Consider the following 57,671-nt stretch of genomic DNA (forward strand, 5'->3'; position numbering starts at 1 on the left):
GTTTTGGCGCGGAAACGCACGTCAACTGGCAGCCACTGTCAGCATCCGAACCGGACGCGTCAGCATGGGCGCGGTGACCATGAGAGCAAGGAGGAAAGCGATGGCGATTTCGGTACCGATTCCCCGTCTGGATCACGTGGTGATCAACGTGGCCGATCAGTTAGATGAGGCCAGTGCGCTGTTTCGTCGGTTGGGGTTTCAGCTCACCGAACGCGGCCATCATTCGCTCGGATCCAGTAACCATCTGGCCGTGTTTGGTGATAACTATCTTGAGCTGCTCGGCTTCGAGCCGGGGCGCGCCAGTTTACGTCAGGATGTGTGGCAGTCACCGATTGGCCTGAGCGGGTTGGTGTGGAAGACCGACGATGCCGATGCGGTATGGCGTTATCTTGAGAGCCAGGATATTGATGGCGCTGTGCCTGCCAGCTTCTTCCGTCCGGTACAGTTGCCGGATGGCAATGAGGATCAGGCACGTTTCCGCACCGTGCAGTTACGACCGGCGCTGGTGCCGAATGGGCGCAGTTTCTTCTGCCAGCACGAGACCCCACACGAGGTATGGCAGGATGCATGGCGTCAGCATCCGAATGGCGTGACTGATATTGTCGAATTTGTGGTGGTGGCGCAGGATCCTGCGGCGGCAGCACAACCTTACAGTCGGTTGTTTGGGGCTAATGCGCTCACCGCCTGCCAGGAAGGTGCCTTCGTATTAAAAGCCGGCGTGGCGACCGTGCGCTTCGCGGCTGCCGGCTATGTCACACAACGTTTCGCCGGATTACCACCCGATTACAACGGCAGTGCACGCATGGCGGCGTTAAGCTTGCGCAGTATGGATCTGCGCAAGGTAAAAGCCAGTTTGCTGCTGGGCGATATCCCGTTCCACGAAGAGGAATCCGCGCTTATCGTCAGCGCTGAGCATGCTTTTGGCGTGGCGCTGCGGTTTCAGCAGTCAGCTTGAGCTTTGCGGGCGGCCCATGGGCCGCACCTCTTAAATAGCGCTCTTGAGCTGTGATCGCGGCTAACCCTGGTATCAGAAGATCTTTACCCATTGCCCCTTTATGCCATTTCGTCACTTCCCTAAGGTTCTGTTAATCTTTAAACGTCAATATGCCCTCACTAACATGAGGGTATGAATGATATGAAATCGTTTTTGTTTTTTCAGTTTGATGAATGGATTGCCATATTAATGAGTGTTTTTACCATTACAGCCTTTTTTATTATTTGGTTTTCAACCTAACAACATCAATGAATTTTATCACTGGGCATTTTAACATCACTCATGCATTTAATCATTCCATCGTAGATATTAATAACACCTTTTAAAAGCTTGTTTAATTTATAACGCCAATCAAGTAGCCCCCATTTAAACGTCAGATTAATAACCTAACTAACTTCACAGATCCTGAAAAAAATTGACACTATGATTGCATTGGGGTCGCAATGGGTTACTGTTAAATTCTTGTAACAAATGTAACCAAAAGGATCTGTATGAAAACCTCTCTGCGTTTTTTAACAACCTCTGTACTGGCAGGACTCTCCTTTTCTGCGTTTGCGGCTGTACCTGCTGGTTATCCCACTGAGTATCAGAAAGTCATTGATGCAGCGACAAAAGAGGGCAAAGTGGTGGTGTACTCAACCACTGACACCAAAGCAGCGGACCCGTTGATCAAAGGCTTTGAGACACTGTATCCGGGCATTAGAGTTGAATATAACGACATGAACAGCACCGAACTCTATAACCGTTACATCAGTGAACAGGCCTCCGGCAGCGGCAGCGGTGATGTGGTGTGGAGCTCATCCATGGATACCGCGTTGAAATTGGCCACCGACTACGCTGCGGAATATGCCTCTCCCGAGCAGGGCAAAATTCCAAAATGGGCGGTGTGGCAAAATAAAGCCTACGGCACGACCTACGAACCGGTGGTGTTTATTTACAACAATAAACTCATCCCAAAAGACACCGCGCCTGACTCTCACACCGCACTGGCTAAAATGATTGCAGCCGATCCGGCTAAATTCAAAAATAAAGTGACCACTTACGATATTGAAAAATCAGGATTAGGTTTCATGCTGACGGTTCAGGACAGCAAAGTGGATCCGCAATACAAAGAAAACCTGGCGGGGATGGCGAAAGGGGGTCTGACGGTACAGTCTTCGACTGGCACGATGATGGAGCGCGTCTCTTCAGGCGAGAATTTGATTGGCTTTAATATTCTTGGTTCTTATGCCGAAGCCCGAGCGAAGAACGATCCGGCATTGGGCATCGCTTACCCGAAAGATTATATCCTGGTGCTGTCTCGCGTTTCGTTTATCACCGAAGAGGGTGAGCATGAGAACGCCGCTAAATTGTGGCTGGATTATGTATTGTCAGAAAAGGGACAGAGTATCCTGGCAAATCAGGCGGACATCCCTTCCCTGCGCAATGATATTGAAGGCAAAAACGATATTGACGGTATGACCAAAATGCTGGGCGATGCTCTTAAGCCGATTCCGGTGGATGAATCGCTGCTGGAATATCTGGAACCGGCAAAACGCCTGGAATTTATTAAACAGTGGCGTACCGCCGCCGGGAAATAATGCTCCCCACGTTATGCGCCCGTCGCGGCGCATAACATCTCCTTTCGCCTCCGGTGTTTGATAGGGTTGGCATATGAGCAGGTTACTGAAAAAGTGGCAGAGTTTGCCACGTGCATTGATTGTTCTGATCACGGCATTGGTTATTTACGTACCGCTGATGTTTATTGTGGTGCAGAGTTTTCTCTCCGCGCCGTTCTTTGCCAAAAAGAAAGAGCTGACGCTCGGTTCCTTTGGATTTATTTTCTCCGACCCTGATTTTTACAAAGCGCTGGAGTCGGGCTTTATTTTGGCGTTTGGTCTGGTGATTATTGCTATTCCGCTCGGCGGTATTCTGGCCTTCCTGATGGTCAGAACCAACCTGCCAGGACGCCGCCTGATTGAGCCGTTGATTCTGGTGCCGATCTTTGTCTCACCGATGGTATTGGCCTTTGGCTATGTGGTTGCCGCCGGACCGGTGGGTTTCTTGTCTCAATGGGCGAATCAACTGTTTGGCGTGGTGCCGTGGAACATCTACTCGATGACCAGCATCGTGGTGATCGCCGGACTCACCCACGTGCCACACGCCTATCTCTATATTTCATCGGCACTGCGCAGCGTCAGCTCCGATGTGGAGGAAGCCGCGCGCACTGTCGGCGCTTCACCGTTACAGGTGATGACTTCGGTCAGCCTACCGATGGTGCGCCCTTCGATTCTGTATGCCTGTGTGCTGCTATTCTTCCTGGGATTAGAGGTGTTCGGCCTGATGCTGGTACTGGGCGATCCGGAAGGCAACATGGTGCTCGCCACCTATCTGTATAAGCTGACCAACAAACTCGGCACGCCTTCATACCACCTGATGGCCGCCGTGGCGGTGGTGCTGATCTGCTTCACCGTGCCGCTGGTGATGCTGCAGCGCTGGCTGATGCGCACCGCCAACCGTTTTGTCACCATGAAAGGCAAAGCGTCACAAGCGCGCGCCCTGCCGTTGGGTAAATGGCGCTGGATTGCCGGTGCGGTGGTGTTGGCCTGGCTGACCATCACCATCGGCGTGCCGCTACTGGGCGTGGTGATGCGTGCGTTCATCTCGCATTGGGGTGTCGGCGTCTCACTGTGGGATGAAATATCCTTCGCGACCTTCCGCAGTATCTGGGATCAACCCAATCTGCTGCGTGCCATTGTCAACTCGATGCTGATTGGGGTGATCGGCGGCGCGGTGGCGGTGATCTGTTATTTGTTTGTCGGCATCGCCATGCATCGCAAGCAGGATCAGGTTACACGCTTCCTGGATTACAGCGTGCTGGTGCCGCGTGCCGTGCCGGGTCTGTTAGCCGGTCTGGCTTTTCTCTGGGTGTTCCTGTTCATTCCGATGTGGCTCGATCAGTCCCTGAAAAACGGCTGGCTCTCCAGCCTGCCGGTTGCTGACTGGCTGCGTGAGAATTTTATCGTTTGGCTGCGTTCCCTGCGTCAAACCATCTTTAGCGTCTGGCTGGCTTACACCGTGGTGTGGATGGCTTATGGCTTGCGCCTGATCTCCTCAACGCTGTTGCAGGTCGGCCCGGAACTGGAAGAAGCCGCACGCAGCGTGGGTGCCACCCCGGGACAAACCACGCGTCACGTGACCGTACCGCTGTCACGCCATGGCCTGATTGGCTCGTGGTTGCTGATGTTCCTGATTTTTGAGCGCGAATACTCAACCGGTGTGTATCTGCTGTCACCCGGCACCGAAACCATCGGTTCAATGCTGGTCTCACTGTGGTCAGCGGGCGCCATTGATATCGTGGCTGCGCTCTCCCTGATTAATATCGTGCTGGTGGTGATCGGCCTCGGCATCGCGTTACGCTTTGGAGTGAAATTACATGATTGAATTATCGGTAGATAACTTGCATCTGATGTACGGCGATAATCCTGTATTGAAAGGCGTATCGATGCAGTTGAAAAAAGGCGAAGTGGTTTCACTGCTGGGCCCATCCGGCAGCGGCAAAACCACCTTATTGCGTGCCGTGGCTGGTCTGGAAAAACCGTCACAGGGGCGCATCACTATCGGCAAAAATGTGGTGTTTGATGGCACGCCGAAAAGTGAAATCCCAGCTGAAGAGCGCAATCTCGGCCTGGTTTTTCAGTCCTACGCGCTGTGGCCGCACAAAACCGTATTTGAGAACGTGGCCTACCCGCTCAAGTTGCGCAAAGTGGCCACAGCAGAGATTAATCAACGCGTGCAGGCGGTGTTGGATCAACTGGGGCTCGGGCATCTTGGCAAACGCCATCCGCATCAGCTTTCCGGCGGGCAGCAGCAGCGCGTGGCGATTGGTCGTGCGCTGGTCTATAACCCGCCCGTGATTTTGCTGGATGAGCCACTCTCCAACCTGGATGCCAAATTGCGTGAAGAGGCGCGCGTGTTCTTGCGCGAGCTGATTATTCGTCTCGGACTGTCTGCCTTAATGGTGACGCATGACCAGAACGAAGCCATGGCGATTTCTGACCGTATTCTGTTGCTGAACAACGGCGTGATTGAACAGCAAGGCACACCGCAAGAGATGTACAGCCAGCCCTCAACGCTGTTTGCCGCTGAGTTTATGGGTAGCAATAACCGTCTGCACGGCAAAATCACCCACGTTGAAGGCGGCCGGGCGCGCATTGCCGGGGCAAAATGGGCGCTATGGGGTAAACCGAGTGGCGATGTGCGGGTTGGACAGTATGGGACAGCGGTGATTCGCGTCGAACGTATGAATATCGCTGACACCGCTGATGACAACGCACTTGAGCTGCCTTTGCTCACCAGTATGTATTTAGGCGATCGCTGGGAATACCTGTTCCGCACCGAAGGGGATGATTTTGCGCTGCGCGCGTATGGCAAGGAGTTCCGCGGGAATCAGCGCTTCCGCGTCTCACTGCCGAAAGAGGATCTGTGGATTTTCGCTAAAGATTGATTGCTAGCAGCAGGGTCTATTATGGTGAAGACGGCCTTTCGGCCGCTTTATTGAGGTTTTGACCCTGCATTAATTATTTGCGCGCTTTGGCAGCCGCAACCAGTCCGTCCAGCCAATCCTGATGACCGTTGATCATCGGATTAGGTTTCGCGCTCGCCAGCTCAACCGCCGGTTTGCCGTTTTGCGTTTCCTGGGTCAGGATGCGCACGCGATTGCCAGAGAGATCTTCAATCAGCCAGGCATGCAGAACATCTAAACGGTCCTCGCTACCCACTTCACCCGCCCAACCATGCCAGGAAACACGGGCGGCTTCACCCGCTTCGGGTGCTACGTACTCAGTGACCTGCGCTTCCACCGGGAAGCCAAAGGTTTCGAAATAGAAGCGGACGCCCTGCGCCAGTTCCGGGCCTTTATTGTCATAGAAGCGCGCATTCGCCGAGTTCTGGTAATAAGTCGGCCAAAGTGACGGCGTGTTCAGCAGAGGCCAGATATCCTGGGTGCTCAAACCTGCAACGATCACTTCGTTGGAACAGTAGTTATCGCTAAAGCCCGGTACAAATCCTTCTGGCCAGTTAATCGCGTTCATTTTCATTTCATTCGTCTCACCGTGGATAAATCGTGGGTGAAGTATCTGACTCCCTATGAAATAAGACCAATCGCCATTATTTATTTTTGATATACGTTTTCGTGATATCTGGTAGCAGCGTATGATGAGGTATTGCCACACCATCGCCGGAAGATGATGAAAACCGATATCCGCAACCTCGACCTCAATTTGCTCAAAGCGCTGGATGCCTTACTGGATGAGCGCAGCGTCACCCGCGCGGCTGAGCGTTTAGCCCTGACGCAACCTGCAGTCAGCGGCATGTTAACGCGTCTGAGAGAGTGTTTTGATGATCCGCTGTTCACGCGGGCGCAGCGCGGCGTTGTTCCGACAATGCGGGCACTGGAGCTGGCTCAGCCCGTGAAGGCCATCCTGGCGGAAGTGTCAGAACTGTTGCAGCCCAAAGCCTTTGACGCTGCGACCGCCGAAATGACCATTAAGATCGCGGCCACCGACTATGCCCTGCGTGCGGTCATTGTGCCTTTTATGGCCGCATTACGAGTGCAGGCACCGGGTATCCGCGTGGCGGTATTGCCCGTTAACAACGAGCAGTTATCTGCGCAGTTTGAACGGGGTGACATCGATATCGCGTTGATCACGCCAGACAGTGCCCCAACCGATCTGCACGCCCGCTCGCTGTACGATGAAGAGTATGTGTGTCTCATGCGCGAGGACCATCCACTGTCTGCGCAGGCAGGTTTAACGCTCGACAGTTTCTGCGCACAGGACCACGCCTTAGTATCCTACGTGGGAGGCAACTTCAAGGGCGTGACGGATGAGGCGTTAGCCGCGGTTGGACGTTCGCGACGCGTGACACTTTCGGTGTGCAGTTTTTTAGTTTTACCTGAGATCTTACGCGTCAGTGATTTTATCAGCGTGGTGCCGCGTCGCTTAACGCACGATTTACCTGGTTTGAAGGTCTTGCCTCCTCCGTTAGCGATCAAGGGGTTCAACAAAATCGTCGTCTGGCATGAACGCACGCACCGCGATGCCGGACACCGCTGGTTGCGTGAATTACTGTTCTCTACGGCGATTTAAGCGGCCGCCTGCTCATTCCCCAGCAGATTCAATATATGGCTGCGCAGCGCCACCAGCTGCGGATCATCACGGCGGCGCGGCCAGGGCAGATCCACCTCAATCACATCCACCACCTTCGCCGGTCGTGGGCTGAACACCACCACACGATTCGCCATCACCAGCGCCTCTTCAACGTCATGGGTCACCATCAGCGTGGTGAACTGCTGCTCCTGCCAGAGGTCAACAATCTCCTGCTGCATGCGCAATCGCGTCAATGAGTCGAGCTTGCCTAATGGTTCATCGAGGATCAGTAAACGCGGCACATTCACCAATGCTCTGGCTAGTGCAGCACGTTGGGCCATACCGCCAGATAGCTGATGCGGCCAGGCGCGAGCAAACTGCTTCAGCCCGACACGATCTAGCATCGCGTTAATGCGTTTATCGCGTATTGCGCGGCTCTCACCGCGAATCTGCAATCCCAGACCGACGTTGTCATACACCGTGCGCCATGGATAGAGCGTGGGGTCCTGAAACACCACCACGCGTGAAGGATCGGGTGCCGTAATGGCTTTCCCCTCTTCCGCCAGCAAACCGCTGGCTGGAGGTTCCAACCCCGCGAGCAAACGTAATAAAGTCGATTTCCCGCAACCGGAAGGCCCTAGCAGAGCGACAAATTCACCGGCCTTCACCTGTAAATTGATATTCTCCAGTACCGGTAAGTCACTGCCTTCAAGCGTGAAATGGTGATTCACTTTTTCAATAGCAATATTCACGCCTGCAGAGGTCATGGCCATATTTCGCTCCTGCTAAATAATAGTGTGCCGACAGTTATCAGCAAATAACCATAAGCGTCTCTCTCTCCTGATTGAAATAGCCTTTTCGGCAAACCTATCCGTCATCTTTCATAAAGAAAAACTGCATGACCTCATGCGGGATTGTTATTTGGTGGCGGGAAATCGCTAAGCGATAGTGCCCGTGATCTTTAATGACAAGGAAAGCAGAATGGCAATGCAAAAATACTTTCTGAGCCGGCGCGCATTATTGCGCGGCCTGGGTTTATTCAGCGCCGGTGTAGCGGTGAATCCATTGTTGAGCAGCAATGTGTTCGCCGACGACAAACCGCTTAAAACCATCAAACTGGCATGGGGACAAACGGCGGTGTGTCAGGCGCCGATTTCCGTTGCCCTGAAACAGGGTTTCTTCAAGAAATATGGCCTCAACGTTGAGCCGGTTAACTTCAGCGGCCCGACCGATGCGCTGCTGCAGGCGATCGCTACCGGGCAAGCCGATGGTGGTATTGGCATGGCGCTACGCTGGCTAAAACCGCTGGAACAAGGCTTTGACGTCGATCTCACCGTCGGGACTCACGGCGGATGCATGCGTTTACTGACCCCGCAAAACAGCGGCATTCGCGATGTAAAAGATTTGGTAGGTAAATCTGTCGCGGTCAGCGATCAGGCCAGCCCAATCCGTAACTTCTTTGCCGTGCAGCTGGCGAAACAGGGCATCGATCCGGACAAACAGGTCAACTGGCTGCAATATCCGCCCGATTTGTTTGGCGAGGCACTGCGTAAAGGCGAAGTACAGGCACTGGCAACCGATGACCCACAAGGTTGGTTGCTGAAGAAACAGCATAACCTGCTGGAAGTCGACAACAACCTGAAAGGTGAATACGCCACCATGACCTGCTGCGTGCTGGGGCTGCGCGGTTCGCTGGTGCGCGACGATCCTGCCACCGCACGGGCCATCACTCAGGCCATCGTCGATGCACAGCAATGGACGGCCGATCATCCCGCCGAAACCGCCAAAATCTTCCAGCCTTTTGTGCCGGGTTCGGTGCCGGTGGAGGACATCACCGCGATGCTCAAAGAGCACACTCACCACCACCACTCCACCGGCGCCCAGCTGCGCAGTGAAGTCGCGACCTATGTTGAGGAGTTGAAGAAGATCAACGTGATTCGCCCGGATACCGATGCGCAGCAGTTTGCCGAACACTATGTGCCGCAACTGCTGCCCGCCGAATCCGCCCATCAGCACGCCAGTAACATGGCGCACATGAGCAACATGTCGAGTTAAGGAGAGAGTCATGGCCAGTGAAACCCTCACGATTGCCCAACACCGTGCAGCACCGCGCCGCCTGCAACCCGCCGTCTGGGGTGCGCTGTTGCTATGGTGGGCGTTAGTGGCGCTGATGGTGGCGGTACCGGATAAGCCGCAGGGATTTGCTGCCCCGCGCTTTGTCGATCAAACCCATGAACTGTTTGCCGGGATTGCGTTGTTACTCACCGTGTTGGCAATAGCCTCTGGCGTGTTTCCGCGTCTGGCGCTGCTGGCTCCGTTGAAACGTAGCGGGCCGTGGTTGATTGTGCTGGCGCTGCTGATTGGCGTGTGGGAAACCGTGACCGGAAAGCTGGCGCTGTTGCCCGCGCCCTTCTTTGCACCGCCGCGCGCACTGGTCGAAGCCTACGCCACTGACTGGCCACGTCTGCTGGACAGCGTGCTCAATTCGCTGCGTTTGCTGGCCTTTGGTTTTCTCTACGGCAGCGTGGTGGGCTTTGTGACCGGCGTGGCGATAGGCTGGTCGCGAGGACTCGGTTATTGGGTACATCCGATTTTGCGCTTCCTGGGTCCCGTGCCATCCACGGCATTGCTGCCGCTGTCACTTTACTTCTTCCCCTCCAGTTTCTCCGCTGCGGTATTTCTCATCGCCCTGGCCACCTGGTTCCCGGTGACCGTGCTGACCTGGTCCGGCGTTTCCAGCGTCGATACCCGTTACTACGATGTGGCGCGCACGTTGGGCGCCAATTCGATATTCCTGGTGCTGCGCGTGGCGGTACCCGCCGCATTGCCGCACCTGTTTGTCGGCTTATTTATGGGGCTGGGCGCATCGTTCTCGGTGCTGGTTGCCGCAGAGATGATGGGAGTGAAATCGGGCCTTGGTTGGTATCTCCAGTGGGCTCAGGGCTGGGCGGCCTACGCCAATATGTATGCGGCGCTGATCGTGATGGCACTGCTGTTCTCTTCCCTGATCTCCCTGTTATTCCAGGTGCGTGACCGTTTGCTTTCGTGGCAGCGCAGTGCGGTGAAATGGTAACGGCATGGTGATGCGTCTGAAGAAGAACCTTTTAGAAACGTTGCCACATCTCATGGTGCGTCAATCATGACGCCCAGGCAGACTACTCCACCACAGAGGTGAACTATGGTTGCAAAAATTTCCTCGTCAATCACCGAACTGATTGGTAATACGCCGCTGCTGCGGCTCTCACGTTATGCTCAGCAACAAGAGATTAAGGCCGAAGTGATCGCCAAACTGGAGCTGTTTAATCCTAATCACAGCGTCAAGGATCGCATTGCGCTCAGCATGATCGAAGCCGCAGAACGCAACGGCACCATTCAGCCTGGCGACACGCTGGTAGAAACCACCAGCGGTAATACCGGGATTGGATTAGCGGCGATTGCAGCGGCCAAGGGCTACAAATTCCGCGTCTATATCAATGATTTTGTCAGCATCGAACGCACGCAACTGATTCAGGCGTATGGTGCTGAAGTGGTGCCGTTCAGCACCATTGAGGGCTTCAGAGAATTTTATGAAGCCAGCAATGGCGATTTTGTCGCCGCCACCAAATGGCTGGCGGAAAAGGTCACCGCTGCGGAGCCGGAAGTCCATTTTTTGTTACAGCTGGAGAATCCCGCCAACCCGGCCGTGCACGTTCAGACTACCGGGCCAGAGATCTGGCGCGACAGCGGCGGCAAGCTGGATATCTTTATTGCGGCAGTGGGAACCGGCGGCACACTGTCGGGAACCGGACGCTATCTCAAACAGCAGTACCCAAGCCTGCAGGTGATCGCGGTGGAGCCTGGCGTGGGTTCACAACCCAGCGAATTGCGTCCGGAACCGCTGGAGATCACCGGGGTGCACGCCTTTAGCAATCAGCCGCCCGAACGCATCCCGGCGAATCTGGACCACCGAGTGTATGACGAAGTGATCGCCGTAGAAACCTGGCAAGCGTATGCGGCGGCACGTCAACTGGCGCTCAGCGAAGGCGTGTTGGTGGGTGACTCTTCCGGGGCCGTATTGTGGGCGGCAGAACAGGTGGCGGCGCGGCCGGAGAATCACGGCAAGCGTATCGTGGTTTTGTTGGCAGATGGCGGCAGCAGCTACCTGTCGACGCAGTTGTTTGCGCATCAGGTGCCTGCTGAGACTTTCAAGCTAGCAAATGCGATTCAGACATCACAAAAGATTGCCTGATTCGCCGGGTTTTCTTTATCACGATGTCATTTATGGCGCATTCCTGAGCAACAACGCTGCTCGATGAATGCGCGATAAATCACTCCGCCACATCAAATTGCGCGTTATAAGATCGCCCCTCACACCAGCACATTGCTGGTGATACCCTTAGCGAACAGCAGCGGATCGGTTTCTGGCCGCAGCACTTTAATAGCCTTCAAATCCCGCGCATAAACATCGATCTCTTTGACGAAGGCATTGCCCACCGAATAGTGCCCATGGGTATGGGTTTTCAGTACGCTGGCGATCTCCTGCGGCGTGGTATTCAGCGCCTGACCGTTGAACTCGCTACCGATCGCTTCGGGATGCTGCGCAGCATAGGCGTGCGCTTGCAGGATGGCATGGGTAATCGCGGCAGCCACCTCTGGCTGTTCGCGAATCAAACCGCCACGCGTGCCCACCACACAGCAACTCAGGTTGGCGTACTCATCCATCAAATTAGTACCGACTTCGCGATAGCCCGGCTTCTGCGCCAGGCGCCACATAATCGGATCTGAACCGCTGGCGGCCTGAATTTCCCCTTTCTCCAACAACATTGGCAGCAAATCTTGGGGGAATACACGCCAGTTCACGTCGGTATTGGGATCGACGCCGTGCTTTTTCAGCATCAGTGAAAAGAAGTTCTTATCTGCGCCCGCCATATCGGTAACGCCGATGCTTTTGCCTTTTAGCTGCTCCAGCGTGGCGGGACCGTCACTGCGCGCTAATAAGCGCATGCAGCCACCGTGCGTGCCTGCGGTGAGTTTCACATCGAAGCCCTGCTCCAGCGCTTTTAACCAGCGCAGTGCCATGCCGATGGCGGCTTCCGCTTTCCCCGTGGCAATCGACTCCAGCAATAATTCGGTGGAATTGCCAAAGTTGACGAATTCCACTTCAAGGTTGTGAGCTTTGAAGAAATTATGTTGATCGGCCACCACAACCGGTGCCAGGCAAATGGCATTAAGGTTCACCGCGAGGCGAATGTGCGTGGGTTTCGCCAGTGCCCACTTACCCGCACCACCCTGCAACAGGTCGCCGGACATCGGCATATTGTGCATCTGATCTTCGGCGAAACTGCGCCCTGGTAAAGTAGACGCCATCATCGCTGCGGCGGAATACCCAAGAAAGCGACGACGCGAAAGTAAATAATTTTCTGGCATGATTTTACTCCCAAAAATATATACAGGTGAAAGAGTGAGCGTTGTAATAATTCATTTCAGAAGCAGGCAGATTAATCGTTAATTAACAGCGCAACCAGCTGTGTAATTATGCCGATTACGCATGTGTTGTGCGGTTTTATTGCTTTTACAGCCTTGCCATATCAGGAAACAATCGACCCTATGTTATTCATCGATAAAAAAGGTTTTCTCAATGGCAAATAACACACTTTTTCTCGCTGAAATATTGCCAGCCCTCACCGAACGATTGGCTGAACATGCTGAAGAAGTTGATCGAAGCGGTGAATTTCCGCGCGCGGCTTTTGCTCATCTGCAACAACTTGGATTGTTGTATTTCGCTTTGCCCGTCTCCGCAGGCGGCGGTGGTGGCGATTTACGCGATTGTCAGGCGATCATTCAGGCAGTCGCGCGCGGCGAACCCTCCGCAGCACTGATTCTGATCATGCAGTATCTCAATACGCGGAGGCTGAGTGAGGAATCTGATTGGCCCGTAAGTGTGCGCGCGACGGTGGCGAGCAGCGTGGTAACCGAGGGCGCGTTAATCAATGCGCTGCGCGTCGAGCCGGAACTGGGTACGCCTGCGCGTGGCGGTTTGCCCGCAACCCGAGCGCGAAGAACCGCCGAGGGCTGGCGCATCAGTGACGAGAAGATTTACTCCACCGGCAGCTATGGGCTGAGCTGGTTTCTCGTCTGGGCCAGCAGTGATGATGTCGATCCGCTGGTCGGCGGTTATCTGGTGGCCGCCGATGCGCCAGGCATCCAAATCGTCGATGAATGGGATCATCTGGGAATGCGCGGCACCTGTAGCCATCGCGTGGTGTTAGATGAGGTGCTCATTCCGCTCAATCACGCAGTCAGCGTTGCACCCTGGAGCACGCCGAAAGCAGGGTTAAATGAAGAAGAGTCTGTGTGGCTGGCGGTGCTGCTCGGCTCGCTGTATGACGCGATTGCTCAAAGTGCACGCGACTGGTTTATTGGCTTTTTACAACAGCGCGCTCCTGCCAACCTCGGTGCACCGCTGGCATCCTTGCCACGTTTTCAGGAGTTAGTCGGACGGATTGATACGCTGCTATTCACCAATCACACGCTGCTTAACAGTGCCGCACGCGGTCAGGTTGCCAGCAGCCATACGGCTCAGATCAAACAGGTGGTGACAGAAAATGCCATTCGTGCCGTTGAACTGATGGTGAAAAGCATTGGTAATCATGCGTTAACGCGTCACCATCCGTTACAACGTCACTATCGTAATGTGCTTTGCGGTCGCATTCACACTCCGCAGAGTGACGCCATTTTCACTTCCGTGGGCAAAACCGCCCTGGCTGCTGCGAGGAATACTTCATAACGTTACGTTTGCGGAGGTGACATGGGCACTGATGTTTTTGAGCCAGGTTGCAGCTTCCAGCATCGCCAACCTGTGTTTTCACGTTTAATGGCTATTGGCTATTGGCTATTGGCTATTGGCAGCGCTCACATTGCTTCCGCCTTACACCCTATAAAATCGCACTATAATCCTGCATGCTGTCGGTTTTCAGGGCCGCGATATCTGATAGCTATGACTGCCACTAAAACCGGATTTACCCTTGTAGCGCTGGCAATTTTTGCCGCGCTCGCCGTGCTTTTTTCTCAATGGACGGCGTTTCTCGCCTGGTCACTGCAAACGCAGATCCAACTCCACCGCCTGCTGGTGACGCATCTGCTACAAATCAATAGCGGGCAATACAGCGCGGGGTTGTGGTTGATCGGCGTGACCTTTATTTATGGCATTTTGCACGCGGTTGGCCCCGGCCATGGCAAATTTATCGTTACCACCTGGCTTACCACTCATCAACCGCCGCGTGGTGTCGCCCTCACCGTGCCGTTTCTTGGCAGCCTGGTGCAGGGCCTTAGCGCCATCGCCTTTGTGTTTATCCTGGCCGTTGGCTTTAACCTGACGACTGGCGATCTCAGCACTAGTCGCTGGTATCTGGAAAAAGCCAGCGCGCTGTTTATCGCCGCGCTCGGCGTGATGATGATGGTGCAAGCCTGGCGAGGTCGCAATAAGCATCTGTACCAACACGAGCATGAGCATGAGCATGAGCATGAGCATGAGCATGAGCATGAGCATGAGCATGAGCATGAGCATGAGCAGCATCATAACGGCTGTGGCCACCATCACGGCATAACTACGGAATCAGTGGATAACTGGAAAGCGTGGATCGGCATTATAATTGCCACCGGTGTACGCCCTTGCAGCGGCGCACTCACAGTGCTGCTGTTTGCTAGCGTGATTGGTATTACCCGTTGGGGCATGTTTGCGGTGATGACCATGGCACTCGGCACCGGCATGGCGCTGGTTGCGCTGGCCCTGTTTGTTCGCCATTTCCGTCATCGCGCGGGAGAATTGTGGTTGGCTGAGTCATCGCCACGCACGCAGCAAATACTGGGAATGGTACGTATTGCCGGAGGCGCTTTGCTGATCTTATTTGCGCTGGTGCTGTTTTTAACCGTGGTACCGATCAGTGCGAACGGGGATTATATTGCGGCGGGATGTTGATAATTTATCAAGTCTGATGCGAACAACGCCGGGCCGGCATCCTTGCCGCCCCTGCCATTAACTCACGAACACCCACGTGAATCCTGGCAGAGCACCCATCGCTGCGTGCCCGGTTGGTTGAAATCAGAAACGGTAAGACGCAGTCACCGAGAAGCTACGAGGTTCGCCATAAACGATGCCGCCACTACCGACGTTTTCGTCATACTCTTTGTCGAACAGGTTGTTCAGATTTCCCTGCACGCTCAGGTTTTTCGTCACGTCGTAACGTGCGAAAAGATCAACCAACGTATAGCTGCCCTGACGTGCGCGCCAGGTGCCATTGCCGTCCGGTGCGCCAACGTCTTTGTACGTCTTCGACTGCCAGTTCACACCGCCGCCCAGCGTCAGCTGATCCAGCATCGGCAGACGATAGCTGGTGAACAGGTTGAACGAGGTGCGTGGCAGCTGTGAGTTGTAGTTCTCACCATCACGGTCTTCAGCCACATAGGTGGTGCCACCGAAGGTCATCTGCCAGTTATCCGTCAGCGCACCGTTCACTTCGAACTCGACGCCACGGCTGACTACGCCACTCTTACCAACGTAGATGGCATTACCGGTATCCGGGTTGGTCGCCCCAGTTGCTTCCGCAACGTTGTCCAGTTCTGAACGGAATACTGAAATTGAAGTGGTCAGACGGCTGTTCAACCAATCAGACTTAACACCAGCTTCATAGTTCTTACCAATGACAGGTGAAAGGTAACCACCCGAAGCATCCTGATAATCTTGTGGCTGGAATACTGAGGTATAGCTAGCGTAAGCTGACCAGTTATCATAGAAGTCCCAAATCACACCGCCGTAAGGTGTCGTGTTGTTCTTCTCCATCTCTGCACTCAGCGTCTCACGATTCCAGTTGGTATAACGCGCACCTAAAATAACATGTAGCGGATCGGCCAGTGAAAGGCGAGTAGCGACATAAGCGGATTTCTGACGTACTAATTGCGTGTCTGATGCCGGCTCACGTGGATTCCAGTCGGTTTCCGGGAAGTTGCCATTGAAGTTATTGAAATTGCCCAGCTCGGCCGGCGAAATATTTGCCCACGCGCTGTAGTATTTATTATCCTGACGGCTGTAATTCACACCCACCATCAGTTCATGTTGGCGACCTAACAATTCATACGGGCCGCTGGCGAACGCATCGACGGCATCGACTTTACGTTTACCGGTGTTGTATCCAGTGCCGCCTACAACAGGGTAATTAGCATATGGCGAGGTGCCGATACCGGTGTTCTTATCGAAATAGCCATCAATGTAGAGCTGCTTACTGTCGAGGAACATCTCATTGTGTGTGCCGTTAAGCGTAATGTTCCAGCCGTTATCGAAGTTCTGCTGCAGGTTAACAAAGACCTTTTTGTTTTCTTTGTTATTGTAAGCCCACTCTGGCGAAGTGTTATACCCGCGACGTAGATGCGTTTGTGAACCGTCAGTATACCAACGCGGCGAACCACTCCACATTGGGGAGTCGGTATCGACCTGGGTAAATTCATAACCCACTGACAGCTTGGTTTTGTCGGTCAGGTCAGCATCCACCACACCGTAAATGAACTTCTTCTCGAAACCATAGCGCTCGATAAAGCTGTTTTTATCTTCGTAACCTGCGACTACACGACCACGCACGTTGCCTTCAGGCGACAGCGGCGCAGAGAGATCGGCGACATAGCGCTGTTTATCCCAGCTGCCGTAGCTCGCTTCCAGATTCCCGGTGAACTCTTTGCTGTCGGCGTGCTTACGCACCATGTTGATGGAAGCTGACGGGTTACCTGGGCCGGTCAACAGGCCGGTGGCACCGCGCACCACTTCAACGCGCTCGTACAACGCCATATCGGTTTGGGCATCGCCCAGGTTCCAGCGTGATGCAAAAGCGGTAGGTATGCCATCAACCATGTAGTTATCGATGATGAAACCGCGTGAGTAGTAGTTCGTACGATCCATATCGCTGCTGACGCCTCTAATACCGGTGGTATTCGACAGTACGTCATTCAGGGATTGCAGCTGCTGATCTTGCATACGCTGCTTGCTGACAATGCTGACCGATTGCGGAATATCACGCGCGGTCAATGCCATTTTGGTGCCGGCACGAGTGACCGGAACGCTGTAATCTTTTGCTGCCTGCTCTTGCGCATCGCTGCTGGCGCTGGCATCCACAGTCAGAGTTTGTTCTGTTTTAGTGCTATCCGCGGCTTGGGCAATACCTGACGCTACCATCATTGCCAGTACAGAGATACGCAATGCACGTTGCGGTGCACGGCCTGATTCCCTGACGCGCTTTTCTTTGAAAGACATAATATTCCTCAATCAACTTATCGTTATTTTGTGTTGGCGGCATAGCTGCTGACGTCTGTTAGATCCAGCCATAAATAACGTGCTGAAAAGGAATATCAGGATGAGGTATTTCCCGACCGTGCCGTCCTGGCACAAACAGAACGACCGTAAAAATGCCGTTAAGAAAGCAAATGAGAAATATACGCATTAAGATTACTATTGCAAGAAATTGTTACCGGTTATCCGGCAATTTTACATTTGGATATTTCCTTATTCTTCAATGATTAATAATACAGGTGGGTTATTTTCGGACATTATCACGCAGATTATTGGAGCAAACCTGTGATAAATCACAGGTTCTCGTCGTGATGGTATTCAACGGATCACCAGGGCCAGCGTTTTTCCGCCAAATCCACCAGAAGACGTGACGCGGGGGAAAGCTCACTGAGTGAGCGGAATTGCCAGCCAAAGGTACGCGGCATCATCACCAGCGGCAGTGGAATTTCAATCAACTCACCGCCCTCACCTTTTAATAAGCGGCGGGAAAGAAAACTCAACAACTGGGTTTGCGCCAGCACGGCGCGCAGCGGGGACAGCGTATTACTTTCCATTTGCGCGCGCGGCGCCGCGTAGCCACCGCTGCGCAAGCGTTGTTCCAGCCACTGGCGCGTCGCGACGTTATCGGAAGGTAACAACCAGTTATATTCATCAAGCTGTTCAGGCGTCGGATGAATATTCGCCAGCGGATGGTGACGGCTGGCGGCAATCACCACCGGATCCTCAATCAGCGGCCGGGTAATGAACTCGCTGTTCCCCTGCGGCAGAAAACCCAGAATCAAATCGACTTTGTTCTCACGAAGCAGCTTTTGCAGCAAATCATTCATCCCGACCGTCACTTCGAGTCTGGCGGTGGGAGCTTTGTGCAACAAGTCCTTACTCAGTACCGGTAGCATAAATTCCGCTGCCGTGGCCGCCACGCCCAACCGGATCACGCCCGCCGTTCCCGCACCCAGCGCCTGTAAATCCTGTCGGGTGACCTGCATCATGTGCACGACTTTTTGAGCACGTTCACAAAGTAGTAGTCCCGCTTCCGTGAGTTGCATCCCACGCCCCACCTTGAGAATTAACCGCGTGGCGTAAAACTTCTCCAGACGTTGCAGACATTTGGTTAAGGCGGGCTGAGTGATACCAAGGGATTGCGCCGCCTTACCCAGATGTCCTATTTCCTTCACCGCCAGCAGATAATGCAGATCTTTCAGTTCCATTCATTCCCACCAGGAATCAATTGATAAAATTCAGAGAATATAATTTATCACTCTACGCTGCCAGGATGGAATGACATTAACAACAGAGCAACACGCTGTTCGCGTCACCTTGTGGCGCTTAACAAGGGAGTAAAGGATGAAACATTCACTGAAAACACTGGTTACGATGATCGCTTTGGCCAGCAGCGCACAGGTTTTGGCACAAGACACGCTGCCCGTGACGTTGCCAACGCAACAGGACAGTCGTCTGGAGCAGGTCGCCACCTCACCACGCGTGTGGAATGGCATTACCGTCAGTCATGACAACCGTCTGTTCGCCTCGTTAACGCAATCGGAAGGTGCGGGTTTGCAGCTGGCGGAAGTGATCAACAATCAGCTCAAAGCCTTTCCCGATGACAGTTGGAATCAGTGGAACGCTATCGATCCGGAGCATCATTTCTACCACGTTAATGCGCTGCGCATCGGTCCGGATGGCGATCTATGGGTGATGGATTCGGGCAATAAGGGGATTGGCACCGGCGATCAGGCCGTGGCCGGTGGCGCCAAACTGGTCCACATCAATCTGGCCACTGGCAAAGTGGTCAATAGCTATGTGTTCAAGGCTCCAACGCTGCAACCCACCAGCTATCTGGATGATGTGCGATTTAATGGCGATTTTGCCTATATCACCGATCCGGGTGCGGTGGGATTAGTGGTGCTGAACCTGAAAAGTGGCAAAAGCTGGCGGGTGCTGGATAATCACCCTCTCTCGATTGATCATCAGCCGATTTATGCAGATGGCAAGAAGTTGATTCTGCGCGATGGCCGTGAAAAACGCGTGGGTCTCGATCAGCTGGAAGTTTCGCCGGATGGCAAATGGCTCTATTACCAGGCGATCCCGGGGCCGCTGGCTCGCATTGAAACCCGTTATCTGAACGACAGTGCCCTATCGGCTGCAGAAGTGGCGAAGCATGCGGAGAAAGTACGCGAAACCTGGAGCACCGGCGGAACGGCCATTGATGCCGAAGGCAATATCTATGCGTCGGATATCAATACCCGCAGCATTAAACGTATTGCGCCCGATGGCAAAGTCACTACCGTGGTGCAGGATCCCCGCCTGGTGTGGATTGACGCGATGTGGGTATCTGACGGCGCACTGTGGATGCCGTCCGGACAGATCAATCGCACTCCTGCGACCACCGGCGGCAAACCGTCAACCGTGGAATATCCGGTGAAGCTGTACCGTCTGCCGTTACCGATTAAGCCTTCGCCGCGGGATCATCAATAAGCCATAACGTGCCGATTAAAGCTATTTAGCGCGGTAGTCACGCCGCGCTTATTCAACGATCTCTTTATTGATAAACAGGAGGAAATAACACCCAGATAAATCATCACCGTTCGCTATTTTAAATTTATTAAAACTAAGAGGTTACGCACAACTTTCGCGTATACCTAACCTTGTGCCTGCCGAAAAAAACGCTGGATAATATTGCCAGATAGACGAGGTTGCAGAAGGTTAATTTGAACAATAAATAATCATTCGCTGTTTTTTATTTATTCCGAACACATTGCGTTTGCTACCCACAAACGTGCTCTATCCCTCTGGACAGGAACCCTCGTCATGCTGCTGATCATCAGTCTGCTTATGATAATCTGCTTTATTGGCTTATTAATGAGCAAAAAGCTTTCCGCTCTGACTGCATTAATCCTTATCCCCACGCTATTCGCATTGTTATCTGGCCATGGCGCGGATATGGGTGCCATGGTGATCAAAGGATTGCGTACCGTTGCGCCCACTGGCGTCATGTTGATATTCGCGATGCTCTATTTTATGAGCGTAACGGATGCTGGGATGTTTGATCCGATTATTAAAAGAATCGTTTCTGCAGTCGATGGCGATCCGGTGAAAATATTTGTCGGCACCGCACTGCTTGGCTTTATTGTTGCCCTGGATGGTGATGGCGCGACCGTATATATGATCGTGCTTTCCGCGTTTATGCCGATATATGAACGCATCGGATTATCAAAGCTCAGCGTTGCCGCTCTGCTATTACAGTGCACCGGGCTGGGCAATATGTTTCCGTGGGGTGGACCCACGGCGCGTGCGGCCGCCGCCGTTCAGGCTGACGTCTCTGCTCTGTTTGTCCCGCTGCTGATTCCGCTACTGGCCTGCGTGGCATGGACTTTTATCCTGGCGGTGATGCTCGGCAGAAGTGAACGCAAACGTCTGGGTTTCCAGCCGCATGTCCCGGTGGAACCTGCCGTGCTGCAGTTTGAAGAGAAACACTGCGTGGCCTGGCGTTTCTGGTTTAACTGGGCGCTGACCATTGCATTGATGACCTTCCTGGTTCTGGATGTGATGCCCATGGCGTATCTGTTTATGCTGGCCACCGCCATCATGTTCGTTGTCAATTATCCGCAACTGAGCCAACAGCAGGAGCAGATCGGCCGCCATGCGCCCGCCATCCTTGCCGTAGCCGGATTGATTTTCGCTGCGGCGGTGTTTACCGGCATTTTTGCTGAAACCGGTATGGCGAACGCCCTGGCACAGGCGATTGTGCAGACTATTCCCGCTGCACTCGGCCCTTATCTGGCGGTGATTACTGCCTTGATCAGTATTCCCGTCACCTGGATGGTATCGAACGATGTGTTCTATTTCGGCATGCTGCCGGTGCTGGTGCAGGCTGCCGGACACTACGGTATCGAACCGATTGAGATGGCACGCGCGGCATTAGTTGGTCAGCCGGTTCATATTCTCAGCCCACTGGTTGCCTCGACCTATTTATTGGTCGGCATGCTGAAACTGGATTATGCACAGACACAACGGTTCACGCTGCGTTGGTCGTTTATCACCTCAATTGTATTATTAGTGGTCGCACTGATCACCGGTTGCTTCCCGTTTTATCGCAGTCTATAGAATAAATTTATCTCCTTGTAGCCGCTATTTTCCGCGGCTACACCCTTGACTGGCTTGAGTGAAATATCTGCTTTATGTCTTATTGTTCGATATTGACACCACTCTGCTGAAAGCTTATTTTCCGGACAATTCTGCATTATGGGTAATATTTTCATTTGATTAAAATTAACGTAGAATGCCCCCCTTTCATCTTCGTTATATAAGTTATAAGGGTTTATTCATGAGCGATGCACTCAAAGCATTGAACAATCTTCGTACGCTGCGTGCCCATGCGCGTGATGTTGAGATTGCGGTATTAGACGAAATGCTGGAAAAGTTCGCCGTGGTGGTTGCAGAACGCCGTGAAGAAGCGGAAGCGAATAATGCCGCTCAGCGCGAAAAAGAAGAAAAACTGGCGCTGTATAAAGAGATGCTGCTGAATGATGGCATCGATATTAGTGAATTAACGAAATTAAACCAGAGCGAAACCAAACCGAAAGCGAAACGCGCTCCACGTCCGGCGAAATATAAGTTCACCGACGAAAACGGTCAGGAAAAATTCTGGACTGGTCAGGGTCGTACACCTTCACCGATCAAATCCGTACTAGATGCGGGCGGTTCGATGGATGAGTTTCTGATTTAAACGATCCGCATGGATATTGTAGGGTCGCCATTCCTGGCGACCGATTAAATCCCTATTTCAACACTGCACAGGCTGCCGCAATGCGTTTTCCGGCTTCGCGCACGCTTTCAATATCCGTGGCAATCGACAAACGGAAATACGGTGACAAGCCATACGCACTGCCCGCTACGCCAGATACGCCGCTCTCCAGCAGATAATTCAGCACATCCTGTTCGCTTTCCAGCGTACGTCCATCAGCACGCGATTTGCCCAACAGGCCAGCACAGCGACAGAAGATAAAGAACGCCCCTTCGGGATTCAGCACCTCAATGCCTTCAACCGGGCTTAGCTGCGCCATAATCGCATCGCGACGCGCCTGATAGGCCGCACGTTGCGGTGGCAGGAAATCCAGGCCGCCGTTCAGCGCCGCTACCGCTGCCGCCTGACTGATGGCGCTGGCACCAGAACTGTTCTGCGACTGCACCACCACCATGGCATCAATCAGCGCTTGCGGACCGGCACCAAAGCCGATGCGCCAGCCGGTCATGGCATAGGTTTTCGATACGCCGCCCACCAGCAGAATGCGCTCGGCTAAATCTGGCGCTACCTGCAACAAGCTGACGTGTTCACGTCCATCAAACAGAATGTGTTCATACAGTTCATCCAGCATGATCCATACGTTGGGATGGTCACGTAGCACCGCCGCCAGTGCAGTTAATTCTGCGGCGTTATACACCGCACCGGATGGATTGCCGGGATTATTCAGCACCAGCCAGCGGGTTTTGTCGGTGATCGCTTGCGCCAGCTGCAGCGGCTGCAGCTTGTACTCTTGCTCCAGCGGGCACTCCAGCAGCACAGCTTCGCCGCCGTTAAAACGCACGCTATCCGGGAACGTCGGCCAGTATGGCACCGGCACAATCACCTCATCGCCGTCATTCAAGGTGGCGGCGAAGGCGTTGAAGATGATCTGCTTCGCCCCGTTGGCGATACAAATCTGCCCCAACGCATAATCCAGCTGATTTTCACGTGCCAGTTTGGCCTGCACCGCTTTACGCAGCGGCGTGGTGCCATTGGTCGGCGTATAGCGCGTCTCACCATTATTCATAGCTTCAACGGCAGCATCACGGATGTGCTGTGGCGTATCAAAATCCGGCTCACCGGTGGTGAGATCCAGAATATCCACGCCCTGCTCTTTCAGCTGGCGCGTCAACTGACGCGCCGCGGCATTGGCAGAGAGCGACACAGACTGCACACGCTTTGATAAGGTGACCATGTTCAGCTCCTAAGGGGTTTACAGCGCGGGCAAACCGAGGTTCTCGCGCAGCGTGGCGAATTCGTAATCATCGCGGAACAGACCACGGCGACGCAGTTCCGGGATTACCAGCTCGACGAACAGATCCAGTTGCTCTGACATGATGGCAGGCATGATGTTGAAACCATCGGCTCCGCCCTCTTTCAGCCACAGCTCAAAGTCATCGGCGATGTCTTCTGCGGTGCCGACAATCACGCGATGGCCACGCGAACCGGCTGCCACGGCGGCCAGCTCACGCAAGGTCAGGTTTTCGCGCTTCGCCATATCCGTCATTAATTTGACGCGACTCTGGTTACCTTCACCCAGCGGCACTTCTGGTACGGGACCGTCGAGTGGATACTGGCTCAGATCCATGCTGAAACGCAGCGACAGCTGACGCAGACCGTTTTCGATATCCACTAGCGTGTTCAGCTCTTTCCACAGGGCTTTGGCTTCTTCACGGGTACGTCCGACAATCGGCATCACGCCCGGCATGATCACCACATGATCCGGATTACGCCCGGCGACAATCACCTGATCTTTCTGCGAGCGGTAGAAGGTTTGCGCCTCTTCCAGACTGGCGGCAGCGGTGAAGATCACTTCGGCGGTTTCGGCCGCCAGTTTTTGACCGTCTGCAGATGAACCGGCTTCGATGATCACCGGACGTCCCTGCGGAGAACGCGTGATGTTCAGCGGACCCTGTACCTGGAAGTGCTCGCCGTCATGATCAATCGACTTAATTTTGTCATTAACGAAGTATTCACCGGTCTCTTTGTTCGGTTGTACCGCCCCCGCTTCCCAACCTTCCCACAGCTTGTTGGTCACTTCGAGGAACTCACGTGCACGTGCATAGCGCTCGGCGTGGTTTGGCATATCGCTGCGGCTAAAGTTACGCGCCACGTCGGTGGAGAACGACGTCACCACGTTCCACGCTGCGCGACCACGGCTGATGTGATCCAGCGACGAGAAGCTGCGAGCCATGGTGAATGGATCGCTAAAAGTGGTGGATGCCGTCGCTGCCAGGCCAATACGTTTGGTGTTCACCGCCAGCGCCGACAACATGGTTAGCGGCTCAAGGCGCGCCATGGTCGAAGGCAAACGGTACATGCTGGTCGCCAGCGCATCACCGACGAAGAACAGATCGAATTTACCCGCTTCGGCTTTTTTTGCGATGGTGATCAGCCAGTCAATGTCAGTGGGATCGCCGAGTTTTTCCGTGAGACGCCAGCCGCTGACGTGTTGTCCGACTGGTTGTACGAAGAGGCCCAAGCGGATGCGTTGTGGTTGTGCAGTAGCCATGAAGTTGTCCTGGTCGATAAAAGAGTAAAAGTTAGAAACGGTTTTCGGTTGCCAGCAGCGCCTGTTCTAACGCATCCGCATGAATGCGGAACGGCAGACGTTCAGCGCTGGCCGCCGGGAATTTAATCTGTTCTGCAATCGTGCGTATCGCCGCCGCGCGCTCGCCGGTCAGCGGCGCCAGCGTCAGTGGCATCGCGTACTGACGCAGCAGTGCCAGCAGTTCTGCATCAGGCACACCATCGTTTTCAATCAGCGATTGCACCAGCAGGCTGTAGCCAACCTTCTCGCCGTGCAGCCAATGATGCAGCTCAGGCTGGTGCGTCAGACGGTTATGAATGGCATGAGCAAAGCCGGGGGTGGGAAGTTGATCGCGCACGCTGTTCGCCAGGCCTGCCAGTACGATGTTGGCATCAATCACCTTCACCAACTCCGGCGTGACTTGCTGTTTTTCATTGGCGCTGACGGCGGCTTCACCCAGTTGGCGATAAACATCCAGCGCTCGTTGCGCCGTCATTACTTTGAGATCGAGCGCCAGATCATGCGGGTTACTGCGCAGGTAAGGGGCAAATTCGTAGTACTTCGCCAGCGCATCGACAATACCCGCTTTGAGATAGCGCACATCGCTGCAGGCGATCACTTCACTGTCCACCAGCACCAGCTCCGGCATTTTCCCCAGCGGCTGGCTGCGCACGTGGCCGCCCTGCTCGTTATAAATGATGGCAACCGGTGACCATGCAGCGCAGGTCGCCGCCAAAGTAGCGAAGTTAATCACCTTCAGATCCGGTAACTGGCTACCCACCGCTTTAGCGGCATCCAGTACGCGCCCACCGCCCACGGCAAACAGCAGTTCTGCTTGCTGTTGCTCAACGTTGGTATTGAGCGCTTCGATCACGGCATCGGTGCATTCACCGTGCAGATACTCCAACTCCCAGCGGATACCGTTGGTTTCTAAACTCTGGCTTAATTCCGGGTTAACCGCTTGCCAGGCATGGGGAGAAGTGAAAATGCGGATATGTGTGGCATAAGGTTTGATAAATTCACCAGCACGCTTACGCAGGCCAGCTTCATGTGCATAAGCACGCGGAGATTTGATCGCTAACACGTCGTCACCCTGATTAAGAATAAGGCTATAACGAGAAAAGTTATTTTATTTCATGGGGTTAATGCGAAATAGTTATAGCGCTATGTAATTTATGCATACTACGGTAAATCGCGATATAAGCAATGGAAAAGCCGCCATTTCATTTTCACAAATTCGCATTAGCTTAGTCATTTTTCACATATAGAAGCACAAGGCAATACTGATATTCTGAGTTGCTTAGCACGCTGGGTATTTTGAATTAGCACTTTAAATTGCGCTTTTTCAACCGCTATGCGCTGCTCAATCTGCATTCAATTTACCGCTTCCAGGCGGTTTTTCCGGGGATAGTTATGTCACTTGAATTTCGTCAGGTTAGAGAAGATGAGGTTGAAACCTATCAGGCGCTGATGCACGCCGCCTATGCGCCGACGCTGGCACTGGGCATCAAATTTGATGCCGCCACAGCAGACCGTGAAAAGACGCTGCGTCACATGCAAAGCCACGGCGTTTATGCGCTCTACGCGGAAGGTGTGATGGTTTCCTCAGTCACCGTGCGCTATCCGTGGGGGCCGCTGCCAGGCCCGTTTGGTCTGCCGCATATTGGCTGGTTCGGTGCCCATCCCGATTATCCCGGCAAACAGTATGGCCGCCAAGTACAGGACCGGCTGGAACACGAGATCCTGCTAGGCAAACTGCGCGCACCTGCGGTATCACTGGGCACCGCCACCAGCCATCCGTGGCTAATCGAGATGTATAAAAAACGCGGCTTCCAGTTGATGCATACCACCGATCTCGGCAAAGGCCACATCACCCAATATATGAAGAAAGTGCTGGATGACAGCGCGCATGATGCGTGGATGACACGTCAGGCCGAACAACAAGGAAGCAAATAATGAGTTTTGATGAGAGCGCATTGGGTCAACATTTGATTGCCTTCCGCCATGAGTTACACCGTTTTCCAGAACTCTCCAATGAAGAGTTTGAAACCACCGCGCGTATTCGCCAGCAACTGGATCAGCACCAGATTCGCGTGTTGGATCTTCCGCTGAAAACCGGATTGGTGGCTGAGATAGGTCCTGTTGTTGGGCCATTGATCGTGCTGCGTTCCGACATTGATGCACTGCCGATTGAAGAGCAGTCTGATGTCACGTTCCGTTCAGAACGTCCGGGGGTGATGCACGCGTGCGGCCACGACTTCCACAGTTCCGCAGCCTTAGGCGCGGCGATTCTGCTGAAACAGCAGGAAGCGAATTTATCGGGCCGCGTACGTATTCTGTTCCAGGCCGCCGAAGAGACCGGCCAGGGCGCGCCGGATGTGATTGCTACCGGCGCACTGCAGGATGCGATAACTATTTTCGGCATTCATAACGATCCTTCATTACCACCGGGCGTGATTGGCAGCAAAGCCGGCCCACTGACCGCCGCCGTCGACCGCTTTGATATCAAGATCATCGGCACCGGTAGCCACGCTGCGAAACCGCATCAGGGCAACGATCCGATTGTGATCGCCGCGCAAATTGTTTCTGCGGCGCAAACGCTGATCAGCCGTAATGCGCCTTCCGGCGACAATGCCGTGGTATCGATCACCCAGATTCACAGCGGCAGTACCTGGAACGTCATCCCGGACAGCGCGTGGCTGGAAGGCACGGTGCGTTCATTCTCACAGGAGACGCGCGAGCGACTGGAGCAACGCTTCCGCGAGATCGTGCAGGGAATTGGCGCGGCCTTTGCTGCCAACGTTGAGTTCAACTGGCATGCAGGTCCACCGTCGGTGGTGAATGATGCACACTGGGCCGATTTCGCGCTGCAACAGGCAGCGGCCAGCGGCTTTGAAGCGCGCGTGGTAGAGGCCAGCCCGATTGGTGAAGATTTTGCTTTCTATCAACAACAGTTGCCAGGTGCCTTTATGATGATTGGCACCGGTGAACCTTATGCGCTGCATCATCCGGCATTTCGTATTAACGATGATGTGCTGCTGCCGACCTCACGTTACCTGGCCAATCTCGCCGTCGCGGCACTGAACAGTGTGGCGCCACAATGAGTATCACCGCTGCCCTCGCTGAACTTATCGTCCATAGCCAACCCGATGCCGCTGCACGTGAAGCCGCGCGCGAAGGGGTAAAGGATTTTCTCGCTGTCAGCTGGCCGGTGCTGCAAGGCCAGGTGCCGGATAGCGGCTTGCCGGCACTACGAACCGTTTATGGCGACGGCGGCCCACGTTCTCAGGCGTTGCTGCTTGGTTATGCCGCTCACGCGCTGGATTACGATGATTTCCACGCTGATTTTCGCGGTCATCCCAGCGTGGTGATTTTGCCTGCGCTGTTTGCCTGGCAGCAGCTACAGGCGGCAGCGATTGATGATTTCCTTGATGCTTACGCCATCGGTGTGGAAATGGCCGGACGGCTTGGGTTGGCCGCCAGCCAGCAGCATTATGCGTTAGGTCATCACAATACCGCGACGCTGGGCACCATTGCCGCAGCAGCAGCACTGGCGCGTTTACTGAAACTGGAGGTTAGCGCAACTTCCACGCTAATCGGTATCGCCACCACCCAGGCCAGCGGGCTGCGTGCGCAGTTCGGTTCCGCTGTCAAACCGCTCCACGCGGGTTTAGCGGCGGAACGTGCGGTTACTGCAGCCCAGATGACGCTGGCCGGTTTCGATGGCAAACAGGATGGCGTGGTTGAGGCTTTCCTTGCGGCCAGCAGCAACGGCGCAGCTCAACCTGAAAAATTGGTCGCGCATTGGGGCAAGCCGTGGCGCATCGTGACGCCGGGGCTGGAGTACAAACCCTTCCCGACCTGCGCCGGAACGCATAGCGCAGCGGAAGCCGTGCGCATTCTGCGTGATGGCTGGTTAGCCAACGGCAATTCGCTGGAAGCGCTGCTGGATAACATCACCGATATCAGCGTAGCTTTCCCGCCAGGGGGCGATATTGCCGCTTCCGTCACATCGCCCACCAATGGGATTGAAGCGCGTTTCAGTCTGGAATACGTGATTGCCGCAATGCTGATTTATAACGATCTGCGGCTGGAAGATTTTGCGGAAGGCGATCTTAATCATGCTGTGATGCCACTGGCAGCCAAAGTAAGACGAGTACCTGACGACACCGCACCGCCAGATGCCATTAATCCCGCATTACGTTTTCATCTGGTCACTCTTACCTTGCGCGATGGCACTCGGCTGCAACAGCGACGCACCCGTCAGCAATCGCTGGCCGATGGTGTGGACGTTGAAGGTAAATTGCGTCTGGCACTGCGTCAGGAATCGGGCGAGCGACGGCAACAGGTGCTGCAAAGCAGCGCATTGCAGACAACCGCTGATCTGGCAGTGCTGCAGCAGTTATTACGCGTTTAATATCACGTCCGTTGCAGCGCTTTTAGTTCACCACATTACAGACGAAGTTGCGTCTATTGGGATGACGAGTGCCGTATTAATCTACAGGTCGCCGCACTTGCGCTGGAGTCAACTCTGGTGCGTGCGGCTGGACTGCTCCTGACTGCCAGACTCTTAGCTTAGGCACACACCATGACCAAAACCCAGCGACTGATGGAGCTTGTACAATTGTTACGTTGTCACCGCTATCCGGTGACTGCGCAGCATCTTGCGGAGCAACTCAGCATAAGTGTGCGCACCGTCTATCGCGACATTATCAGCTTGCAGCAGCAAGGCGTGGAAATCGAGGGCAGCGCGGGTTTAGGTTATTTGTTGAAATCAGATGGCCATCTCCCGCCGCTGATGTTCTCGCGCCATGAACTCGATGCGTTGGGGTTGGACTGGGTCAGTCGCCATACCGATGCCGAATTGAAATCTGCCGCACAACATGCGCTGGCTAAAATCCACGCCGTATTGCCGGAACATTTATCTCACGCGCTCGATCATCAATCGCTGCTGGTTGCCACACGTGGTGAAGTGCTGTTTGAAACTCATCTGCCCGAAATTCGCCAGGCAATCCATACGCGCAACAAGATCACCTTACGATACAAAGATCTGAAAGACGCCACTTCAACCCGGGTGATTTGGCCGGTGGTGCTGGGCTATTTCGATCGCGTCCGCTTACTGTGCGGCTGGTGTGAGTTGCGCCAGGATTTTCGCAACTTCCGCGTTGATCGTATTGAAGAAATTCAGGCGAGTGATGAGGTGTATCCTGGAACGCGTTTTCAATTACTTAAGCGCTGGAAGGATTACCACCAGTTGCGGGAACAGAATGGCTATCATGAGGCATGATATTTGAAGCCCACAACGAGCAGTATTTCATTTTGTTTTGCGCTATCTCTGATAACCATGAAAAAAACTTTCGAAACCACTGATCATCGACCACGCTTCAATGCATAGCATCGCCGCAGCTTTAGCACACTGCTAAAGCCTCAGCACCCTCAACGGAGGCACTATGTTCTGGAAAATTGGCTCTTGCTCATTGCTGGTCATGGTTTCATTTAATTCTGTGGCTAAGTCACCCTACAGCAACCTGTCCTACGCATTACGAGAGCAGCAGATCATCACCGATCTGCGCGCGCACTGCCATCTGGCGCAAGAGATACCGAATGAACGCATTAAGCAGGTGTTTCTGAATAGCTCAGAGAATCACGATGCGATTGTGAACGCCGCTGATGCCCTGAAGAAGAAGGATCAGTCTGGCTACCACCAGCATATTGAACAGGTGAGCTGCCCAAAACTGGCGATGTTCTCGCCAGCAAAAAAGTAGAGGCCGCGCTAGAGTAAGCCACTGTACAAAACCGGCCCCGTTGGCAACCCCGTTGGCGAACCGCCTTGAGGTTCAAGACTGATCGCAATCGTTGTCCCTGCTGCCAGCGTTTTTTGATCCATCTCAATCCGAGTGGCTGAATTGTTTGCCAGCAGCCCTAATGAAACCGGCTGTTTGCCGGCAGGGATCAGCCATAGCTGCAGACTGTTAGCTGTCGCAATGGCAACGGGTTTCAGCGGCGCGAGTTGCAGATAGCGGCTATCGCTACTGCGGCTCACCACCCACTGCCCCTGCTGCTGCGCATCACCGAGAATAATCAGCGGTGCGAATTCTTCCGGGCGATAGTTGTAATAAGAGACCAGCGTAATGGCCGCCAGACCCGCAGCAACCAGCCAACTCAGGTAAGGATTGGCGCGTTTAACCGGAGTTTTAGCCGGCAGGCTTAACGTGATCTTTTTCCAGACGCGTTCAGGCGGTGTTTGAGGCCGCAAGTGCGTATCTAATCCGGTTAACATCGTCTGCCAGCTGGCGACTTTCGCGGCGAGTTCAGGTTCCTGCTGTAGCCGCCGTTCAAAGCGCAAACGGGCATTGCCGCGCAGTGTTCCCAATGCATATTCGGCCGCGAGCGCGTCATCATGTTGCTTGTTGTTGTTCATAGGCCCACGCACTTCCGAAGATGCTCCATCGCACGACGGATCCAACTTTTCACTGACCCTACCGGCTGTTGTAACCAGGCGGCAATATCGCTGTGCGACATCCCCTGATAGTAAGCCAGCGTCACACTTTGCCGTTGCTCACTGCTAAGGTGCTGCAAGCAATGTTGTAAACGGGCCGCCTGCGAATCATCAAATGGCTGCTCTGTATTATCAGCATCCGTTTCCTGAGTACTGTCACTGTATTCCTCTGACGCCAGCGCTTCACGCGCCTGCCCACTGCGCAACCAGTCGATACAGCGGTTACGCACAATATGCGTCATCCATGTCATGGGGGCACTGAGTGCGGCATCATAGCTGTCGGCTCGGTTCCAGATGGTGAGGAAGCAATCATGCAGCACTTCTTCTGCCCAGGCTGGCTGGCGTAAAGTGCGCAATGCAACTGCAAACAAATGCGGAGAAGTGAGTCGATACAGTTGTTCAAATGCCGGGCGATCGCCTTGCGCAATCGCCCGCAATAATTTCACCTGCTGTTGAGCCAAAACGTTATCCATGTTTTTCCCGGAAGGCATTGAAATGCCTTCCGAGTATAGACAATTACTTAGGCATCAGGACGGTGTCGATGACGTCGATCACACCATTTTTCTGGTTCACATCATAAGTGCTGATATTGGCCACATTACCCATGCCATCTTTCAACTGAATATTGTGAGGACCGTTGCTCATAATCCATAAAGGCTGACCGTTAACGGTTTTCAGTTCCGCATGACCGCCACCTTGTTTAATTTTCATCTCCAGCGCTTTCATATCGTATTTACCGGCCACGACATGGTAGGTCAGGATGCTGGTCAATTTGGCTTTGTTTTCTGGTTTTACCAAATTATCCACGGTGCCAGCAGGCAATTTCGCAAACGCGGCGTTGGTTGGCGCGAACACAGTGAAAGGCCCTTTTCCTTCGAGTGTTTCCACTAAACCTGCTGCCTTCACTGCGGCCACTAACGTAGTGTGATCTTTAGAATTGAGTGCATTTTCAATGATGTTTTTCTGCGGATACATAGCGGCACTGCCAACCATGACAGAATCAGAGTTCATGGCTGCGAAAGTCGTGGCGGAGAACATCAGCGCGCCAGAGATGACTGCGGTGGTGATTAGCTTTTTCATCATAAATCCTCGTTGTAGGGGAGCGAAGAATTTGCTCACAACGGGATATACGTAAGGAGGGGGCCAACTGGATGCAGAGAAAAATAAAAAAATTTCGCCCCTCACAAAACGGTTTAAAACACCGTCATGTGAGGGTTCGCTGGCTTTACATCTCGTCTTCAGGTTCCAGGGCGTCCTGAATGGCATCAGCCAGATTAGAAATTTCATTCGCTACCGCCTGAAGATCCCACGACGCTTTTGAACCGCTGGCAGAGGTTGAAGCGCTGACGGATTCCTTCGCCACCGCTAAAGCGGCCGCCACAGCGATGGTTCGCTTGTGTTGTTCTGGCGTCATACCCATTGGGGGTGGTGCAAAGTAGTCATTGACCATTTCATCTCTCCGTTTACCGCGTTCAAATAATTAATCCTGCGTGCATTATCAGGATATTGAGCGGGAGCGCGACTAAAAGTTCACGTAATGCTCCTGACAGATGCTGTTAAAGCGAGCACGTCCTACAGCGGTAATTTTGGCAAAGAGATATTCGCTGGTAACCCATCCAGAAAAAAACTGTCAAAACTGTGTCGATAATCCAGCATGCCTAAACGATTTTTCTGCTGAACTGTTGCTCAGTAAGGGGGCTTCCCCACTGATCGCCCTCCCATTCTTTTGACAATTCAAATCCAAATGATTCGTACAATCGTCTGGCCGCGGTAAGTTGATTAAACGTCCATAACTGTATTGAAGCGAATTTCTGTTCATCACAAAATCTCGTCGCTTCTGAAATCAGTTTTCTGCCCAATCCGCTACCACGACACCCGTCGTCAAGGATGAACCAGCGCAGATGCGCCTCATTATTTCCCAGATCTTCACCGTCAATGGCAACTGACCCGACAATGCGTTCATTCAACATTGCCAGCCAAATCTGATTACAGGGTTTTTCCAGTCGCAACGCAAAATCAGCCAGACCGGCAGCAACCTTCGCTTCAAAGAAATGGCCGAAGTGATGCTCTCTGGCGTAAAAGCTGCCATGCATTTCTGTAATACGACCAATCATACCTGCATGATAACCCGAGACTATCTTGACGTTATTTTGCACTTGCCCTGCGGTGTTTTCCCGACAGGCTTTCAACGCGCTGGCGTATGACGATAGGGCCTGTGATATAGCGTCCTGAGTAAAGGGATCGAGTTTTCTGAGCGCTGCTGCTACTCGTTGGTCAGCGTAAGCATTGATGCTCTGCACGGTATCTTTACCCTTCCCGGTGAGGCTCAGTCGCTTGGTCCTCGCGTCTTCTGAACATGGACTTTCTTCAAGTTCTCCGGCTTCAACGAGTTTAGCGAGCATGCGGCTGACGCTGGACTTCTCCAGCCCTAAAATCTGCACCAGTTGAGCCGCTGTCATTGAGCCATGAAGTTCAACTTCAAGCATGGCGTGAACGGCTGAGGGAGGATAATCCGTTGCAGCCAGATTTTGGTTCATAAAACCCAGTTCTCGCACCATTAAACGTGATGACACACGGATGTTTTTTATGTTTTGAAGTTTAGTAGTCATTTACGGTACCTTGCCAAATTGGTTGCGCAATACAACCATTAGCACACAGGGTTTGTCAATGATTGACTCCCGGCGACGCCAGGCTCAGAGATTGAATTAGCGACTTCCGTGTAAAGCCTCGCCCACTCTTAACTGACCCACTTTCCAGCGTGGCTGCGGCTACTGACAGAATTTGTCACAGCCGCCTCGTACTATGCAGCCGTAAACCCACAAGGAGAAAAAACCATGTTTACTGCTGATATGACCATCCTTTATGTACCGAACGTCGTCAAAAGCGCTGACTTTTATGCATCGCTGTTCGATATCAAGCCGATTAATGTCACGCCCACTTTTGCGATGTTTGTTTTTAACAACGGATTCATACTGGGTTTGTGGTCGAAATACACCGTTCTGCCGTCTGTCGATACCCAGCAGTTCACGCCCAACGGTGAAATCACTTTCAAGGTGCAACACAAAGCGGACGTGGATTTCCTTTACAACGAATGGGGCGCGTTCCGTGAGATCACCATTGTGCAATCGCCTGCAATGATGGATTTTGGCTACACCTTCACGGCCATCGATCCTGATGGGCACCGTTTACGCGTGATGTGGTTGCAGCTGGAAGACTGATGTTGTAGGGCGGCCACACGGCCGCCCATACGTAAAGCTAACCTTGCGGCGGGATAAATGCCTGCACCGGCGTCAGTTCTCCAGTGTATTTGCGTACCTGAACCACGGTGATTTGACCACTGCAGCCCTGCGTCAGCGACGACGTGCCAATATCCAGCGTCAACACATTGGGGTTGCCGTGACGACATAACGGACGCAGCGCAGTGGGATCCACCGGATCGTACCAGGCGCCGGTCGGCAGTTGAACCACGCCGGGCATCACCGTGTCGGTCACGCGCGCGCTGGCGAGTACGTGACCTCGCTGGTTGTAAAGCTCAATAATCTCGCCGTTTTGAATACCCAAAGATGCCGCATCATCCGAATTCAGGCTGCATACCTCACGTCCATCACGTTTGCCACTCAGGCTGTAATCACCGAAATCCAGCTGACTGTGCAAACGCGTCGCGGGCTGATTGGCAATGAGCCAGAACGGATGGTCGGCATCGGGCTTTTGCTGCGGCTCTCGCCACACCGGATGTCCCGGACAGTTTTCATAATCGAAACTGGCAATCGTCGCCGAGTAGATTTCGATTTTCCCGCTCGGCGTTGGCAGTGGTGCAGCATCCGGATCGGCGCGGAAGGCATTCATCATCCGTCCACCGTCTTTAAGCTGCGGCAATTCCAGCACGCCCTGCTGCCAGAATTGTTCAAAATCGGGAATGTCGACCTGATGCGTTGCCAGCTTTTGCTGCAACTGTGCGTAATGGTGTTTCAGCCAGCCACGCGTATCGCGACCTTCGGTAAACGCCTCTTCACGTCCCAGCCTGCGCGCCAGCTCAGCAAAAATGGCGTAATCGTCTTTGGCTTCGCCGTGCGGTTGCGCGACCGGCTGCATAGCAAACAGATGGCGATCGGTTGGCGCACCGCCGATATCTTCTCGCTCCAGCGTCATGGTCGCGGGCAATACGATATCGGCATGCCGTGCACTGGCCGTCCACGCAATCTCATGCACAATCAGCGTATCCAGCTGGCAAAATGCCTGACGGAGTCGCGCTAAATCCTGATGGTGGTGGAACGGATTACCGCCCGCCCAGTAAGCCAGACGAATATGCGGATAGGTCAGGCGGCGACCATTGTAGTCGAACAGTTTGCCGGGATTGAGCAACATGTCTGAGATGCGCGCCACCGGGATTAGACGATCGATGCCATTTTTGCCCTGCGGTAACGCCGGGAAACTCACCAGGTTGTGATGCTTACCGTAGTGACCCAACGCGCCCAGCGCATAGGTGTAACCGCCGCCCGGTAAACCCGGTTGGCCCAGCGCCGCGGCCAGTACCAGCCCAAGCCACACCGGTTGTTCGCCGTGCTCCGAACGTTGCAGCGCATGCGCAACGGTGACCAGCACACGCTTACCGGGTAAGTGACGGGCAAAATCAGCGATAAAGGCCGCGCTGACACCGCAGATCTCTGCCGCCCAGGCGGCATCGCGTCGCGTGCCATCTTCTTCACCACGGATATAAGCGACCATTTCCGGCCAACCCACGGTGTAGCGACTGAGGAAGGCTTCATCCGCTAGCTGTTCTTCAATCAATACGGACAGAACACCGAGAATAAAGGCGGCATCGGTGCCTGGACGCAAGGCCAGCCACTCCCCTTTAGCTTCGTCGGGCAGATCGCTTTTCAATGGGCTTACTGAGATAAAACGTGTGCCGCGTTGTGCAGCCTGCTTCATAAAACCGCGCTCGGTGTGTTCACTTAATCCACCGCTCGCCACCTGCGAGTTTTTCAGCGCCAGACCGCCAAAGGCGATGACGATTTCACTGTGCTGAGCAATCTCTTCCCAGCTCACGCCGCGCCGCGCAATCTCGTTCATGTCGCCGACGATATGTGGCAGCAGCACCGAAGCAGAGCCGGAACTGTAGCTGTTTACCGAACGCACATAGCCGCCCAGCGTGGTGTTCAGGAATCGGTGTACCTGGCTTTGCGCATGGTGAAAACGTCCGGCGCTCGACCAGCCATAAGAACCGCCAAAAATGCCCTCTGGGCCATAAGTGTCGCCCACGCGCTTCAATTCACGCGCCACTAATTCGTAAGCCTGCTCCCAGCTAACCGCAACGTATTCGTCATTGCCCCGGCGCTGATCGGGGCCGGGGCCCTCTTCCAGCCAGCCACGACGCACCATCGGGCGCGATAAGCGTGCCGGATGATTTAAAGCGGTGCGGAAATTTTGCAGCAGCGGGCTGGGATCGGGATCGCCTTTAAAGGGTTCGATAGTGAGCTGGTCGCCCGATTGCTGGGCATGAAAAGCGCCCCAGTGGGCGCTGTGCATTACCGGTTTTTGCGTCATCACTGTTCCTGGCTGTCAAAAATGAAAAACGGTGCTTAAAGCACCGTTGCAATAAAGTTTCTTACGCGCCCGTTTTCCGGGTCGTCGAGGACTTGTTGAGTGGGTCCGGCCGCCACGATTTTGCCGTCTTCCATAAAGACAATGTTGTCGGCAACCTCGCGTGCGAAACCAATCTCGTGCGTCACAATCACCATGGTGATGCCGGAGTGCGCCAGTTGCTTAATCACTTGCAACACTTCGCCCACCAGTTCCGGATCAAGCGCCGATGTTGGCTCATCGAACAGCATCACACCCGGGTCCATCGCCAGCGCGCGCGCAATGGCCACACGCTGTTGCTGTCCGCCGGAAAGATTCTGCGGCCACTCCTCTTCGCGCCCTGCCAGCCCCACCTGCTTAAGCAGTGACAGCGCTTTGCTGGTCGCCTGTTGGCGGTTCTGCTTTTTCACGCGCATCGGTGCATCAACGATGTTCTGTAACACCGTGCGATGCGGGAACAGGTTGAACTGCTGGAACACCATGCCAATTTGCGCACGCTGACGCGCAATCTCACTGCTGCTTAACTCATGCAGCGCCTGGCCTTTCTGCTTGTAGCCAATGATTTCGCCACCAATCCGAATGGTGCCGCCATCCAGTTTTTCCAGGTGGTTGATGCAGCGCAGCAAAGTGGATTTCCCCGAACCAGAAGGCCCAAGAATGACCGTGACAGAACCGGCAGGAATATCGAGATTCACTTCGTCCAGAATCGTGACGCCAGAGAAGCGTTTAGTGACTTTACGTAAGGCGATCGCTTCAGCCATTGCTTACGCTCCTTTCAGGTTTTTGCGCGCTAAAGCCCGGCAAGGATTTAAACAGGCTGCGTTTTTCACGACGCGTAACGCCACGACCAAAATAGCGTTCAACGTAGAACTGACCAATCGACAGTACCGAGGTCATCAGCAGATACCACAGCGTCGCCACCAGCAGCAGCGGGATCACTTCATAGGTACGCTGATAGATGATCTGCGCGGAAAACAACACGTCTTGCAGCGAAATGACTGACACGACGGCCGTGGTTTTCAACTGACCGATAATTTCATTACCGGCAGGTGGCATGATGGCGCGCATCGCCTGTGGCAACACCGTGTGTCGGAAAATCTGCGCGGGGCGGTAACCCAGCGCACGTGCGGCTTCCAGTTGTCCGTTTCCCACGCTTTGGATACCGGCACGCACAATTTCTGCGGCATAGGCAGATTGATGCATCACCAGCGCGATCACTGCCGCACTGAATGGACTCACCAACGCATTAGACTGGGTACTCCACAGCTCGCCCAATCCGGGAATAGAGAGTGAAATCGTTGGATAGAGCGCGGCAATGTTGTACCACAGGAACAGCTGCACCAGCATCGGCACACCCCGGAAGAACCAGGTATAGAACCAACTCACGCCCACCAGCACGGGGTTGGATGAGAGGCGCATCAGCGCCAGCACCGTACCAAACGCAAAGCCCAGCACCACCGAAATCGCCGTCAGTTGCAGCGTCATTAATACGCCCTGCAGGATCGATTCGCCGGTGAAGTTTTCCGCAATCACGCTCCATTCGAAGCGTGGATTGTTAATCATCGAGTGCGCCATTGCCACGACGCACAACAGCACCACCAGCGCACTCAGCCAGCGTCCGTAGTAACGTTTGCCGACAATTTTCAAATCATCGGTGTGGTCACGTACATCACTCATTGAAAGATTTCCTGGTTACGTTTGGATTCTTTAACCGCGCCAAAACCGATGCCCCAGTTGTCGAGGATCTTCTGGTAGCTACCATCTTTGATCAGCGAGTTAAGTGCCGCTTGCACCGCAGGCTCAAGCGCAGAATCTTTCGGGAAAGCCACAGAAACAGGCGCGTCATGCACGGTGATTTCGCCGCTCAGGGTGATAGGTTTAATCACCTTCGCCTGCCACAGCAGACCTTCGTACGGGCCGAGGAACATCGGTACGCGACCGCTGACCACGGCCTGAACACCGGCTGGACGATCCGGGAATACGGATACTTTGATCGGTTTTTTACCCGCGGCTTCACAGGCTTTGCTGGCTTCTTCCAGACGCGTCACCTGCGTGGTGCCTGAACCTGCGCCAACTTCCAGGCCGCACACGGCGTCAAGGGTTTTGAACGGTGCCACATTGGCATCTTTTCGCGAAATAATGCCCAACAGGCTGGCATCGTAATAGCTCACGAAATCGATAATTTTGGCGCGGGTCGCGGTGGCGTTGATATTGGAGAGTGCCACATCGTAACGACCGGTTTTCAGGCCGGGAATGATATTGTCAAAACCGCCGGTGTCCCGCCACTGGACCTGGATCCCTAAGCGTTCGCCCACGGCGTTCATCACGTCAATTTCACGTCCGGCCAGGGTTTTGTTGTCTTCTTTATAGAAAGTGGTCGGCGGCGTGTTGGGATTGGTTCCTGCCACGATGTAGCCGCGCTTAACCACATCCGCCGGCAGCAGGCTTTTCAGTGCCGGGTCGGCCTTAACATGGAGTGAACTGTCAGTCGGGACGGATTGATCGGCGGCAAACGCGGTGTGTGCACTCAATGCAAGTGCAAGCAAGGTGATACCTTTGGCGAGTTTCACTGGAACCTTCTCCTGATATATATAAATGTTTCCCTGTCGGGAAAAGGCGTTGAGGTAGCGATGTATTTTTCTTCTTTCTCACCTCACAGCGGAAAGAAATTGTCATCCTCAGAACGTCCCGCAGCCATTCTCAGTAAGATGTGCAGCGATCACAAATGCGAAAAACGGATATCTATTGCCAGATTTCGGGAATAGAACTCGGCGCCCGTGGTGACGGGGATGACCGCGCCAGCGATGGCGCGGTTTGAAGTGAGGTATTCAGATTTAGTCAGGTATTCAACAGCCTGCTTTTACCATGGCTTATGAACGTTTTCTTCTTAACAAGACTTTATCGTTCTAAACGTTTGCGTATAGGCTCAAACTCTTTCGTCGCATGGCGTGGAACGGTATCGGGTAAATTTTGCTCCGCAGCCTGCCAGTATTGCCACGGTACTTTCTTGTCGCCCAATTCGTAATCCATCCCATCCCAGCTGTCTTCCCGGAAGCTGTAAAACGCCCAGTGCGACTGCTGCTGATCCAGCACCTTTAACACATCCTCCAGATATTGCGTGCACCCTGGTAAGGTGCGGACACAACCGAACTCACCAACCACCATTTGATGGCGGGCCACATCGTGCGATTTCGCCCACTCAAACGGTAGCGCTAAATATTCTGCTACGCGTTGTGCATCCCACTGTTGCTGCAATCCCGCAAACGGGACTTTACCCGGGTAAGGCCAAGGCGCTTTGCGTTTGGCATTCGGTGCACTGGTGGCGGAATAAGGCTCATACATGTGCACGCTATATAACACCCGTTTATCTTCGAGCGGCTGTGGCCAATACGTGAAGGCATCGGCGGCAGCGTACCAGCCACTGTCGACCATCACCGGCGTCTGCTGATCGACTTCGCGAATCGCCGCAATCACGGTGCGGTAAAACTCCGGTAAATCCCGCGCGGTACCCTTGTGCTGCAGATACCAGCTTTTCATGGTTGCGGCAGACGCATGTTCGTCCAGACCGCCCATTTTCTCCGGTGCGGGTTCATTAATGATGTTGTATGCCGCTACTGCAGGGTGGTCTTGCAATGCAGCCGCAAGGTCACGCCAATAACGGGCACTTTGCTGCCAGAAAGCGTTGTCTTGCCACAGCCGGTCGTCGAACTGTCCGCCGTTATTTTGTGACCAGCGCATGCCGGGTAAGGAAAGCGGCGTAATCACCACTTTCAACCCTGCTGCCTCAGCGTTATCCAGCACATTTCTCAAAGTGGCGACATCTTCCGCCACTAATCCCTGGTAGCGATACGCACTGCCCAGCAGAAAATCACGCTGTTTGGTGGGCCATTTATCCCAGGAGAGCCGCACCCAAGAGGCACCGTAAGTGTGGAGAGCATTGAAATAAGCAGTATTGGGTGGAATGCGATTAAAACTGTTGCCGCCATGTTGAGGTTGCAGCCAGAAATTCATCTTATCGGCGGCTCTGGCAACAGAAATAGTGAACGAAATCAGTAACAGGAATGTAAAGGTTTGTATGATCTGGCGCACACTTTCTCCTTGATTTATGAGAGTCCCAGGCACCCTTTTTGGTGCAGGCTCGAAGCTAAACGGATTCCCATGTAGTTACTGTGCGTTATCACTAATATTAGTCTACTGATTTGCAAGGAATTGATGACAGTTTGATGAACGCTTTTCCTCCGCAACGTTTTTTAAGCACAAACGTCACTCTGGCTTTACGTTTCTTCACGTTTCCCCCGCAATTTGCACCAATCATGGAGAAAAAAAGGAGACGCCGGTTTGTCGCATATACAATGAGAAACATTCTCATTATCATGCGCATTTGCTTACATATGTTAATACTTCAGGGAGAAGATTTAAGTGAATGTAACTTTGTATGTCAGGAAGCGCCCTCTTGCACTGATTGTGGCAGCCTTGCTCACCTCACCTGCTTATGCCGCAGAACCCACGGAAAAACTGGCTGACGATGAATCAATGATCGTCACTGCAGAACAGGGTCTGAAACAACAGCCTGGCGTTTCCACTATTACCGCTGAGGACATTGAGAAAAGCCCACCGGTTAACGACCTCTCCGATATCATCCGCAAAATGCCGGGCGTCAACCTGACCGGTAACGGGGCCAGCGGTAGTCGTGGCAACAACCGCCAGATTGATATTCGCGGCATGGGCCCGGAAAACACCTTAATCCTGATAGATGGCGTGCCGGTCAGTTCGCGTAACTCCGTGCGTTACAGCTGGCGTGGCGAACGTGACTCGCGAGGTGATACCAACTGGGTGCCCGCGGAGATGGTAGAACGTATTGAAGTGATTCGCGGCCCAGCCGCCGCGCGTTACGGTTCCGGTGCGGCTGGCGGCGTGGTGAACATCATCACTAAACGCCCGACCAATGACTGGCATGGATCACTGTCACTTTTCACCAATCAGCCCGAAAACAGTAAAGAGGGTGACACGCGTCGCGCCAACTTCAATTTGAGTGGCCCACTGGCTGGCGATGCATTAACCATGCGTCTGTATGGCAATATCAACCGCACCGATGCGGATGCTTATGATATCAATACCGCTCAAAACGGCTCTTATGCTGCGGGACGGGAAGGGGTACGTAATAAAGATATTAACGGTGTACTGTCATGGAAAATCACTCCTACTCAGATCGTTGATTTCTCCTACGGCTATAGCCGTCAGGGCAATATTTATGCGGGCGACACGCAGAACAGCAATGGAAATAGCAGTGCAGGTGGTTTAGTTGAATCTCTGTACGGCAGTGAAACAAACCGCTTATATCGTCAGAGCTATGGCGTCACTCATAACGGTATCTGGGATTGGGGCACATCCAAACTTAATTTCAACTACGAGAAGACCAATAACACTCGCTTGAAAGAAGGCACTGCCGGAAGTGTTGAAGGGATGATCAACAGTAATGTTTATTCGACCAGTCGTCTGGAAAGTTATCGTGCTGGCGGAGAAATAAACTTCCCACTGGAATTATTGGTGGACCAAACCGTGACGTTGGGAGCGGAATGGAACCGCGATGAGCTTAATGACCCTGCGTCAATGCAATCTGCAAGTACAAACCTTTACTTGCCAGGTAGTTCAGGCGATCCGTCTCAGCGCAGCAGTAATAACTCCGCCACGATAAGTTCTCTTTATTTTGAAGATAATATTGCCGCCACTGACAGCACTGAAATTATTCCGGGTTTACGCTTTGATTATCATGATGCTTTTGGCGCTAACTGGAGTCCAAGCCTAAATATTTCGCAAGGATTGGGCGACTATTTTACGCTCAAAGCGGGTATTGCGAGGGCATTCAAGGCGCCTAACTTATATCAATCAACTCCCGGCTACCTGCTATCAACACGTGGCAATGGCTGCCCAATTGGCCTATCCCAATGTTATTTATTAGGGAATGACAATCTCGATCCTGAAGTGAGCGTCAATAAAGAAGTGGGACTAGAGTTTAACCACGCGGGTTATGTCGCGGGTATCACCTACTTCCGTAACGATTACAAAAACAAAATTGTATCCGGTACTGATGTTGTCTACACCAATGGTACTTACAACGTGCTTCAGTGGGAGAATGGAGGCAAAGCCATTGTAGAGGGGCTGGAAGGGAACCTGACTATTCCATTGATTGCGGACACACTTGAGTGGCGGTCTAATGCGACTTACATGTTCCGTTCAGAAAGTAAGAAGACCGGAAATCCTCTATCGGTCATTCCTGAATTTACTATCAACTCACAATTAGAGTGGCAAGCAACTGATAGCCTTAGCGCCAATATCAACTGGACGCAGTATGGCCGCCAAAAACCGCGCCAAAATGCAGAAACAGTTATTGAGGGAAGACCAGGAGGTCTTTCACAACGTGAAATCAAGCCATATTCCATTGTCGGCTTGAACCTCAATTACGACATCACTAAAAATTTGCGTGCTAATGCGGGTATTAACAACCTGTTTGATAAGCGCATTTATCGTGAAGATGAAGGTGCTTCAACTTACAACGAACCGGGCCGCGCCTATTACGCTGGCGTCACCCTGTCGTTCTGAGTCCAGATGGGTGGCCTTCTAAGGGCCACCCCTATTGACTTGCTTTTCTATCTCCATGTTAACCCATCAATTTCCATCCAAAATCACATCAATATTTTTTTGACGTTAAGCCTGCAAATTTTGATGGTTTTACGTCAAATAACCGCTCGCCGCAGCACATCGCATCCGCTAATTTCATCGCTATCTCCCCTACAGGATATAACCGATGATCAAAGAAGCGTTTTATCGCACAGGTCACCCCGCACCTCAACTCGGCGTCAGCCCACTCTCCTGGGTCAATGAAGTGCTGCAATACCTCGGCGCAGGGACCTCGGCCGAACACTGTTTGAAAGAAGCGAAACAGGCCGGATTTCAGGGCGTCGAGCTAAGTCGCATATTCCCGCGCGAACCCGGGGCATTGAAGCAGCTGTTGGCACAACATCAACTGCAGCTGGTGTCAGGCTGGCATGACGGATTTCTCACCGAACGCAGCGTTGAGCAGGAGCTGGATGCGGTGCACAACCATGCCACCCTGCTGCAGGAAAATGGCGCCAACGTGATGGTGTACGGCGAATGCGGCTGGATGGCTGACAACGCGCTGGATGTGCCACTGAGCACCCGACGTTTGTTGCCGGAGAGTCAGGTCGCCGACTATGCCGATCGCCTTTCCCGCTTTGCCGAAGCCCTGTTTGATCGATACGGTTTACGCCTCGCCTATCACCACCATCTCATGATGGTGGCCGAAACACTGCCGGAAATCCGTGCGTTGATAAATGCCTGTTCGCCCGCCGTTGGCCTGTTACTGGATACCGGTCACGCCACCGCTGCCGGATTCTCCTATACGCAACTTATTGAGGAATTCGCCGACCGCATTTGCCACATCCATCTAAAAGATGTGCGGTTGGATCGCCTGCAAAAAGTACGGGCCAGCGGTATGACCTTCAACGAAGCCGTGCTCGCAGGGATGTTTACCGTGCCAGGCGACGGCGGTATTGATTATCGGCCGCTGGCAGAGTTTATCGCTCGCAGCGGTTATCAGGGCTGGATGGTGGTGGAAGCCGAGCAGGATCCGGCGAAAGCGCCCCCATTGGAGACCGTGACTCGCGCACAACGTTTTGTTGCCCAACACATTTTACCTGCAAACGCTTAAGGAGCCGCTGATGGCTGGAAAAACACTGAATGTTGGCCTGATCGGTTCAGGCTTTATGGGCCAGGCACATGCCGATGCATGGCGCCGCGCGGGTTTACTGTATCGTAACCTGGCGCTGCAACCCGTTCTGCATACGCTGGCAGATGTCACGCCCGCACTGGCCGAAGAAGCGGCTCGATGCTACGGCTTTCAACACAGCACGGCGGACTGGCAGTCGCTGGTGAACAATCCTGAAATCGATATTGTTGATATCACCACGCCTAATAGCATGCACTTCGACATGGCGCTGGCCGCGATTCGTGCAGGTAAACACGTCTACTGCGAAAAGCCGCTCACCGTTTCGTTGCAGGAAGCACAAACCCTGACCCAGGAAGCTGAGCGAGCAGGTGTGAAAACCATCATGGCGTTCAATAACATCAAAACGCCGGCAGCGCAGTTGGCGAAGCAGATGATCGATCGCGGTGACATCGGCACACCGACTCGCTTCCGTGGCTGGTTCGATCAGGGATTTTTCAACGATCCCGAGCTGCCATGGAGCTGGCGTTGCTCACGCGAACAGGCCGGTTCTGGCTCACTCGGTGACTTAGGCTCACACGTGGTGAGCGTGGCGCAATATTTGATGGGGCCAATCAAGAGCGTGGTAGGACAGGAGCAGCTGTTTATTGACACGCGCCCTGCGGCGGGTGGTGGTTCAGGCTATGGTGCCCAGGCAGATAAACAGGCGGCGCGTTTGAAAGTGGAAAACGACGATCAGTTCCAGGCGCTCGTGACTTTCGAGAACCGCGCCGGTGGCGTGATTGAATCTTCACGCATCTCCGCAGGAAAAGTGTTCGGCATTGCCTGGGAAATCTCGGGCACCGAAGGCACCATCATCATGGACGGTGAGCGCTTTAACGAACTGAAGATTGCACGTTATGGCGATGCGAAACACGATCGCGGCTTTAAAACCATTTATGCCGGTTCTCAGGTCGAGCAGTTTGGAGGCTTCTTTGGCTTCGATTTCGCTGGCGGTGGCCTGGGATACTTCGATGTGAAAGTGATCGAAATTTACGACCTGATTAAAGGCCTCAGCAGCGAAGCCGATTGTTTCCCGGATTTCCGCTTTGGCCTGGAGAATCAGCAAATCATTGAAGCGATGGTGCGCTCATCTGCCAGTGGTCAACGTGTGGAGATCGCCAGTCTGCGCAACTAACTAAAAAACTCGCGCAGTGCTTCAGCCAGCGCCTGCGGTTGCTCATCCGGGATGAAGTGACCGCAGTGCGCGATTTTGATGCCTGAAACCTCAGCCGCAAACTCCTGAAGCGGAATCGCCATATCGGGGATCGAACCCTGATCGGCACTGATCGCCAGCAACGGCACCGTCAATTTGCCGTTATCATGCAGCCATGCACGGTTTTGTTCCGCCGAGACGCTCACTTCGCGATAGGCCGCCATGCCTGCGCGCAATGCCCCGTTCTGTTGCAACAAGCGCACATATTCCGCCATATCTTCCGCGTCAAACACCATTGGGCTGACGGCTTTGCGTTTCAGGAACCAATCCAGATAGATCTCTTCGCGCCCGGCAATTAAGGCTTCAGGCAGATCCGGCAGCAGATGGAAGGCGAAATGCCAGGTTTTCCAGGCCTTATCGGGCGTGGCAGGCAGCGCATCCGGCAAGGTCACGCCCGGAATGCCGGCGTCAAGCAGTGCCAGTTTTTTTATCTGATTGGCATAACGCAGGGCAAACGGCCAGGCCACCCACGCACCGACATCATGCGCCGCAAGATAGTAGTGATGGATGTTCAATTGCAGCAGCAGGCCCTGTACTTTTTCTGCCAGAGAAGTGGTGTCATATCCGCTGTAAGGCCTATCGGAATCCCCCTGACCGGGGAGATCGGGCGCGATAATGAAGTAACGATCGCCAAGCAGAGCCATTACCTTGCGCCACGCAAACCAGCTTTGTGGGAACCCGGCTAACAGCACCAGGGTTTCACCTTGTGGGTTGCCGCCGCTAACGTAGTGGATGCGAACACCGTCTACGGTGGCGTAATGATGGGAAAAATCAGGCAGGTTGGTGACAGGTTGTGACCAGCGCGATGTTATTTTTAATTCTGAGGCATTCATCCGTTACTCCTAGAATTGGAAATGGTTACTTCCTAATTGGTCAAATTCTTGGTCGGATAGGTCGAAAACATAATCGTTCCTGGTTGGCATGGTTGGCCGCGTTCTCGTATCAAGATTTGAGTTTGCGCTAAGGGAGATACCATTTAGGAAATGATCGATTCCCAAATGGTACAGGATGGTAGGAAGAATTGACAAGCGGTGTGAGTGAAATTGCTGATTAGGGTGCAACACGGTATTGCACAAAATCCGTCTTCGTCGCGACCTGATCATACAGCGCTCGGGCGCGGTAATTATTCTCGCGCGTCATCCAATACACTTTCGAGCAGTTCAATGCCTCAGCGGCAGCATTCACCGCTGCGATCAACGCGCGACCCGTGCCTTGTTTACGCCCGTCTGGGCTGACGAACAGATCCTGCAGGTAACAATAGTCACCCAGGGTCCAGGTGCTGCGATGGCAAATAAAATGCACCAGCCCAGTCAATTTGCCCTGCTCCTCCGCCACCAGACAATGCATCGGTTCGCCTTCCGCAACCAATCGTTGAAATGTCGTATTGGTGACTTCTTCCGTGACCTCACTGACATAAAAGTCGAGATAGCCCAACCACAGCGATTTCCACTGTGCGTAATCCTCTGCAGTGAGTTTTCTAATGACCTGTTCCATTTCTTTCTCTCCATTGTTGGCATGTGATGGTGAACATCAAACTGGCGGGCGGATCTTGCGGATTAAACACCCTTTCGAGGAAAGTCATCCCGACCTTTTCCAGTACGCGGCGTGATGCGGTGTGGTTTTCTCTCACCACACCGACAATTTCTTTCAGTTTTAGATCTTCAAAACCGTGGCGGATGGCGCGATGCGCGAGTTCTGTCGCATAGCCTTTTCCCCAGGCATCCGGTTCAAAACGGTAACCCAGATTGTTGGTTCTGCGCCCGTTGAATTCGCTGACGAATACGCCACCGAAACCAATCACGTGTTGAGGATCGCTTTTCTCCATGATGACCCAGTCATCGAAACCATGAATAGCGCGGTCTTTGATTCTGCGTAATAACACTTCTCGCGCATGATCAAGGCTTGGATAAGGCCCGCGTGGGTTAAATTGATGTGTTCGTGCATCGCCATAGATGCGAAAAAGCGCCTGCAAATCCGTGCGCTCAATCGGCCGATACAGCAGCCTTTCAGACTCCCAATGCATTCATTTCCTCGCCGTTTTTTGTTATCCAGCGAAGTAACATAGCACCGCGACATCGCTTTGAGTGTTAAGAATTTTTGCTATGATGTCAGCCCATCTTTCTAATGATTGAATCTGAACCATGCGAACATCGGACTCGTTGCGACTTTTGCTGCTGGCGGCTATCTGGGGAGCCAGTTTTCTTTTTATGCGTATTGCCGTTCCCGCGCTGGGTGCGATTAATACGGCTTTTTTGCGCGTGTTATGTGGCGCATTGGGTTTAATCATCGTGATGGCAGTACTGCGCATTCCGCGTCGCTTCGAAGGCAAACTGGGTTGGGCAATGTTGCTGGGTGTGATTAACTCAGGATTACCTTTCCTGATGTATTGCCTTGCCGCTCGCGTGCTGCCCGCAGGCTACTCCGCAATACTCAACGCTACTGCGCCGTTAATGGGTGTCGTGATTGGTGCGGCGTTCTTCAATGAACAACTTACAGTGAGTAAAGTGCTGGGCATGGTGGCCGGTGTTGTCGGCATTATGTTAATCAGCACCACTGGCGAAGGGGTGCTCTCGCACGCATTGATACTTGGCATTGCGGCTTGTCTGGTCGCCACCACCTGTTACGGTTTTGCCGGCTTTCTGGCCAAACGCTGGATTGGATCGCGCGGCGGGCTTGATGCCACGAAAGTCGCGTTCGGTAGCCAGTTGGGCGCCTCGCTTTTCCTGCTGCCTTTCTTTGCCTTCAGCGCGCCACAAACGCCGGCGGCGAACTGGCACATTCCTGAAGTTTGGGCCTGTATTTTGGCCGTCGGCTTTATTTGTACTGCGCTGGCCTACATCATCTATTTCCGTTTGCTGGCCGATATTGGCCCCCTGCGCACCCTCACCGTCACCTTCCTGATTCCGCCTTTTGGCATCCTGTGGGGCTGGTTAGTGCTGGACGAGCAAATCAATCAGGGCTTTATAAGCGGTGCATTGCTGATTGTGCTGGCGGTATGGCTTGTCACGCGCAGCGAAATGGTCAAACCCGCCGCGCCGAGTACCTCTGACAATTAATAACGCTATTTCTTACCGGTGGGTTTCAGTGAACGATTGAGATCCTGAATGCGTTTCATGGTTTTTACCGTGCGCGATGAAGTCGCTGAAGCCACCGACAAAATCAACATCTCCAGACACACCAGCACGGTGCCATGCAGAGGCATACGACCATTCTCCCCACCGCGCGGCACATTGATAACCACATCCGCTTCTTTGGCAAAGGCAGAATCTAAGGCATTGGTCAGCAAAATCACCGGCATCCCCAGCCGCTTCGCCTCTTTCAGGGTAGTCAGCCCTTCTTTATGGGCAGATTTCTGCGCCATCATAATCAGCACATCACCACGCTGTAAGGTGATCAACTGTTCAGCGAGGGCAATACCCGAACGGTTGAGCGTGACGGCAGGAATGCCAATGCGCGTGAATAAGCGGGCGCTGTAATCCGCCAAAATCCCTGAAGCATTAATGCCAAACAGCGCGACCTGACGCGCGTCGATCAACATCGCGACAGCCTGCGCGACCGCTTGCCGATTGTGAGGTTCCGAGAGGGCATCGCAGGCGCGTTTATGGCCACCCAGTACGAAATCGATCCCCGAATTGATGTCACACGACAGCTCGCTGACGGTGGCGCTCATTTTCTCTTCTGAATTCATCGCCGGGCCAAACCAGGCTTTCAACGTGGTTTTCAAATCACGCAAACCGGCAAATCCCAATGCCTGAACGGCACGCACCACGGTGGCATCTGAGGTATGAGTCGCATCCGCTATTTCCATGGCGGTGGCATCTAATATTGCCTCACGATTATCGTGGATATATCGCGCGACGGATTGAAGGCTGGACGATAATGACGGAGCGCGTGCGCGATAGCGTTCACCTAATACATCAACCCGATTTTTAATTTTATTTATGGCCATCTTTTTACCTGTTTGTCATCAGGGCGTGATTTCGTTCCCCATTTAGGCACGGCATTGTAGTGATATTTCTTGTTTAATCCAGCACCCTGATTGCTATCGCTCCTTTGGGGTGGAACGTTTGATTACAGCAAGAAATCTATTTATCTAACTGTTTTTGTTGCATTTATAACAATTAAATCTCAAATGGAAATGGCGTTGATGGACTCTATTCCTGCTGTAGTATCCACGCCATTATTTCCGTTTACTACTACATTCTTTCATGTTTGAATGATTCTCAATAACATCACGCCATCTCAGTTTAGGGCACATGGTCCACAGAGAATGCTTATTTCATGCACTTTTCTCTGCTGAAAATAATTTAATCCTAGCTTCGTTTCATGGACGAGATTAATTCCGCACCAACACCAGGTTTATTTAAATGAATAACAACAAAACTTTCGCTTTTAAACCCACATGCCATCCGGCCATTATCGCCGCTATATACGGTGTCAGCGTTTTCACTGCAGCAGGCAGTCTGGCAGCGGAGAGCAGTAATACCCTGACGGTGTCCGCGCAGGAAAGTCGCCCGCAAGGCTATAACGCCACCAGCAGTTCCGTCGCCAGCAAAACGCCCACGCTGCGTCTGAACGAAGCGCAATCGGTGAGTGTGGTGACCCAACAACAGCTTGAAGACTATCAGGCCGCTAGTCTCACTGATGCGATGCGCTTTGTCAGTGGTGTCACAGAGGGCAATACTCTGGCAGGCACCGAAGATGGCTTTGTGCGTCGCGGATTTGGCAGCAACTCTGATGGGTCAATCTATCGTGATGGCATTCGCAGCAGCCAGGGGTTGAACTTCGATGCCACCACCGAACGCGTCGAAGTGCTAAAAGGCTCGGCATCCCTGCTCTATGGCATTCAAAATCCGGGCGGCGTGATCAACGTGGTGAGCAAAAAACCGCAATATGACTGGCACACCAAAGTTAGCGGCCGTTCCTCCAGCGAAGGTGGCGGCGCTGGCACCGTCGATGTCACCGGCCCGCTGGGCAACGGCCTGGCTTTCCGCTTGATCGCCGAAAAGCAGAATCAGGATTACTGGCGCAACTTTGGCAGCGACAAACATACGCTGATCGCGCCTTCGTTGCAGTGGTACGGTGAAAAAGCCAGCTTTCTCGTGAGCTATGAAGATTATCAATACGATATCCCCTACGATCGTGGCACCGCCTTTATCAATGGCAAGCCGCTGGATATCGGCTACAAAGATCGTCTCGACGACAAGGCGAATCATGCCTGGGGTCACAACAAAACCCTTAATGCGCACTATGACTGGCAGTTTAATGATGACTGGAGCACGCGCGTCACTTTTGGCTGGAATCAGCGTCAATACGACAACAACGAAGTGCGCGTCACCGCCATTAACCCCTCCACCGGCGTCGTGACGCGTCGTGCTGATGCTAACCGTGGCTTTAACCACAAAACGAAATACGTTTCATGGGATCTGCTCGGCTCACAACAGCTGTTGGGCATGACCCACGATGTGGTGATCGGGACTGATTATGAGATGAACCAGACTTATCGCGCGCATCAGTATCAAGGGAAATCCAACACCGGGTTTAACTTTACCGATCCGCAATACGATATCCTGTCACCGGTCACCAATAGCACCTCGGAAAACACCGCCAACGCCAATAACCTGAACCGCATTCATAGCCGTTCGGTTTACGCTAAAGACAGTATTTCACTGACGGAACAGTGGATTGCGGTATTTGGCGGACGCTATCAGCATTACGAGCAGCGTGCGTCAAAAGGCTTCGACCCGGTGGTGGAAACACTGAACAGTGAAGGCAATAAATTCCTGCCACAAGCGGGTCTGATTTATAAAATCACCCCTGATGTCTCGCTTTACAGCAGCGTCAGCAAATCCTTTACGCCTTCCACCGATGTGGACGATGACGGCAATGTCGGTAAACCCGAACAGGGCACGACCTGGGAAGTCGGCAGTAAATGGCAGATTTCGCCAAAGCTGTTTGCCAGCGTCGCGCTGTACCGCATTGATGAACGTGACATGTCGCTCAGCATTAACGGTTCAACGCGGGCAATTGATAAAGCCCGTTCCAGTGGCGCAGAGTTTGAGCTGAACGGCGAAGTATTGCCGGGTTGGGATCTCAGCGCTAACTACAGCTACGATAAGGCTGAGATTGTTGATGATGGCGTAAATTCTGCTAACAATGGCAATCGGCTGCAAAATGCACCGCGTCATTCGGGCGCGCTCTATCTCAGCCACAACCTCAGTATCAACGGCATTCCCGGTGATTTCCGCGTCGGTGGCGGCGCGCGCTATGTCGGCTCGCGAGCGGGCGATCCTGAAAATAGCTTCACCATGCCGGACTACGTGGTGGCGGACAGCTTTATCGCCTGGAACAATCAGCTGTTTGGTGAAAAGACACAACTTAAGTTGAATCTGAATAACCTGTTTAACAAGCACTATTACACCTCCAGCGGCGGCAATTTGCGCGTGCGTGAGGGTGAAACCCGTAACCTGATGGTCGAGGCCAGCGTTGAGTTCTGATTCTGTGGTTAAAGCGGGCGCCCGGCGCGCCCCTTCCCTCTGGGGGCCAATGCTGATTGTTCTGGCCTGCTTCTTACTGGTGCTTAGTAGCGCCGCGCTGGCAAAAACCGTCACAGATATTGACGGTAATCAGGTGGATATCCCTGACCATCCGCAGCGCATTGTGCTGGGTGAAAGTCGCATGCTCTACACGCTGGCGCTGCTGGAACCGGGCAATCCTTTTCAGCATATCGTTGCCTGGCCTCAGGATTTGAAAAAGTACGATAGCCAAACGTGGAACAGTTTTGCGCGCCAGTTCCCGCAAATGTTAAAAATCCCTTCCCTCGGTTCAGGCGGCCCGAATGCTATCAATCCTGAGCAGATCCTGGCGCTCAAACCGGATGTGGTGATCCTGCCGAGCCTGGCGCGCTACGATGATGCCGATCTGCGCCTGGTGAGTATGCTGAAAGCCGCCCATATTCCGGTGGTGAAAATCGATCTGCGCGTGCATCTGCTGAAGAATACCCGTCGCAGCGTGGAGATTTTTGGCGAGGTGCTGAATCAGCAGGCTCGCGCGCAGGCCTTTAACCGTTTTTATGACGCACATATGCAGGTGATTCGTGATCGGCTGGCCAGTTATCACGGTGCGAAGCCTTCAGTGTTGTTGCAGTTGCATCTTGGCCGCCGTAATGAGTGTTGTGTCACCGCCGTCAACGGCAGCCTTGGCGAACTTTTAAACGCCGCAGGCGGCGATAATATCGCGGCTAAAACGCAGCACGGCGTGTTTGGTCGCTTGAGTGAAGAAATGGTGATTGCGGCGCAACCGGATTACTACTTCGCCACCGGATTTGGCGATAACGAGGCGCAGGGTTTGCTGAAGCTGGGGCCAGAAGTGGCACTGCCAGCGGTGCAAAGCAGCTTCGCCCAACTGACCGCGCAGCAAAACGGATTGCGTGAATTAGCCGCGCTACGTAACGGCCACTCCGCCGTCATCTGGATGAATTTTTACCTCAGCCCCTGGCACATCGCGGCAACGGAATTTATGGCAAAAACACTTTATCCTCAGTTGTTCGCGGATGTCGAACCCGAGCAAACGTTAAAGCAAATCTTCAATGATTTCCTGCCCATACCTTATAGCGGGACCTATTTCACTCAAATCCCTGCGAGTTAATCGGCCTTATTGATAATCGAAGCGTTAAATACGCTTCGATTATATTAATAATTAATTATTAACCTTCATAATTCATTTGCTTAAAAAATAAGATACGAAAAAATACTCGATAATCCACTTATACGCTGCCGCCGCGCTTGTTAATATTCACAGTGGCACTAACCTTAATTCTGCAGTCTGGACATAACGTGTGACGCTATCCACGATTATGTAATCGCAATGCATGAATGAGGGCATTTTATGGCCGAGCATAGAGGCGGTTCCGGTAACTTCGCAGATGATAAACAAAAGGCATCTGAAGCGGGTAAAAAAGGTGGGCAAAGCAGTGGCGGCGGTAGTTTTAAAGACAACCCTGAGAAAGCCTCCGAAGCCGGAAAAAAAGGCGGAAAAAGTAGTAACAAAGGCTCTTAAGCCGCATCGGGCGCGCTAGTCGCCTCACCGACAAGGATGCCAATAGGTTCAACTGGCAATTGAATAAGTGCAATGACGATATATGACTGACGTCTTGCGCTTATTCTGCTCTCCCCTCTCATTCCAGTCACGCCTTTTATTTCCATCGCCGCAGCCATAATACCGCCTCGCTTAAGCTGAAAAATTTCAATTGGTCATTTTTTGACGTGACATATATCACATTTATGCCAGGCTTAATTTATCACTAACGAAGAACATGGAGATTAAGATGAGTTCATTGACTAATAAAACGCTGCTCACCCATCAATATCCGACACCTCCCTTTAAAAAACAATTACAGGATTTTCCTGGGCTGGCGGCAAAAATGGAACCGCGCCCGGATCATGGTGAAACCAGCTATCGTGGCACTGGTCGTTTAACCGGTCGTAAAGCGCTGATTACCGGCGGCGATTCCGGGATTGGACGTGCGGTGGCGATTGCTTACGCGCGTGAGGGTGCCGACGTGGCGATAAATTACCTGCCCGATGAAGAACAGGATGCGGCAGAGGTGATAAAACTGATTGAAGCGGAAGGTCGTAAGGCGATTGCCATACCGGGAGATATTCGCTCCGAAGCCTTTTGCCAGCAACTGGTGAAGGAAGCGGCGACGAAACTCGATGGTCTGGATATTTTGGTCAACAATGCCGGCCGTCAGCAGTTCAATGAATCGATTCGTACCCTCTCGACAGAAGATTTTGATGCGACCTTTAAGACTAACGTGTATGCCATGTTTTGGATTACGAAGGCGGCGCTGGAGTACCTACCGGCGGGTTCATCGATCATTAACACATCATCAGTGCAGGCCTACGATCCCAGCGCCATCCTGCTGGATTATGCCCAGACCAAAGCATCGATTGCGGCCTTTACTAAAGCTTTAGCCAAGCAGTTGGGTAAAGACCAAATCCGCGTCAACGCCGTGGCACCCGGCCCTTACTGGACTGCATTGCAGGTGTGTGGCGGACAACCGCAGGAGAAAGTGGAGCAATTTGGCGCTTCCGCGCCACTGGGTCGCCCCGGTCAGCCTGCTGAAATCGCGCCGCTGTATGTGACGTTTGCGGAAACCACCAATAGCTTCACGTCGGGACAGGTCTGGTGTTCTGATGGCGGCACCGGCACGGTTTAACCACGATAAAGGGCGCATCCATTTTGATGCGCCCTGTTCGATCTTACCCCGATGTTTTCAGGCGCGGTGTGCGAAACACCAGCATGATGCCGAGCAGAATAGCCAGCATTCCCATCATCCCCGACCACGGCAGCGCATTACCTAACAACAGGTAATCCAGTACTGCCGTTATCACCGGAACCAGATAAAACAAACTGGTGACGTTAACGATGCTTCCCGCACTCAGCAGCCGATACAGCAGCAGCTGCGCCACCACCGAGATCATCACCCCAAGAAACAGCACGGAAATCCAGAAGTGCAACGTAAAGTCGATATGGAAGGCTTTAACCGGAAGCAGAAGAGCACACAGCGCCAGGCTCACCGCGTATTGCAGCGGCAGTACCTGCGCGGGATGCTGGGACACCTTTTTCTGCATGATGGCACCAAACGTCATACACAGCAGTGCGCCGAGAGCGAAGACAATGCCGCTCAACGGCAACTGCGACGCCGCCAGACTGCGCCACACCAGCAGTATTAATCCTGCTAAGGCGATCACCAATCCCAGTAATCGCGTGCCCTGCATGCGCCTTTCCACGATGCAGAGCGTCAGGATCGGTTGTATGCCCATGATGGTAGCGATTAAACCTGGCGTCACTCCCTCGGCCATCGCCTGGAAGTAACACACCGAATAGGCACCAATCAAAATCAGACCGGTAAACATCACCGTTTTTCGGCTGCCTGCATCGGGTAACCAGCGACGTCGAAATAGGCCCACCAGCAATAATGCAACCAGCGCCACACCGAAGCGCACGATCAATAGCGCGATGGGTGAGGCATTGTCCAAACCCAGGCGAGAGAAGATGGCCGCACTGCCCCACAGCAGCACGAAGCCCGACGTCGCCGCTTGCGACGTCAAAGACGAAGAACGCATGAAAATGCTCCTAAAACAAACGTTGGAAATTTAAGCGTGAAGACTTCCGGTTCTTAGCGAACCACAACGCGTGCAGGAGGCGGTGGCGGACAGCAGATCGCATACAGGCCATGTTCGTATGACGGGGAAAGTGCGGCTGAAAGTGTCATTTACGCAGGCCTGTAGTCAAAATAGGGAGTTCAGAAACAAAAAGTTAACAGATCGCCTCTGGCTTGTCATCCATTGAGTCGCGCAGGAAATACCTCACGCAACCATTCGATAAACACCCGTAAACGCTGGGTCAGATGGCGGTTTTGCGGATACACCACGTGAAACGGATAGCTGGCGGGCCGCCAATCCTTCAGTATTTCCACCAGTGCGCCTGACGCTAAATCTTTGGCTGCTGCGTATCGAAATGTCTGAATGATGCCTAATCCTGCCACCGCAGCTGCCAGATGAGCATTGCTTTCATTAATCCCAATGCGATGCTCGATTTTCATTTCCTGTTTCTCATTACCCTGCACAAAGCGCAGCGGGAAGGCGCGCCCGCTTTGCGGGGATAAATAGCTAATCCAGCGATGGCCATTTTTAAGCTCTTGCGGATAGGCTGGCACGCCGTAATTTTTGAGATATGCGGGTGCCGCGCAGGTGATCATCTCAGCATCACCAAGATGACGCGCCACCAGCGATGAATCACCCAGTGGACCGCCACGAATCACGCAATCGACATTGTCGCTAATCAGATTCACAGCCCGGTCTGATACGCCGAGATCGAGGCGAATCTCAGGAAATCGCGCAACGAAATCAGGTAGCAGTGGGATGAGAACCTCACGCGCCGTTGAGCCGCCAATATCAATGCGCAGATACCCGCGCGGTGTACCGTTTACCGCGTTAAATGCGCCATCAATATCTTCCAGGTCACGCACGATACGCAGTGCTTTATCATAATAATCTCGTCCTTCAGGCGTGACGGTGACGCGTCGCGTGGTGCGCTGTAACAGGCGTACACCCAGATGCCCTTCTAACTCCTGCACCAGTTTGCTTAACGTGGCATTCGGCATATCCAGTGAATCGGCCGCACGGGTGAAGTTCCCCGCTTCCACCACGCGCGCGAATGCTCGTATTGCCAACAGTTGGTCCATGCTGATTATCCATACACAGGAATAGTGATTTCGATTTTACACCATTTATCACTAAACCGCGCAGGGTTACATTGCCTCCCATGCACTGCAACGCAGTCATCACACACTTAAATCCATTTGGGAGAGCAAACATGAACACTTCATTAAACGGTAAAATTGCCTTAGTCACTGGCGGCACCAGAGGAATTGGCTTAGCGTCTGCTCAGGCGTTGGCAGCTCAGGGAGCGCGGGTGTTTATCACCGGTCGTCGACAGCCTGAACTGGATACCGCCGTGACGCTTATCGGTGCGCAGGCAACCGGCATCCGCGCTGATGCTTCTGTGCTGAGCGATCTGGATGCGGTGTATGCGCAGATTGCACGCCAGGCGGGCCGTCTTGATATTCTGTTCGCCAATGCTGGCGGCGGCGATATGTTACCGCTCGGTGCGATTACTGAAGAACACTTTGACCGGATCTTTGGCACCAACGTGCGTGGCGTACTGTTTACCGTGCAAAAAGCGCTGCCGCTGTTAAGCGACAAAGCATCGGTGATTTTGACCTCGTCCACCACTTCGGTTCAGGGCACCGCAGGATTCAGTGTTTACAGCGCCAGTAA

53 protein-coding genes (2 of these 53 running past the window's edge) are annotated in these 57,671 nt (G+C 53.3%); 29 read left to right on the forward strand and 24 right to left on the reverse strand.

Annotation, left to right across the window (positions count from 1 at the left end; genetic code table 11):
* The 5 genes from QMZ65_RS08540 to QMZ65_RS08560 all read left to right on the forward strand — a co-directional run.
* A protein-coding gene (locus QMZ65_RS08540) for a peptidase dimerization domain-containing protein (RefSeq protein WP_409566160.1) crosses the window boundary here: on the forward strand, positions 1-77 show its 3' end. The gene continues 295 nt to the left of window position 1, outside the view; the window shows 77 of its 372 coding nt (coding positions 296-372); its start codon lies beyond the left edge, outside the window; the stop codon is at positions 75-77.
* A gap of 23 nt (positions 78-100) precedes the next feature.
* The gene (locus QMZ65_RS08545) at positions 101-955 is read left to right on the forward strand and encodes a VOC family protein (protein ID WP_283215813.1); all 855 of its coding nucleotides are present in this window, start codon (positions 101-103) and stop codon (positions 953-955) included.
* A gap of 530 nt (positions 956-1,485) precedes the next feature.
* Positions 1,486-2,574, forward strand: a complete 1,089-nt coding sequence (locus QMZ65_RS08550; protein WP_283215814.1) for an ABC transporter substrate-binding protein — start codon at positions 1,486-1,488, stop codon at positions 2,572-2,574.
* 73 nt (positions 2,575-2,647) lie between these two features.
* On the forward strand, positions 2,648-4,417 hold the full coding sequence (locus QMZ65_RS08555; protein WP_200572819.1) for an ABC transporter permease: 1,770 nt from the start codon (positions 2,648-2,650) through the stop codon (positions 4,415-4,417).
* Positions 4,410-5,480, forward strand: coding sequence for an ABC transporter ATP-binding protein (locus QMZ65_RS08560; protein ID WP_283215815.1), 1,071 nt, complete (start codon positions 4,410-4,412; stop codon positions 5,478-5,480). Before QMZ65_RS08555 ends, QMZ65_RS08560 begins: the two co-directional genes overlap by 8 nt.
* Positions 5,481-5,553: 73 nt before the next feature.
* Here QMZ65_RS08560 and QMZ65_RS08565 read toward each other — a convergent pair whose 3' ends face one another.
* Complete coding sequence (locus tag QMZ65_RS08565; RefSeq protein WP_097117832.1) at positions 5,554-6,066, reverse strand: SRPBCC family protein; 513 nt, start codon at positions 6,064-6,066, stop codon at positions 5,554-5,556.
* Positions 6,067-6,222: 156 nt separating this feature from the next.
* Here QMZ65_RS08565 and QMZ65_RS08570 point away from each other — a divergent pair, with 156 nt between their 5' ends.
* Entirely contained in the window at positions 6,223-7,122 is a 900-nt protein-coding gene (locus QMZ65_RS08570; RefSeq protein WP_283215816.1) for a LysR family transcriptional regulator, read from the forward strand.
* On the opposite strand, the gene QMZ65_RS08575 is transcribed toward QMZ65_RS08570, so the two are convergent.
* Positions 7,119-7,895 (reverse strand): ABC transporter ATP-binding protein, encoded by a 777-nt coding sequence (locus QMZ65_RS08575; protein ID WP_200572811.1) that lies wholly within the window; start codon positions 7,893-7,895, stop codon positions 7,119-7,121. The genes QMZ65_RS08570 and QMZ65_RS08575 overlap by 4 nt on opposite strands.
* A gap of 208 nt (positions 7,896-8,103) precedes the next feature.
* Between QMZ65_RS08575 and QMZ65_RS08580 the strand changes: the two genes are divergently transcribed.
* The 3 genes from QMZ65_RS08580 to QMZ65_RS08590 all read left to right on the forward strand — a co-directional run bounded on the left by QMZ65_RS08580 (position 8,104) and on the right by QMZ65_RS08590 (position 11,350).
* On the forward strand, positions 8,104-9,177 hold the full coding sequence (locus tag QMZ65_RS08580) for an ABC transporter substrate-binding protein (RefSeq protein WP_283215817.1): 1,074 nt from the start codon (positions 8,104-8,106) through the stop codon (positions 9,175-9,177).
* Between the two features lie 10 nt (positions 9,178-9,187).
* Positions 9,188-10,195, forward strand: a complete 1,008-nt coding sequence (locus QMZ65_RS08585; protein WP_283215818.1) for an ABC transporter permease — start codon at positions 9,188-9,190, stop codon at positions 10,193-10,195.
* Positions 10,196-10,300: 105 nt separating this feature from the next.
* Positions 10,301-11,350: a PLP-dependent cysteine synthase family protein gene (locus QMZ65_RS08590; RefSeq protein WP_283215819.1), complete on the forward strand. Its 1,050-nt coding sequence runs from the start codon at positions 10,301-10,303 to the stop codon at positions 11,348-11,350.
* Positions 11,351-11,469: 119 nt separating this feature from the next.
* Here QMZ65_RS08590 and QMZ65_RS08595 read toward each other — a convergent pair whose 3' ends face one another.
* Positions 11,470-12,528, reverse strand: coding sequence for an ABC transporter substrate-binding protein (locus QMZ65_RS08595; RefSeq protein WP_283215820.1), 1,059 nt, complete (start codon positions 12,526-12,528; stop codon positions 11,470-11,472).
* A 211-nt stretch (positions 12,529-12,739) separates the two neighbouring features.
* Between QMZ65_RS08595 and QMZ65_RS08600 the strand changes: the two genes are divergently transcribed.
* Together QMZ65_RS08600 and QMZ65_RS08605 are read left to right on the forward strand one after the other, a co-directional pair.
* Positions 12,740-13,888, forward strand: a complete 1,149-nt coding sequence (locus QMZ65_RS08600; protein WP_283215821.1) for an acyl-CoA dehydrogenase family protein — start codon at positions 12,740-12,742, stop codon at positions 13,886-13,888.
* A 210-nt stretch (positions 13,889-14,098) separates the two neighbouring features.
* Positions 14,099-15,079: a nickel/cobalt transporter gene (locus tag QMZ65_RS08605; protein ID WP_283215822.1), complete on the forward strand. Its 981-nt coding sequence runs from the start codon at positions 14,099-14,101 to the stop codon at positions 15,077-15,079.
* Positions 15,080-15,202: 123 nt separating this feature from the next.
* Here QMZ65_RS08605 and fhuE read toward each other — a convergent pair whose 3' ends face one another.
* Together fhuE and QMZ65_RS08615 are read right to left on the reverse strand one after the other, a co-directional pair.
* Positions 15,203-17,398, reverse strand: a complete 2,196-nt coding sequence (fhuE, locus tag QMZ65_RS08610) for a ferric-rhodotorulic acid/ferric-coprogen receptor FhuE (protein ID WP_283215823.1) — start codon at positions 17,396-17,398, stop codon at positions 15,203-15,205.
* Between the two features lie 362 nt (positions 17,399-17,760).
* The gene (locus tag QMZ65_RS08615) at positions 17,761-18,642 is read right to left on the reverse strand and encodes a LysR family transcriptional regulator (RefSeq protein ID WP_283215824.1); all 882 of its coding nucleotides are present in this window, start codon (positions 18,640-18,642) and stop codon (positions 17,761-17,763) included.
* Positions 18,643-18,778: 136 nt separating this feature from the next.
* On the opposite strand from QMZ65_RS08615, the gene QMZ65_RS08620 reads away from it, so the two are divergent.
* The 3 genes from QMZ65_RS08620 (at position 18,779) to QMZ65_RS08630 (ending at position 22,160) form a co-directional block, all read left to right on the forward strand.
* Entirely contained in the window at positions 18,779-19,909 is a 1,131-nt protein-coding gene (locus QMZ65_RS08620; protein ID WP_283215825.1) for an L-dopachrome tautomerase-related protein, read from the forward strand.
* A gap of 333 nt (positions 19,910-20,242) precedes the next feature.
* On the forward strand, positions 20,243-21,538 hold the full coding sequence (locus tag QMZ65_RS08625; RefSeq protein WP_283215826.1) for a CitMHS family transporter: 1,296 nt from the start codon (positions 20,243-20,245) through the stop codon (positions 21,536-21,538).
* A 220-nt stretch (positions 21,539-21,758) separates the two neighbouring features.
* Positions 21,759-22,160: an H-NS family histone-like protein gene (locus QMZ65_RS08630; protein WP_097117820.1), complete on the forward strand. Its 402-nt coding sequence runs from the start codon at positions 21,759-21,761 to the stop codon at positions 22,158-22,160.
* A gap of 52 nt (positions 22,161-22,212) precedes the next feature.
* On the opposite strand, the gene QMZ65_RS08635 is transcribed toward QMZ65_RS08630, so the two are convergent.
* From QMZ65_RS08635 to QMZ65_RS08645, 3 genes are read right to left on the reverse strand one after another with little or no spacing between them, the layout of a single operon-like run.
* Positions 22,213-23,412 (reverse strand): aminotransferase class I/II-fold pyridoxal phosphate-dependent enzyme, encoded by a 1,200-nt coding sequence (locus QMZ65_RS08635; protein WP_211729568.1) that lies wholly within the window; start codon positions 23,410-23,412, stop codon positions 22,213-22,215.
* Positions 23,413-23,430: 18 nt separating this feature from the next.
* Positions 23,431-24,729 (reverse strand): LLM class flavin-dependent oxidoreductase, encoded by a 1,299-nt coding sequence (locus tag QMZ65_RS08640; protein ID WP_283215827.1) that lies wholly within the window; start codon positions 24,727-24,729, stop codon positions 23,431-23,433.
* A gap of 31 nt (positions 24,730-24,760) precedes the next feature.
* Complete coding sequence (locus QMZ65_RS08645) at positions 24,761-25,831, reverse strand: iron-containing alcohol dehydrogenase family protein (protein WP_283215828.1); 1,071 nt, start codon at positions 25,829-25,831, stop codon at positions 24,761-24,763.
* 329 nt (positions 25,832-26,160) lie between these two features.
* On the opposite strand from QMZ65_RS08645, the gene QMZ65_RS08650 reads away from it, so the two are divergent.
* The 5 genes from QMZ65_RS08650 (at position 26,161) to QMZ65_RS08670 (ending at position 30,512) form a co-directional block, all read left to right on the forward strand.
* Complete coding sequence (locus tag QMZ65_RS08650) at positions 26,161-26,703, forward strand: GNAT family N-acetyltransferase (protein WP_211729565.1); 543 nt, start codon at positions 26,161-26,163, stop codon at positions 26,701-26,703.
* Positions 26,703-27,851, forward strand: coding sequence for an amidohydrolase (locus QMZ65_RS08655; RefSeq protein WP_160833265.1), 1,149 nt, complete (start codon positions 26,703-26,705; stop codon positions 27,849-27,851). The genes QMZ65_RS08650 and QMZ65_RS08655 overlap by 1 nt, the downstream gene beginning before the upstream one ends.
* A complete protein-coding gene (locus QMZ65_RS08660) occupies positions 27,848-29,164 on the forward strand; it encodes an MmgE/PrpD family protein (protein WP_283215829.1) in 1,317 nt (438 codons plus the stop codon). The genes QMZ65_RS08655 and QMZ65_RS08660 overlap by 4 nt, the downstream gene beginning before the upstream one ends.
* A 171-nt stretch (positions 29,165-29,335) precedes the next feature.
* Positions 29,336-30,034, forward strand: coding sequence for a helix-turn-helix transcriptional regulator (locus tag QMZ65_RS08665; protein WP_283215830.1), 699 nt, complete (start codon positions 29,336-29,338; stop codon positions 30,032-30,034).
* 163 nt (positions 30,035-30,197) lie between these two features.
* Positions 30,198-30,512, forward strand: coding sequence for a YicS family protein (locus tag QMZ65_RS08670; protein ID WP_283215831.1), 315 nt, complete (start codon positions 30,198-30,200; stop codon positions 30,510-30,512).
* 8 nt (positions 30,513-30,520) lie between these two features.
* Here the strand turns inward: QMZ65_RS08670 and QMZ65_RS08675 are convergent, their stop codons facing one another.
* The 5 genes from QMZ65_RS08675 to QMZ65_RS08695 form a co-directional block, all read right to left on the reverse strand.
* Complete coding sequence (locus QMZ65_RS08675) at positions 30,521-31,168, reverse strand: anti-sigma factor (RefSeq protein ID WP_283215832.1); 648 nt, start codon at positions 31,166-31,168, stop codon at positions 30,521-30,523.
* Entirely contained in the window at positions 31,165-31,719 is a 555-nt protein-coding gene (locus tag QMZ65_RS08680; protein WP_283215833.1) for an RNA polymerase sigma factor, read from the reverse strand. The genes QMZ65_RS08675 and QMZ65_RS08680 overlap by 4 nt, the downstream gene beginning before the upstream one ends.
* Positions 31,720-31,762: 43 nt before the next feature.
* Complete coding sequence (locus QMZ65_RS08685; RefSeq protein ID WP_283215857.1) at positions 31,763-32,326, reverse strand: fasciclin domain-containing protein; 564 nt, start codon at positions 32,324-32,326, stop codon at positions 31,763-31,765.
* Positions 32,327-32,471: 145 nt separating this feature from the next.
* Positions 32,472-32,696 (reverse strand): hypothetical protein, encoded by a 225-nt coding sequence (locus QMZ65_RS08690; protein ID WP_097117809.1) that lies wholly within the window; start codon positions 32,694-32,696, stop codon positions 32,472-32,474.
* Positions 32,697-32,904: 208 nt separating this feature from the next.
* Positions 32,905-33,855 (reverse strand): bifunctional helix-turn-helix transcriptional regulator/GNAT family N-acetyltransferase, encoded by a 951-nt coding sequence (locus tag QMZ65_RS08695; RefSeq protein ID WP_283215834.1) that lies wholly within the window; start codon positions 33,853-33,855, stop codon positions 32,905-32,907.
* A gap of 225 nt (positions 33,856-34,080) precedes the next feature.
* Between QMZ65_RS08695 and QMZ65_RS08700 the strand changes: the two genes are divergently transcribed.
* Positions 34,081-34,464 (forward strand): VOC family protein, encoded by a 384-nt coding sequence (locus tag QMZ65_RS08700; RefSeq protein WP_283215835.1) that lies wholly within the window; start codon positions 34,081-34,083, stop codon positions 34,462-34,464.
* 37 nt (positions 34,465-34,501) lie between these two features.
* On the opposite strand, the gene QMZ65_RS08705 is transcribed toward QMZ65_RS08700, so the two are convergent.
* From QMZ65_RS08705 to QMZ65_RS08725, 5 genes are all read right to left on the reverse strand, one after another.
* Positions 34,502-36,790, reverse strand: coding sequence for a molybdopterin-dependent oxidoreductase (locus QMZ65_RS08705; RefSeq protein WP_283215836.1), 2,289 nt, complete (start codon positions 36,788-36,790; stop codon positions 34,502-34,504).
* 35 nt (positions 36,791-36,825) lie between these two features.
* On the reverse strand, positions 36,826-37,587 hold the full coding sequence (locus tag QMZ65_RS08710; protein ID WP_058961754.1) for an amino acid ABC transporter ATP-binding protein: 762 nt from the start codon (positions 37,585-37,587) through the stop codon (positions 36,826-36,828).
* Positions 37,580-38,503: an amino acid ABC transporter permease gene (locus QMZ65_RS08715; RefSeq protein ID WP_034827514.1), complete on the reverse strand. Its 924-nt coding sequence runs from the start codon at positions 38,501-38,503 to the stop codon at positions 37,580-37,582. The genes QMZ65_RS08710 and QMZ65_RS08715 overlap by 8 nt, the downstream gene beginning before the upstream one ends.
* Positions 38,500-39,396, reverse strand: coding sequence for an ABC transporter substrate-binding protein (locus tag QMZ65_RS08720; RefSeq protein WP_058961755.1), 897 nt, complete (start codon positions 39,394-39,396; stop codon positions 38,500-38,502). The genes QMZ65_RS08715 and QMZ65_RS08720 overlap by 4 nt, the downstream gene beginning before the upstream one ends.
* A 328-nt stretch (positions 39,397-39,724) precedes the next feature.
* Positions 39,725-40,915 carry a glycoside hydrolase family 5 protein gene (locus tag QMZ65_RS08725; protein WP_283215837.1) on the reverse strand — a complete coding sequence of 397 codons (1,191 nt, stop codon included), beginning with the start codon at positions 40,913-40,915 and terminating at the stop codon, positions 39,725-39,727.
* 342 nt (positions 40,916-41,257) lie between these two features.
* Between QMZ65_RS08725 and QMZ65_RS08730 the strand changes: the two genes are divergently transcribed.
* From QMZ65_RS08730 to QMZ65_RS08740, 3 genes are all read left to right on the forward strand, one after another.
* Positions 41,258-43,426, forward strand: coding sequence for a TonB-dependent siderophore receptor (locus QMZ65_RS08730; protein WP_176505747.1), 2,169 nt, complete (start codon positions 41,258-41,260; stop codon positions 43,424-43,426).
* Between the two features lie 205 nt (positions 43,427-43,631).
* Positions 43,632-44,555, forward strand: coding sequence for a myo-inosose-2 dehydratase (iolE, locus tag QMZ65_RS08735; protein WP_283215838.1), 924 nt, complete (start codon positions 43,632-43,634; stop codon positions 44,553-44,555).
* 10 nt (positions 44,556-44,565) lie between these two features.
* Complete coding sequence (locus QMZ65_RS08740) at positions 44,566-45,747, forward strand: Gfo/Idh/MocA family protein (RefSeq protein ID WP_283215839.1); 1,182 nt, start codon at positions 44,566-44,568, stop codon at positions 45,745-45,747.
* On the opposite strand, the gene QMZ65_RS08745 is transcribed toward QMZ65_RS08740, so the two are convergent.
* The 3 genes from QMZ65_RS08745 to QMZ65_RS08755 form a co-directional block, all read right to left on the reverse strand.
* Entirely contained in the window at positions 45,744-46,658 is a 915-nt protein-coding gene (locus QMZ65_RS08745) for an alpha/beta fold hydrolase (RefSeq protein WP_211729547.1), read from the reverse strand. The genes QMZ65_RS08740 and QMZ65_RS08745 overlap by 4 nt on opposite strands.
* A gap of 217 nt (positions 46,659-46,875) precedes the next feature.
* Positions 46,876-47,319 carry a GNAT family N-acetyltransferase gene (locus QMZ65_RS08750; protein ID WP_160867775.1) on the reverse strand — a complete coding sequence of 148 codons (444 nt, stop codon included), beginning with the start codon at positions 47,317-47,319 and terminating at the stop codon, positions 46,876-46,878.
* Positions 47,303-47,848, reverse strand: a complete 546-nt coding sequence (locus tag QMZ65_RS08755) for a GNAT family N-acetyltransferase (RefSeq protein WP_283215840.1) — start codon at positions 47,846-47,848, stop codon at positions 47,303-47,305. The genes QMZ65_RS08750 and QMZ65_RS08755 overlap by 17 nt, the downstream gene beginning before the upstream one ends.
* Positions 47,849-47,966: 118 nt before the next feature.
* On the opposite strand from QMZ65_RS08755, the gene QMZ65_RS08760 reads away from it, so the two are divergent.
* Entirely contained in the window at positions 47,967-48,881 is a 915-nt protein-coding gene (locus tag QMZ65_RS08760) for a DMT family transporter (RefSeq protein ID WP_283215841.1), read from the forward strand.
* Positions 48,882-48,886: 5 nt separating this feature from the next.
* On the opposite strand, the gene QMZ65_RS08765 is transcribed toward QMZ65_RS08760, so the two are convergent.
* Positions 48,887-49,774, reverse strand: coding sequence for a MurR/RpiR family transcriptional regulator (locus QMZ65_RS08765; RefSeq protein ID WP_283215842.1), 888 nt, complete (start codon positions 49,772-49,774; stop codon positions 48,887-48,889).
* 418 nt (positions 49,775-50,192) lie between these two features.
* Here QMZ65_RS08765 and QMZ65_RS08770 point away from each other — a divergent pair, with 418 nt between their 5' ends.
* From QMZ65_RS08770 to QMZ65_RS08785, 4 genes are all read left to right on the forward strand, one after another.
* Positions 50,193-52,322: a TonB-dependent siderophore receptor gene (locus QMZ65_RS08770; protein WP_283215843.1), complete on the forward strand. Its 2,130-nt coding sequence runs from the start codon at positions 50,193-50,195 to the stop codon at positions 52,320-52,322.
* A gap of 49 nt (positions 52,323-52,371) precedes the next feature.
* Positions 52,372-53,472: an ABC transporter substrate-binding protein gene (locus QMZ65_RS08775; protein ID WP_097117796.1), complete on the forward strand. Its 1,101-nt coding sequence runs from the start codon at positions 52,372-52,374 to the stop codon at positions 53,470-53,472.
* Positions 53,473-53,712: 240 nt separating this feature from the next.
* Entirely contained in the window at positions 53,713-53,883 is a 171-nt protein-coding gene (locus QMZ65_RS08780; protein ID WP_034827492.1) for a KGG domain-containing protein, read from the forward strand.
* Between the two features lie 268 nt (positions 53,884-54,151).
* Complete coding sequence (locus QMZ65_RS08785) at positions 54,152-55,045, forward strand: SDR family oxidoreductase (protein WP_097117795.1); 894 nt, start codon at positions 54,152-54,154, stop codon at positions 55,043-55,045.
* 43 nt (positions 55,046-55,088) lie between these two features.
* Here the strand turns inward: QMZ65_RS08785 and QMZ65_RS08790 are convergent, their stop codons facing one another.
* Both QMZ65_RS08790 and QMZ65_RS08795 read right to left on the reverse strand, forming a co-directional pair.
* Positions 55,089-55,961, reverse strand: coding sequence for a DMT family transporter (locus tag QMZ65_RS08790; RefSeq protein ID WP_283215858.1), 873 nt, complete (start codon positions 55,959-55,961; stop codon positions 55,089-55,091).
* Between the two features lie 209 nt (positions 55,962-56,170).
* A complete protein-coding gene (locus QMZ65_RS08795; RefSeq protein ID WP_283215844.1) occupies positions 56,171-57,076 on the reverse strand; it encodes a LysR family transcriptional regulator in 906 nt (301 codons plus the stop codon).
* Positions 57,077-57,207: 131 nt separating this feature from the next.
* On the opposite strand from QMZ65_RS08795, the gene QMZ65_RS08800 reads away from it, so the two are divergent.
* On the forward strand, positions 57,208-57,671 hold the 5' portion of the coding sequence (locus QMZ65_RS08800) for an SDR family oxidoreductase (protein WP_283215845.1). 286 nt of this gene lie beyond the right edge of the window; 464 of the gene's 750 nt are visible here — the first part of the coding sequence; it begins with the start codon at positions 57,208-57,210; its stop codon lies off the right edge, out of view.

The sequence above is a fragment of the Pantoea sp. EABMAA-21 genome (assembly GCF_030053335.1).
In the GTDB taxonomy this organism is placed as follows: Bacteria; Pseudomonadota; Gammaproteobacteria; order Enterobacterales; family Enterobacteriaceae; genus Pantoea; species Pantoea communis.

Bases quoted from the DNA above. Each gene is read 5' to 3' on its own strand.
- QMZ65_RS08765 (WP_283215842.1), bottom strand. From the start codon at position 49,774: ATGGCCATAAATAAAATTAAAAATCGGGTTGATGTATTAGGTGAACGC.
- QMZ65_RS08590 (WP_283215819.1), top strand. From the start codon at position 10,301: ATGGTTGCAAAAATTTCCTCGTCAATCACCGAACTGATTGGTAATACG.
- QMZ65_RS08690 (WP_097117809.1), bottom strand. From the start codon at position 32,696: ATGGTCAATGACTACTTTGCACCACCCCCAATGGGTATGACGCCAGAA.
- QMZ65_RS08635 (WP_211729568.1), bottom strand. From the start codon at position 23,412: ATGGTCACCTTATCAAAGCGTGTGCAGTCTGTGTCGCTCTCTGCCAAT.
- QMZ65_RS08615 (WP_283215824.1), bottom strand. From the start codon at position 18,642: ATGGAACTGAAAGATCTGCATTATCTGCTGGCGGTGAAGGAAATAGGA.
- QMZ65_RS08745 (WP_211729547.1), bottom strand. From the start codon at position 46,658: ATGAATGCCTCAGAATTAAAAATAACATCGCGCTGGTCACAACCTGTC.
- QMZ65_RS08665 (WP_283215830.1), top strand. From the start codon at position 29,336: ATGACCAAAACCCAGCGACTGATGGAGCTTGTACAATTGTTACGTTGT.
- QMZ65_RS08650 (WP_211729565.1), top strand. From the start codon at position 26,161: ATGTCACTTGAATTTCGTCAGGTTAGAGAAGATGAGGTTGAAACCTAT.
- QMZ65_RS08660 (WP_283215829.1), top strand. From the start codon at position 27,848: ATGAGTATCACCGCTGCCCTCGCTGAACTTATCGTCCATAGCCAACCC.
- QMZ65_RS08620 (WP_283215825.1), top strand. From the start codon at position 18,779: ATGAAACATTCACTGAAAACACTGGTTACGATGATCGCTTTGGCCAGC.
- QMZ65_RS08740 (WP_283215839.1), top strand. From the start codon at position 44,566: ATGGCTGGAAAAACACTGAATGTTGGCCTGATCGGTTCAGGCTTTATG.
- QMZ65_RS08545 (WP_283215813.1), top strand. From the start codon at position 101: ATGGCGATTTCGGTACCGATTCCCCGTCTGGATCACGTGGTGATCAAC.
- QMZ65_RS08640 (WP_283215827.1), bottom strand. From the start codon at position 24,729: ATGGCTACTGCACAACCACAACGCATCCGCTTGGGCCTCTTCGTACAA.
- QMZ65_RS08695 (WP_283215834.1), bottom strand. From the start codon at position 33,855: ATGACTACTAAACTTCAAAACATAAAAAACATCCGTGTGTCATCACGT.
- iolE (WP_283215838.1), top strand. From the start codon at position 43,632: ATGATCAAAGAAGCGTTTTATCGCACAGGTCACCCCGCACCTCAACTC.
- QMZ65_RS08575 (WP_200572811.1), bottom strand. From the start codon at position 7,895: ATGGCCATGACCTCTGCAGGCGTGAATATTGCTATTGAAAAAGTGAAT.
- QMZ65_RS08605 (WP_283215822.1), top strand. From the start codon at position 14,099: ATGACTGCCACTAAAACCGGATTTACCCTTGTAGCGCTGGCAATTTTT.
- QMZ65_RS08560 (WP_283215815.1), top strand. From the start codon at position 4,410: ATGATTGAATTATCGGTAGATAACTTGCATCTGATGTACGGCGATAAT.
- QMZ65_RS08565 (WP_097117832.1), bottom strand. From the start codon at position 6,066: ATGAACGCGATTAACTGGCCAGAAGGATTTGTACCGGGCTTTAGCGAT.
- QMZ65_RS08710 (WP_058961754.1), bottom strand. From the start codon at position 37,587: ATGGCTGAAGCGATCGCCTTACGTAAAGTCACTAAACGCTTCTCTGGC.
- QMZ65_RS08795 (WP_283215844.1), bottom strand. From the start codon at position 57,076: ATGGACCAACTGTTGGCAATACGAGCATTCGCGCGCGTGGTGGAAGCG.
- QMZ65_RS08625 (WP_283215826.1), top strand. From the start codon at position 20,243: ATGCTGCTGATCATCAGTCTGCTTATGATAATCTGCTTTATTGGCTTA.
- QMZ65_RS08570 (WP_283215816.1), top strand. From the start codon at position 6,223: ATGAAAACCGATATCCGCAACCTCGACCTCAATTTGCTCAAAGCGCTG.
- QMZ65_RS08785 (WP_097117795.1), top strand. From the start codon at position 54,152: ATGAGTTCATTGACTAATAAAACGCTGCTCACCCATCAATATCCGACA.
- QMZ65_RS08670 (WP_283215831.1), top strand. From the start codon at position 30,198: ATGTTCTGGAAAATTGGCTCTTGCTCATTGCTGGTCATGGTTTCATTT.
- QMZ65_RS08780 (WP_034827492.1), top strand. From the start codon at position 53,713: ATGGCCGAGCATAGAGGCGGTTCCGGTAACTTCGCAGATGATAAACAA.
- QMZ65_RS08600 (WP_283215821.1), top strand. From the start codon at position 12,740: ATGGCAAATAACACACTTTTTCTCGCTGAAATATTGCCAGCCCTCACC.
- QMZ65_RS08760 (WP_283215841.1), top strand. From the start codon at position 47,967: ATGCGAACATCGGACTCGTTGCGACTTTTGCTGCTGGCGGCTATCTGG.
- QMZ65_RS08580 (WP_283215817.1), top strand. From the start codon at position 8,104: ATGGCAATGCAAAAATACTTTCTGAGCCGGCGCGCATTATTGCGCGGC.
- QMZ65_RS08770 (WP_283215843.1), top strand. From the start codon at position 50,193: ATGAATAACAACAAAACTTTCGCTTTTAAACCCACATGCCATCCGGCC.
- QMZ65_RS08755 (WP_283215840.1), bottom strand. From the start codon at position 47,848: ATGCATTGGGAGTCTGAAAGGCTGCTGTATCGGCCGATTGAGCGCACG.
- QMZ65_RS08655 (WP_160833265.1), top strand. From the start codon at position 26,703: ATGAGTTTTGATGAGAGCGCATTGGGTCAACATTTGATTGCCTTCCGC.
- QMZ65_RS08680 (WP_283215833.1), bottom strand. From the start codon at position 31,719: ATGGATAACGTTTTGGCTCAACAGCAGGTGAAATTATTGCGGGCGATT.
- QMZ65_RS08715 (WP_034827514.1), bottom strand. From the start codon at position 38,503: ATGAGTGATGTACGTGACCACACCGATGATTTGAAAATTGTCGGCAAA.
- fhuE (WP_283215823.1), bottom strand. From the start codon at position 17,398: ATGTCTTTCAAAGAAAAGCGCGTCAGGGAATCAGGCCGTGCACCGCAA.
- QMZ65_RS08595 (WP_283215820.1), bottom strand. From the start codon at position 12,528: ATGCCAGAAAATTATTTACTTTCGCGTCGTCGCTTTCTTGGGTATTCC.
- QMZ65_RS08550 (WP_283215814.1), top strand. From the start codon at position 1,486: ATGAAAACCTCTCTGCGTTTTTTAACAACCTCTGTACTGGCAGGACTC.
- QMZ65_RS08555 (WP_200572819.1), top strand. From the start codon at position 2,648: ATGAGCAGGTTACTGAAAAAGTGGCAGAGTTTGCCACGTGCATTGATT.
- QMZ65_RS08750 (WP_160867775.1), bottom strand. From the start codon at position 47,319: ATGGAACAGGTCATTAGAAAACTCACTGCAGAGGATTACGCACAGTGG.
- QMZ65_RS08775 (WP_097117796.1), top strand. From the start codon at position 52,372: ATGCTGATTGTTCTGGCCTGCTTCTTACTGGTGCTTAGTAGCGCCGCG.
- QMZ65_RS08685 (WP_283215857.1), bottom strand. From the start codon at position 32,326: ATGAAAAAGCTAATCACCACCGCAGTCATCTCTGGCGCGCTGATGTTC.
- QMZ65_RS08585 (WP_283215818.1), top strand. From the start codon at position 9,188: ATGGCCAGTGAAACCCTCACGATTGCCCAACACCGTGCAGCACCGCGC.
- QMZ65_RS08630 (WP_097117820.1), top strand. From the start codon at position 21,759: ATGAGCGATGCACTCAAAGCATTGAACAATCTTCGTACGCTGCGTGCC.
- QMZ65_RS08705 (WP_283215836.1), bottom strand. From the start codon at position 36,790: ATGACGCAAAAACCGGTAATGCACAGCGCCCACTGGGGCGCTTTTCAT.
- QMZ65_RS08700 (WP_283215835.1), top strand. From the start codon at position 34,081: ATGTTTACTGCTGATATGACCATCCTTTATGTACCGAACGTCGTCAAA.
- QMZ65_RS08675 (WP_283215832.1), bottom strand. From the start codon at position 31,168: ATGAACAACAACAAGCAACATGATGACGCGCTCGCGGCCGAATATGCA.